This window comes from bacterium, assembly GCA_035454885.1.
GTDB lineage: Bacteria > UBA10199 > UBA10199 > JACPAL01.
The window spans coordinates 54,663-110,830 of sequence record DATIGE010000014.1; the positions used below are offsets into that span (position 1 = coordinate 54,663).

The window sequence follows — 56,168 nt, forward strand, 5'->3', positions numbered from 1 at the left end:
GCTCGCAGATCGCCCGGGAACTCGCCCGAGGCGGCATCCCATTGACGATCGCGGGACGCGACGGAGCGAAGGCGGCCAAGTGCGCCGCCGCCTACGGCGCCGACGCCCGGGGCGTGTCGTTGGACGTCCGTGACAAGGCGGCCTGCCGCAGTGCCTTTGAGGGGCACGCCGCGGTCGTTCATTGCGCCGGGCCCTTTTCGGACCAAGGCACGGCGGTCTTGGAGGCCTGCCTCGAGTCGCGGTGCCATTACGCCGACATCGCCGACGACCGCGTCTATGCCGCCAAGGTCCGGTCCTTCGACGCGCGTTTCCGGGCCGCGGGCCTCGTCGCCGCCTACGGCTGCTCGAGCCTCCCCGGAATTTCGGGCGCCCTGGCAAGGCGGCTGAGGGACCGGTCGCCGGAACCGCCGGCGCGCATCCGGGTGACGCTCTTCATCGGCAACAAGAACGCCAAGGGCGAAGCGGCCGTCCGGTCGGTCCTTAGAATCTTGGGGAAGGACGTTCAGGCGCCCCAAGGGCCGATCCGCGGCTTCGGCGATCCCGAAACCGTCGCCCTCCCCTCTCCGTGGGGCCGGCGGTCCGTAAACAATTTTGAAAGCCCCGAGTATGACCTCTTTCCCGAACTCTTCGGCGCCCGGTCCGTGACCGTCAAACTGGGATTTGAGCTCGGGGCGGTCCGCCGCGGCCTCGCCCTCTTCGCCGGACTCCCCGAGTCTTGGCGTCGGGCCTCGCTGAAGCCCCTCGTCCGGATCGGGAACGCGCTGAGTTTCTTCGGGACATCCGGAGGCGCCGTGATGGTGGAATTTTTCTACGGCGACGGTTCTCAAAAAAGCGAGGCTCTCTCCACCCCGGAGAACGGCCAAACGATGGCGATCCTCCCCTGCGTCTTCGTCGTTCACAAATTGCTGTCCGGAGCCCCAAATGAGGCCGGCGCCAAGATCGCCTACGAGATCCTGGGGGCCGATGAGATGACGACCAACTTGCGGTCCTTCTGCGTCTCTTGCTAGGATTCCCCGCGTGAAAAAGCCCACCCCCGACGATCTCCGCCGCCTCACGGACGTGATGGAAAACGTCGCCGCCGACTCCCTGGTCCTCTCCCAGCTCTCCGAAGAGGATCAAATCCGCTTCAAGACGGCGGCGGGGCGCGTGATCCATCCCGACAAGCTCGAGATCAAGCGCCGCAACAAGGCCCAAAGGCGCCTCCAACAGCAATCCAAGAAGAAACAAGACCGCTCCATGCGCGCGGCGACGGAGATCCGGACGGTCCGGAGGGAGTCGGTGTTCGTCCCTCCCCCGCACCGGCTGCTCGGGATCGGAGGAGACGCCGGAGACCTGGACGACATTGTCGGCGTCCTGGAACGGCCCGACCACTGCTACGTCTGCAAGGAGGAGTTTTCCCAAATCCATTTTTTCTACGACTCGATGTGCCCCCAATGCGCGCGTTTCAACTACGCCAAGCGCAACCAGACCGCACGGCTCGACGGCCGTGTGGCGGTGATCACCGGGGCGCGCCTCAAGATCGGCTACCAGGCCGCGTTGATGATGCTCCGCGCCGGCGCCCGTGTGATCGTCACAACCCGCTTCCCCCAGGACGCGGCCGTCCGGTACACGCGCGAGACGGACTTTGACGCCTGGAAGGACCGCCTGCAGATCTACGGACTGGATTTGCGGCATTCGCCGAGCGTGGAGATCTTTACCCGTCACCTCGACCGGTCCCTGGACCGCCTGGACATCCTCATCAACAACGCCGCCCAGACCGTGCGGAGGCCCCCCGGATTCTACGCCCACCTGATGGCCACGGAGGGCCTGCCCCACCGGGACTTGCCCGAACGGGCGCGCCCGTTGCTGGAGGACCACGAGCGATGCAAGGCCGCGCTGAGCGCGGCGCCCGGCACGATGTGGCTTTCCGAATGGCACGCGGGCAAGATCGATCCGGCGCCGGGCCTCACGGCCTCCGCGGCCCTTTCGCAGATTCCCTACACGTGCGACGACGGCATCGTCGCGGCGGAACACTTTCCCGAAGGCCGGCTCGACGCGGATCTCCAGCAGGTGGACCTGCGCCACCGGAACAGCTGGCGGATGACCTTGGCCGAGGTTCCGACGGCGGAGATGCTGGAGGTCCATCTGGTCAACGCGGTGGCCCCGTTCATCCTGTGCGCGAAGCTCAAGCCCCTGATGTTGCGGGACCGGACGAACCAGAAGCACATCGTCAACGTCTCGGCGATGGAGGGCAAGTTCAACCGCCATACGAAGACGGACAAGCACCCCCACACCAACATGGCCAAGGCCGCGCTCAACATGATGACGCTGACCTCCGCGCGCGATTACGCCCAGAGCGGCATCTACATGAACGCCGTCGACACCGGCTGGGTCACCGACGAGGACCCAGCCGCGATCTCCGCCCGCAAGGAGGAGGAGCACGACTTCCAGCCGCCGCTCGACATCGTGGACGGCGCCGCGCGCGTCTGCGACCCGTTCTTCTCGGGCCTTCTCACCGGCGAACACTCGTGGGGAAATTTTCTCAAGGACTACCGGCCGACCTCCTGGTGAAACGAAGTAGACAGCCGCAGCCGGAATGGGATAGTCCGTCAATCCAAGGAGAAACCAACATGGCACCTAAAGCAAACGCAGCCTTCATGAAGCCCCTCAAGCCGTCCGCAGCGCTGGCCGAAGTCGTCGGGGACAAGGCGCTCCCGAGAACCCAGGTGGTCAAAAAGCTGTGGGCCTACATCAAGAAGAAGGGCCTCCAAGACAAGAAGAACCGCCGGATGATCAACGCCGACGAGTGCCTCAAGCCCGTCTTCGGCGGCAAGAAACAAGTCAGCATGTTTGAGATGACGAAGCTGGTCAGCAAGCACCTGAAATAAGCGGCCTCATTCCCGCTCGTCGATTTCAACGACCTTTTTTCGACCGGACGATCCCATCCGGATCCGGATGGAGGATTTCGGCACGTCGAAGTAACCGGCCAGGGCTTCGATCACCGCCTCATTGGCGCGCCCTTCCCGCGGCGGGGCGTTGACCGCCACGCGGTAGGTCCCGTCGGGGAGTTTTTCCACCCCGGGCCTCCGCGAGCCGGGTTTGACGGTGATTTCGATCCTCATCACGGGACAGGGACCCCTCAAGTCACCACGACGGCCAAGGTCACCATCGCTTTCGCGACGAGGACCTCCTTCTCTCCTTCTTGGGAAAAAACCTCGGATTCGGCCACCGTCACCCGGCTGCCCGGGCGGAGGACGACGGCCTTGCAGCGCAGCGATCGGCCGCGGGCGGGACGGAGGATGTTGATCTTGAATTCGATCGTCAGGACGATTTCCCCCCCTTTGACCAACGTCGCGGCCGCGCCGCCGGCCGTGTGGTCGGCCATGGTCGCCATCACGCCGGCGTGGATCACGTCGTCCTGTTGCAGGTGCCGCGGCTGAATCTCCAAAGACGACTCGCACCAACCGCTCCCGAGGCCTTTGAGTCTGATCCCCAGCTCGCGAATGAAGGGGGCCTTGCTGAAGATGCGTTCCTGGCCTGCGTCGGGGGCCGGGTCTCGTGCGGGCATGACCCGAAGGCTGCACGATTTGAGGAAAGATGTCTACTAGTCGAAGACTTCCTCGAAAACCGCCTGCCAATTGCCCGGTTCGTAGTCGCGCTCGAAAATGGAGTCGGGCGTCCCGTCCGCGTCGGTGTCGGAAAACGTCCGGACCGGGTAACCGGAGGCGTCGAATTCCGTCGAAGACGTCTGATCGATCGTGCCGTCGTTGTCCTTGTCCTCTTCCCAGCCGGTTTCGTTCCCCAGCTCGTCATAATGGTAGGTCGTGACGCGATTCGCGGTGCCGTCCGCGTCCGAGTCGAATTCCCCCCGGATCCGCCGACCCTCGGCGTCGAAGAAGGACAGGGAAATGAAATTGGGAACGCTGTCCGCGCCCAAATCGGTTTCCGAGCGGATGCGGTTGTTGTTTTCATCGAACGTGGTGACGCTGATGATATCCACCGTGCCATCGTTGTTGGTGTCGCTTTCGTCCCGGATGTCGTTGTGATGGGCGTCGAAAAACGAATCGAACGATCCGTCGATGACGCCGTCCCCGTCCACGTCCACCGTGCGGCGGATCGGGTCGTTGTTCGCGTCGAACGTATATTCCTCCACCCGATCGATCGCACCGTCCCCGTCCTCGTCTCGGACGTCTCGGACCCTGTTCCCCAAAGCGTCGAACTCATGCGACTCGATGAAATCGTTTACGGTGTCGCCGTCCGTATCGGCCTCCTCGAGGATGAGCCTTCCAAACCCGTCATAGGTATTGTCGAAGGTCTGGTCGGTCACGCCGTCGCCGTCGGAGTCGGTGTCGCCGTGGATCAGCCGGTTTCGCCCGTCATAAGTGTACAGGGTCACGCGGTCGATCGTCCCGTCGCCGTCCGTATCGGACTCCGTTCGCTCCCTAAGCCCCGCGGCATTGTAGAAGGTTTGTGAAGTTTGATCGAAGACTCCATTAGCGTCGGCGTCGAAGCGCGAGGCCGAGACGCGGAAGATCTCGGGCGTGAGGCCCAGGGCGGTGTACAGGTGATCGAGGGCCTCGGGGTAGCTCCGTTCAAACGGGCCCGCCGTGAACAGCCCGGCGTCGGAGCCATCCCGGATCAACCCTCGGAAGGCCGCGTTACGCGGAAAAGTAAAAACGTCTTCGTCGAACGGGATCTCGAGTCCGGACGCCAGGTCCGACAACCCCTCGGGCACGGCGATGCCGTTCGACGGGTCCTGATCCTGGTCGATGTTTTGGAGGAACAAGGCCCGGTTGGCGGCTTCGATAAAGGGATGGGGGATCCGGTCGCCGATGGCATTCACGATCGCCCGGAGCTCGCGTGCGTCCGTTACGGGCGCGGCGCCCGGGACCAGGTTGAACGGACTGACGACGGCCTGGCCCGCGGTTTCTCCCAGGTCGATGTCGCCCAGAAAGAACCGGACGGTCTCCTCCGGCTGGAAGAGGAAGGCCCCGTCCGCTCCGGTGACGCCCGCCTCGGTTTCTGTTTCATAAGAAACGCCCTGGACGGGCGCGTCGACCAGCGTTCCGGTCTGCGTCTTGTTCCCGCAGCCGAGGCCCGAGAGCAAAAGAGGGATGGCGAAGAGGATGGCTTTTTTCATGATGGTCCTCCACTCGGGCTTCAGTTTAGTTCCTCTTCGGGAGATATCAAGGCGGGAGCGTGCCGGGAAGGAGATTCCGTATTCAGGAGGTGACAGGGATTTTGGTCAATCGGGCGTCGCGGATCTAATTCTTAAACTCCGGCGGGAGGTCGCGCAGAACGATGTGCGGAATCTCTTCGTCTGCGAGCTCTTCGATTTCCTCGGGAGTGGCCTCGCCGTAAATATTCTTTTGAGGGATCTCGCCATCCCGCATCTTGCGGGCCAGGGAGGCGAAGTCCTTGCCCACGTTTTCGAAATGCGTCTTGACGTAATGTCTCAGGGCCTTGAGGACGGTAATGCCGTCGATCTCACCGGTCGCCAAAATCTCCGTGGGCAGGGCCTGGCCGTCCGCTTCCGGGGCGGGAATCACCCGCGGCAGACACTCCGGCGTTTCGGCCGGGCCGCCCGCGTTCACCTTGGAGACGTGTTCATCCCCGCAAAACTGACAGGTCACCAGGCCCCGGACCTTCTGGGCGTCAAAGGCCTCGGGCGCGGGAAACCACCCCTCGAACTGATGCCCGTGACCGCAGACAAGTTCGTAAACCACCATAACATTAAAATAAGTCCGATCTTGGAGTTGTCCAGGGGGCAAAAAGCTTAAGGATTTCAACCATAAACGGTGTCGAGTCTCAGAATGCCGTCTTGACTTTGGGCTAGGGACCTACGACTTTGGTCTCCACCCGAGGAGAGCATGTCACAAGAAACCGAAAAACAGACACTCGAATCCCTTCGAGGCCACTCGCAGCCTGTGGATCGCTTGGCCGAATATCAAGCGGGCTCCATCGTCAGTACCCGCATCATTCAAAAAAAGGCCGGGAACGTCACCGCTTTCGCCTTTGACCAAGGGCAGGAGCTCAGCGAACACACGGCCCCTTTCGACGCCCTCGTGACCCTTGTGGATGGCGAGGCGAACATCATGGTCGGCGGTTCCTGGAACAAGATGAGATCCGGGGAAGCCATCCTATTGCCGGCCAATGTCCCGCACGCCGTGAAGGCCGTCACCCGGTTTAAGATGCTGCTGACCATGATCCGCTCATAGGCACAGTTCTCGGTTCGAGGGGATCTCTTTTCGATCACAGCCCGATATCCTCGTTCCAAAGTTGGGGCTGCGCGCGGATGAAGTCCTGCATCATGCGGACGGCCTCCTCGCTCCCCAGATTCACGAGCTCGACGCCGCGACGGGTCAGCGTCTCCTCGGCCCCGGTGAAACTTCGGTTTTCCGCCATCACCACGCGCGGAATCTTGTAGAGCAGGATCGCGCCCGCGCACATGTCGCAGGGCGACAGCGTCGTGTAGAGCGTCGCGCGCCGGTAATCCGCGGCCTTCAGACGGCCCGCATTCTGGAGACAGTCCGTTTCTCCGTGCAGGATGGGATTATGGCTCTGCACGCGCCGGTTGCGCCCGCGTCCCCTCACCTGTCCATCGATGACCAAGACGCTTCCGATGGGGATCCCTCCCTCGCGAAGCCCGATGCGGGCCTCCTCCAGGGCTATTCGCATGAAACGCTCGTCGTCAGGGAGTACCGGCATAGTCCCCTCTATTGTAGGACCTCCTCATTTTTGTCGAACACTATTCATTTCAAAGGCGTAAAATCACCTTCGAGGTGATTCCCATGAACGGCCGGATTTTCGTCCTGTGCGCTTTGGTCTTGGGTCTCCTGGGCCTTTTTTTCGCGGCGACGGCGATGGAGGCGCGTGAGACTCGGGAGGACACCGTGGAGGCGGAGAGAACGCTCGTCTATGATTACAAGAGCGGGACTTTCGTTCACGCGCACCGCCATCGCCCCTCTCAGTACCGGCTCGGGACGCTCAAGATGGACGTCGGCTACGATGAGCAGATCTATCGGGCCAAAGACGCGTGGCCCTATGGCGTGACCCGATTCCTCTTCAAACGGCCGCTCGACCAGTAGGCGCGGCGCGGTCGGTCGACGATGGGCCGGAGACGATGAGTGATGACCCGAATCGAACCAAGACCGGGCTATGGTCGGAGAGGCCGCTGAAATCATCTTCCAGGACGCCGCTCCCCAAGACCCGAAGGCCACGGGCGAAGATATAGTCGAGACGCAGGTCCTCCCCCACGAACGGGTGCGACTCCCCGAGGAGCGTCCGTTCGAACGGGTTTCCGACCCGATACGTGTAGCCGGGGTTCTCCCGGCGATCGGGATAAACGGTGCGGAAGCAGTCGAAGCCCCCCGCCTGCAACATCCCCGCCGCCATTTCCCGGTAGGAATCCGGCCATCCCTCGGGGACGTTCATGTCCCCCAGGACGACCGCCTTCCCCGCTTCCCTCATGAGACCCTGAATCCGGCCGAGCTGCAGCCTCCTGGCCGACCGGGCATGGGGCGTCTCCCCCTCCTGAAGATGGGTGAGAAGGACCGTGATGGGATCGGTTTGGGGCGGCTGGACGGTCACCTTCAAAGTCCCCTTGTCGGCAAACCGCTCCAGGTCGGCGCGTTCCGGATGAGGGACGAACGAATGCTCCAAGACCGGAGACTTGCTGAAAAAAAGGAGTCCCGCCCCCCAGAGAAACTGTTGCTCGGCGGCCTCATGAAGAAAGCGAAGGACCGCGTCCTCGCTGATGAACCTTTTGAGGAGCCGGGTCGGCAGGCCATCCCGCGAATAATGGGAGAGCGTAAAGCCGTCGACCACCTTTTGGATATTCCGGGCGTACAAATCCCCGAATCGCGGCCAGAGACGCCGAACGGTCCGAATCGACTGCTCGACTCCGTCAAAGGTAGAGCTCCGGACGTGGTAGGGATAGTCATCCCGCAGGCGTTCGATGAGGCGGTCTTGCATCTCGGGGCAAAAGACCTCCTGAAGGCCGATCAGGTCGGGCCCCGTCGTGATAAGGCGATCGGCGATCCGATCGACCCGCTGATGGTCCTCGCAATAGAGGCGCGTCGCCTCCCCGTTGACCAGGCCGGTCCCGCCCCAGAGACGGGCGTTGTAGGTCAATGCGGTGAAGGAGGCGAAGGAGGTGTGCGTGATGGCCGTCACGGGCGCATCATCGATCCCTGCCCCATAAGGTTGCGGGATTACCCGATCATCTCTTACGCACCCGAGTGAAAACCATCGTCGTCGGCGGTTGTTTCTCCGCGTCCTTGCCCCGGCCCTGGCAGGTGGATTCGAAATGGTCCTTGTCCGTGAAATGAAGCGTGATCCCGCCCATGCTCGGGTCGTCCTTGGATTTCAACCCCTCGACCTTCGCCACGTCCATCGTGAGGGTGTCGCCCTCGCTCTTGACGAGCTTGAGCGTCGGCCGGTTGCGCATCATGCAGTAATGGGTCATCGCCAGGCGGCCCTGATCGTCGTCGTAATATACGGAGATCATCTCCTGAGGCGTCCCGGGAAAGATGCGCTCGAGGACGGCGCTGCCGCCGGCGGTCACCTCGTACTCGGTGTAGACCTTCTCGTCGGGCTTGCCGAACATGGAGGTCGTCGAGGACCAGCGGCCTTCCAGGGCCTTGATGCGATTCAGCTCCGCGGAGCTGTTGTCCGGAGGCGGCGCCGGGGCCTTTTCGTCGGCGCGAACCATGGGGGCCAAGGCCATCGCAAACGCCGTCATGAACATCGCGGCCCGCAGGACTTTGAAGATTGGTTTCATAAGTTCTCCCTTCTAAACTTCCTGCCTTATTTTTTCAAGGGGTTGGGCGCGTCCCGGGCGCGCGGTCTTCTCTATTTCTTCGCCAGCTCGACCCGCCGGTTGAGGGCGCGACCCTGGGGCGTGGCGTTGTCGGCGACCGGCTGCGTCTTGCCGTAACCCGCCGCCGTCAGACGTCCGGCCGCGACGCCCTTGGCGGTGAGCCAGGCCACGACCGACTGCGCCCGGCGCTTCGACAGATCCTGATTGTAGGCGTCGTTCCCCACCGAATCCGTGTGGCCGCTGATCTCCAGATTGAGGGCGGGTTGCGCCTGCATGAGGCCGAGCACTTCGTTGAGCGTCGGATCGGACTCCGCCCGGATCCTGTCGGAGGCGGTGTCGAAGAGGACGCCGTAAATGATGGCCCTGCCCGTCTGGGCGATGTTCGTCGCGATTGCGCTCGGTTCCTGGGCGGCGGCTCCGGGGGCGGCGGAGGCCGTCCTGCATTGGGACTTTCCGCCGTCCTTGGGACGATCGCCGAACCAGCTCCCCGCAAGGCTGCCGTGTTCATACCAAAACCCGTTCAAGAAATCGCCCCGGGCGGAGAGCACCATCAGGGCCGTCCCGAACTTCTTCCCTCCGTTTTGGCGCCATTCGACTTGGACGACGCGCCCGTCGGTCGTCCCGTTCAAGCTCCCGTCTCCGTCGTAATAGCATCCCGTTACGGTCGACCCCGCCTGGTTCAGGGTGATGGGGCCGTAATTGGTATTGTACGTCCCCGTCAGCGGCGCCTGCGCGGCCGGACCGGGGACCGGCTGCCCGTAGGCCTCCAACTCCATCAGCTCCGTGTAATTGGCGTTCCCCCAATTGGAACGGATGACGAACTTGAGCCACCGGGCCGTGACCGGGGCCGGGAGCCGGAATTCCTGTTTCCCTCCCTGGGGGAGCTGGATTTGGAGGGCCTTGGCGAATCCATCGGCCGGGGAGGCGTTCGAGGCCCAAACCTCCACATCCTTGGAGGAGATGCCGGCGTAGCCGGAATCCTGGGCCTGGGTTTGATCGAAGACGATGGATTCGACGGAGGCCCGACGCGCCAGCTCGATCAGGACCTCATGGGGAAAAGGGGCCTTGTCCGCGCTGCACCATCCGACGTCGGGGGCCCCATCCACGAGGGCCAGGGCGCTCCATTTGGCCCCTCCGTATTCGCTCGATTTGGAGAGGACGACGGCGCCGTTGGCCATATCCAGGAGATCGGTGCGTTCGGCGGGCGGAGGGGCCATAGCAACCGGGGCGTTCGGCGCCTGGGCCAGAGCGCCCGAAGGGCCGCCGACAAGGAAGAGAGTCGCGAAAGAGAGGCCTTTGAGAAAAGAGCGCGCCATGGAAACCCTCCTGACAAGTGAGAGTTAGTCTGAGCCTAAAAAAGAGTCTCAGGGGCCGGCCGTCACGGCCTTTTCCTGAATCTGCCTGAACTTCTTGGAGGCCATTGCGATCTTCTCCTCCCAACCCCGGTCGGGCACCATGTCCTTCGTGGTCTCCAGATAGACCAGGATCATCGACGTCAGGGCCCAGGGGTCGAACAAGGCGAGTTTCGTGACGGCCGCGAAGATCAAGGCGAACGCGATTAAGAGGATCTTGAACTTGGGGTAAAGCGCCGCCAGCCCGAGAAAGGGGATCAAATAAAGAATCGACAGGAGGCCGTAGCTGAGGATCGCGGCGATGCCGATGAAAATGGCCGTCTTCAAGATCTCCTTCCAACTCTGGGCGTAGAGGACCAATCCCGTTTGGGCCGATTGCCACACCGTCTCCTCCTCCTTCATGAAATTGCGGGCCATCACCGCCTCGTCGACATAGGTGAGGCTGAAGCGGAGGATCACCTTCGCCAATCCAATGACACTTTGCAGCCCCGGAACTCCTCCAAAGAGGTTGGCCATCCCCTCCATCAACCGATTAACGGCTCGAATCACTCCCATCACCAGGCGATCGACCACGAAGAGAACGCTGGTCTCCTTGAAGCGGGCCATGACCTTTTCCTTGCCCCACTCCACCTGGTTCTTCCCTTCCGGCAACGAACCGCGCAGCGCCAATTGAACGATGACGGCGACATGAGCGATCTTGAGGACGTACAGAAAATATTCCCGGAATAATCGGATGAGCGGAAAGGGCAGGATCAGGGCGACGATCCAAACGGCGACCCGCGCATAGTCATGGAGGGCCGCGGCGCCTTGTCCGAGAAAAAAGACGGCGGCCCAATAAAGGCAAAAGAGAAATCCGAAGGCCAGATACAGACCCATCCGAAGCAGGATAAAGGGCAGGGTCTTGACCGTGATTTTGGCCGCATGACCCAGCGTCGCCGGCATCGAATACCTCCCTAAAGCGATTGCGGGGCCTCAAGATAGCATGAATCACGGGTCGAGTCTCAACTGGATACGCCGGACCGATGGGGCTTGACATCGGAAAGGGGCGCGTTCAACCTTGGTCACCTATGAAAAAATCATTTTCTTGCTTCGTTGCCGTCTTGGCGATCTTCTGGGCGTTGAGTTGGGGCGGTCCGTCCGGTTGCGGGGGCGCGACCTGCGGGGACGGCGTCATCGGCGGCTCGGAAGTCTGCGACGGATCGGCCTTGAACGGCGAGACCTGCGAGACCCGGGGATTCTCTCCGGACGGCACGCTGACCTGCGCCGGGGATTGCGGGAGCCTCGACACCTCCGGCTGCGTAGACCGCGGCACGGTTTCGGGCCTGACCTTCATTACGGGCGACAACGACGAATTCGTCGAATTGTCGCCTGATCCGCAAGGGCGCCTGTACTTGACCATCCGGTCCGGCAGCACCTCGGTCACGGCCGGCGGAAAATCCATCGCGAACACGGCCGTCTCTCCGGCCAGTTGGCGCGCGTCGGCGGCCCGCCTGAACGATGATGGCAGCGCGGCCTGGCTGCTGCCCTTCCAGGGCAACGGGGCCTTCAGCGACAACGGGGCGACCTTCAGTTTCGACCCGGCCGGGAACATCTTCTTCTCGGGCGATTTCTACGGGACGACCATGATCGCTCCCGACCGGACGGTGACCAACGCCGATGCGACGGGCGCGACCATCGACGCCTTTGCGGGACGTTTCGATTCGGACGGGTCCGTTCTTTGGTTCGACAGTTTTCAAAGCGCGAATCATGATCAGGTCTTCCCCACCTTCGGTCCCGGTGGGCAACTGTACATAGGGGGCAACTTCAACGGCAGCTCCATCACCGTCGGGTCCAAGACCCTCAACAATACGGACACCGTCGGCACCACGCCCGACAGGTTCCTTGCGAGGCTCGACCCCTCGTCCGGTACGGTCGCCTGGGTCAGTCAATTCGGCAGCGATGCCGACGACGGAGTCTTTCCCCTGGTCGACGCCTCGGGGAATCTCTTCGTTTGGGGGTATTTTCAAGGGGTGAAACTGGCGTTCAACGGGACCGATGTCGCGACCAATGCCGACCCGAGCGGGACGACGACCGATTCGTTTATCGCGCGCCTGGATCCCGCGACGGGAGACCTCGATTGGATCACGCCGTTCGCCAGCGCCAAGTTCGATTCGGTCAACCTGATCGTCGATCCCTCGGGGAACCCCTACGCCTATGGTTCTTTTTTAGGAAATACGCTCTCGGCCGGAGGCAAGACGCTGACCAATGCGGATCCCAGCGAGACAACGGCGGACGACTTCGTGGCCAGGATCAATCCCGGGGACGGCACGGTCTCCTGGTTGAGCGGGGTGAGCAGCGACGATTTTGATATGATCACGCTCCAGACGGATTCCGCAGGGGATCTTTTTCTCAGCGGCGTCTTTGACGGCGCCACGCTGACCTCCGGGAGCAAGACCCTTCCCAACGCCGACGGCGGCGGGACCTCCAACGACAATTTCGTCGCGCGCCTGGATCCGGCGGACGGCTCGACTCGTTGGATCACCGGCCTGACGGGGCCCGGGTTCGGAGGGGGCTTCATGGGCCCGATCCCCTTGGCGGTCGACGCGGTCGGCAACGTGTATCTGGCCGCGACGTTCTTCGGCGCGACCCTGGACGTGGGAGGACGGACGCTCACGAACACGGACGTGAGCGCGATGACGGGCGATGCCTTCGCCGCGAAGATCCTCCCCGACGGGGCCGTGGACTGGGTCGCGAGTTTTGCCGGGGACGACGAGGACTCCCTCAGGCTTGCGTTCGCGGCGGGATCGGAAAATCCCTCCGCCTCGGCGGGGATCTTCGTCGTGGGCTCTTTCGCGAGCACCAGCCTTTCGGCCGACGGCCGGACACTCACCAACGCCGATGCGACAAAAACGACCTATGATGCCTTTCTCGCGAGCCTCGACCCGGCCGACGGAACGATCGTCTGGCTCGTGCCTTTTTCGAGCACGGGCGAGGATTCGTTGAACGCGGTCACCGACGCCTCCGGCAGCGTTCACTTTGGAATCCGATTCGAGGGGCCCACCCTGGACGTGACGGGACAGACCTTCACCAATCAGGACGCCAGCGTGAGCACGACGGATGCCGTCACGGGAAGGATCGCCCGCTGAGGCAGGGCTGATCACGCGCGGTCCGCTTTGCTTCCAGGGGCTGGTCGCGGGGCTTCCCAAGCAGGGGCAAAGGCACATCTAATCTCCTCAAAACGACGGCATTGAGGGCACGCCCGGCACCGCGCCAGGAATCGCGACCTCTGCCCGAGATAGGGGGTTATCAAGGGCTTCCAGGCGATGTATAATAATTATCATGTATTCCCTGCGGCGATTCGATTGGGTGCTGCACCTCGCCACTCTCGTCGCTTGCGCGTATTTCACGGCGCGGGGCGTTACCCATTACATGGCCGGATGGTTAGCGGCGACCCCCATGGCTTCGACAACGGGGTCTGCGGTCTCCGAACCCGCGCGAACGGTCCCAAACACCGAGGTTCGCGAGAATGACGATTACCTGATCATCGCCGAACGAAATGTCTTCAATTCCAAAGATGTGAAGACGCCGGAGACCACCGCGACCGAAGTGAATCCCCGTCAACTGGGCGATTTGGGCGAGGCGGTCAAGACCTCCCTCGATGTCCGCGTTACCAGCACGATGAAGGTCCGCGACGGGCGGGGACGCCGTTCGTCGGCGATCGTCGCCACAGGAAAAGTTCGAAAGGGCACGGTCTATTTCGTCGGCGACGAAGAGAGCTTTGCTCCCAACGTCAAGCTCGTGAAAGTAGGCAGAAAGCGGATCGAATTCATTAACGGAGGGCGTCTGGAGTTCGCGGAATTGGAAAACTCCGCGGCCAAGGGCAATATTTTTGCGCCCTCTGACGAGGTGTTCGGGAATATTTCACTCGCAAAGGAGTCCAAGGGAGCGGCGGGCGAGGACAAGTCGGGCTCGTCGGCGGGGCTGATTTACGTCAGCCAAAAAGAGGTCGACGATGCCCTGTCCAATCTCGACGGGCTGCAAAAGGAAGTCCGGATCGTTCCGAACTTTGTCAATGGACGCATCGAAGGCTTTCGCGTCCTCGCCATCAGGCCGGGCGGCCTGATCAGCAAGCTCGGGGTGCGGCGCGGCGACGTGCTCAATAGGGTGAACGGCGAGGAACTGGACATCAAGCGCGGCTTTGAGCTCTTCAACAGCCTCAAGGAATCCAAAACCTTTTCGCTGGATGTGGTACGTGGCGGCAGGACCGTGACCCTCGAATACGAGATTCGATAATTGCCTACGCGTCGGCCCAAAAGTAACATTCCCCCCGCAACCAATGCGGCCCGCTGCCGATAGGGAGGGCTATGTCCACATCGCTTCGATTCCCGGCCCTCATGGATTCCACCCTCCCCTTTCAGGGCCAACAAGCCCGGATCCTGGAACTGATCACCTCCGGCCTCCTGTCTCCCACGGAGAGGTTGGAGGGCGGGACGTTGAATCTCAGTTTCAACGAACCGCCGAACATCAACCGTGTCCCGCTGACGGAGGAACTCACGGGCCTGGAGGACGCCATCGTCGCGCATTTGGGAGACATCATTCCCCCCGAGACGGAACCCCGGATGTTGCTCTTTGGGCCGGGCCCCTCGATGACCGACCCCCTCTACGCCCTGAGATTCCTCGCCAAACTGGCGGCACAGGCGGGTTCGCCGGCGGAAATGACGGCGTATGACCTATACGACCGGCCGGACGTCCGCCGCTACTACGCCGGGCTGCCGCTGGGTCCGAACCGGGCACGCTTGGAGATGGGACCCGGCGGAAACTACAAGCACCTCAATGGCGCCGGCGCGCACTTGATCCTCGCCATCCACCCCGGGATGGATTTCGAAACCTTGTTCGAGACCTTTGCGAGAAACCTCGTGCGCGGAGGGATCGGCGTGATGCAGGCGAGCGTCCTGTACGAATTCTCGGCAGACGACGATTACACGGTGCTCGTGAATCTTGTGGCCGAATGCTTCCGGGATACCTTTGAGTACTTCCTTCCGCCGCTGCGGTCGCGCCTTTTCCGCAGTTACTTCTCCGAGCGTTCCAACGACGTCCACGTCTTGACGGTCAGACGAAATTAAGATCCCTCCGGCAGCGGACCGGATGGCCGCGTTTCGCTCATTGCATTTCCTTTCCGCCTATGCAATGCGCGGGGCATCCGGCAAAACAAGGAGGAACCTATGCAACCAAGCAAGAGGGCGGCGGTCCTGGGCGGCCTGACGGCGGGCTTCCTGACGCTGATGGCCCTGTATTCCGCGGGACCCGCGGGATGCGGGGGCGACGGGAGCGGCGGAGGGGGCAGCGGCGCCTTTGCGTGCTCCTTCGACAAACGGGTCACGGACGGCTGCGACGGGTACGGGTTCGGCCCGTGGGAATCCGGGTGCGAAACCTTCAACGAGGACGATTACGTCATCACGCCCGATGAGGTTTGCGCCAACATCACCGACGGCGGGTACTTCTGCGAGGCCGGCTGCTGCATCGACACGGAATTCCAAAACATCAGTCTGGCCGAAGGCAACTGCTCCTGAAGCCCCCTCCCCGCTTCATTCCTGCGGCGGGGCGCCGGGACACGGGCAGAGGCACGACACGCCGGCCAAGGGTAAGACGGGGATCCTTTGGCCGGCCGGGTAGCCGCTGTCCCGGCAGATGACGGCGATGCGATCGCGCGCCTCCGCGCACTCGTCGGGGGCGCAAAGCACGATGGCGTTTGCGGGAAGTCCCGACGCGCGCCGGGCGCAGGGGTCGGGGAACCACATCGAGAGCCAGGTGCCCGTGGCCAGGCAGGACGTCAAGAGGATCGAAGACGACATCTTAAATCTCATACAATGACCTGCCCCCCTTCGGACCGGGAATCCCGGCGGAGCAAGAGGATCGCCACCAGGACAAGCGTTATAAAGACCATATAGAGGGGGTAGGAAGCAACCGCGACGTTCCACGTGCGGATCGCCAGCAGGTTGACCGCGTTGGCGGCGCAGAAAAGGATCCAGGCCAGAAGATCCTCGCTGGCGGGATCGTTCCACGCCTTTTTGACCGTCGGCAGGGCTCCGACGAGATCGATGAAGAGTCCCGAGAAGAGCGTGGGCAGGGGCGAGTCGAACCACCACCACAGCGCAAGTCCGAACGCCGCCCCGAGGAGACAGGCGCCGTCAAAGAACGTCCATCCGCCCTCCCCGTACTTGAAGGACAGGGCGAGCACCGCCAGGAACGCGAGCAGGTTCGCGGCCGCCACCCAGACCGTCTCGCGCGCGCCCGCGGCTGCGTAGCTCGCCAAGAGGCTCACCCCGACGGCGGACCAGATGATCCACGTCGCCCGGTTCGGGCGGTTCCTGCCGCGCAGCGTGGAGAGGACGTAAGGGACAAAGGCCAGAAAGGACAAGGCTCCGGCAATGATCCCGGACAGGGCGTGGAAATCCGAAAATACCAATTACTTGAGGAACTCGCAGCCGGTCGGAGGGCTTTCGCTGTTCAATGCCTCGCAAGGGGCGTCCGTGATGGCCTTTTTGCAGGCCTCCAACGCGTCCCCGGTGACCTTGAGATCGGGGGACGTCTTGAGGTTTTCAGCGATGCCCGTGGAGATCTCCTGCAGGCATTGATCCTTGTTGAACTGGGGGTTGTCCTTGTTGCAGGTCTCGTACTTGCCGCAGATCGCGGGGGCCAGGGTTTGCCCGATCACGTCGATGGCGACCGCGGCGGCGCCGCCCGAGACCATCTCCTTGACCTTTTCCGGGGAACACTTGCTGCAGCCCGAAATCCCCGCCGCCAAACCCGCCATCGCCAAGACCACCAGAATTTTTTTCATGTCCCCTCCTCAAAAAGTGGGGCTCAAGGTATCAGTTTTTTCCGGATTTGAAAGATAAAAATCGTGATTGGCATTCGCGAACATTTTGAGGCAAATAGCGAACGAGCAAGTCCCAAGTCGGCTCTGCCGATTGGGACGACGGAGTAAGCGCTTCGATCTTTGCAGAACAGATGGGGTTTCAGGGGAGAGCGGTATCTCCCCTGAGTATAGCGGCGATCCGGCTTCGCCGGTCGACGCGTAAGGAGAGGTGGCCGAGTGGTTGAAGGCGCTACCCTGGAAAGGTAGTATACCGGCAACGGTATCGAGGGTTCGAATCCCTCCCTCTCCGCAACGAAAAGCCGACCCATCCGGGCGGCTTTTTTTTTGGGCGAATCCCTCCTTCTCAACCGCCCTTCAGTTCCTCGATGAGCCACTCGACGACCGCGACCAGGGACTTCGTCTTTGCGAAAATCTCGCGCTGGCGCATGGTGCTGTTGCCGGCTTTGAGAATGTCCCGGACGCCGGCCAGCTCTTGCGCGCAATTCAGCGAATCGGCCACGGGAGCCAGGTTCGCCAGAAGCCTCTCGATGTCTTCGCGAATCACGCTTCTTTCCCCGGACTCGGGATTGATCAGGATTCCCTCAAAGCCGTAGCGCACGGCCTGCCATTTATTTTCGGGCGCCAGCCAGTACCTCTGCATGTTCACCTTTTGTGAACGTCCTTTCTGGTATTGATCGTCGATCCAGACCACCAGACAGTGGATGAGGGCCGCCAAGGCCATGGTGTCCTTGAGATTGGGCAACCCGTCGCAAACGCGCACCTCGACCGTGCCGAAGTCGAAATGCGGCCGGATGTCCCAGTAGATGTCCTTGATCGACTTGATGGCGCCCGTCGACATCAGGGTCTCGAAATATTTCTCAAAAGCCTTCCAGTCCGTCAGGTAATAGGGAAGTCCCCCCGTGGGAAACGATTCCAAAACGGCGGCCCGGCAGGACATGAGGCCGGTGTCCGTGCCGCCCCAGTAAGGGGAACTCGCCGAAAGGGCCAGGAGATGGGGGATGTAGGAGATCAGAGTGTTCAGGATGTGGATGGCCCGGTCTCCGCCCCTGACGCCGACGTGCACGTGCAGGCCGAAGGTCGTCCAGCGGCGGGCGAGCCACTGGTATTTTTCCAAAATGTCGATGTGCCGCGGGTCCGGGAAGATTTGACGCTCCCGCCAGTCCTGAAAGGGATGGGTCCCGGACACGGCGATGTCGATGCCACGCTTGTCCGCAAGCGCCCGGACCCGGTCCAATTGCCGGGCGAGGCTCGCCCGCGCCTGCGCAATGTCGTCGCAGATCTCCGTGTTGATCTCGGCCATCGCCTGGGAGAGCTCCGCCTTGAGAGTCAGGCCCTCCACCTTCGACGCCTCGTCCAAGAGCGGCACGGCGGCGGAGGACAGGTTCTTGGTCACGCGGTCGATCAATTGGATTTCGACCTCGATCCCCAAGGTCGGCTTGGGACTGTTTGTGAATGCGAGAGGCACAGGGCCATCGTAGCACCGGCCTTGCGGCGGGGGAATATCTAAAGGCCCATGCCGGTAAAACCTGCGGTCTGATGCGACTCCCTCGCCTGTTCCAGAAGCTTGCGATAGGCCTTCATCACGTCGGCGTGCGTGATAATCCCCACAAGCTTACCCGGGGATCCGCGTTCCGCTCGCTCCAAGACCGGCAGGTGATCCGTCTCGCTCAGATGGAGTTTCCGGACGATCTCGTCGAGACGCTCGTCCGGATGGGCGACTTGCGGACGCGACGTCATCACCTCCTTGACGACGATCACCTTTCCCAATTCGTGCCGCAGAGGAAGGGCCTCGTAGACCTGCTGAGCCGTCACCATCCCGATCAATTCGTTTTTCCCGTTCACGACTGGAAATCCGGAATGGCGCGATGACCCCATTTGTTTGATCAGATCATCGAGGGAGGATGATTCCGAAGCGGTCTCCACGTCGCGCGTCATGACATCCGCGACGCGCATGCTCGCCAGGACCCCGGCCTCCCTCTCCACCTCGATGTCGATTCCGCGCCGCCTCAGCTTGAGGGTATAGATCGTATCGCGGCTCAAACGGGCCGAAACGAGCGTGCTCGCAACGGATGCGATCATGACCGGCAGGATGATCCGGTAGTCGTGGGTCATTTCGAAGAGTATGACAATGGCGGTGATGGGGGCGCGTGTGGCTCCGGCGAAGAAGGCCGCCATTCCGACCATCGCATAGGCGCCCGAATCGGCGGTAATTCGAGGAAACTGGCTGTGGATCAAGTGGCCGACGCCCCCTCCCAGCATCGCACCGATGAAAAGAGAGGGGGAAAAGACGCCTCCCGATCCGCCCGAGCCGAGAGTCAACGAAGAGGCGGCCATCTTGAAAAGGAACAGCACAACCAAGAGACCGACCGTCAATTGGCCCCAAAGGGCCGCCTCGGTGATCTCATGGCCCGTACCAAAGACCTGAGGCAGGAAGAATCCGATGACGCCCAATGCGAGTCCGCCGAGGGCCGGCTTCAAGTATTCCGGAATCGGCAGTTTCTCAAACCAGTCCTCCGAGGCGTAGAGGATCTTGACAAATATCCGCGCGCAAACCGCCGCGAGGATCCCGAGAGCGGCATAAAACAATAGTTCCCACGGGCTGACCAAGTCGTATTCCGGCGTCTGGAAGAAGGCCGCCCTCCCCAAAGTGACGCCCGCCACCGCGGTGGCCGTGACGGCAGAGATGACCACCATCGAAAAGGCGCGGGCGGTGAAATCGTTCAAAATCACTTCCATCGCGAACATGACGCCCGCGATCGGCGTCCCGAAGGTCGCCGCGATGCCGCCCGCCGCGCCGCAGGCCACCAGCATCTTGGTCAACTCCGAAGGCATGCGGAAGAGCTGGGCAATCGAGGAGCCCATGGCGGAGCCTATCTGGACGATGGGGCCCTCCTTTCCGACCGAACCGCCCGAGCCGATGCAAATGGAGGAGGCGATCGATTTCGCGGCGGCGACGATCGGCCGTATCCGGCCGTCACGGCGGGCGACGGCGTACATGACCTCGGGAACGCCGTGACCTTTCGCCTCCGGAGAGACGAACGTTACGATCGGACCAATCAGAAGGCCACCCAAAGCGGGGACCACGATGACAAGGTATTTACCCGCCCCTCCGAAGGGCGAAAGTGCGATTTCAAAAAAAAGGTGATGAAAGTAATGAATGAGCGAGCTGAAAAAGAAGGCGGCGAGACCGGCGGCCGCTCCGACGAAGACGGATGAGACCAAGAGCCACTGTCCCTCCGAAATTTTGAGACTCCGTCGAAGTTTTCCCATTGGTGATTGATTCATACTTTGCACAGGTGGTTCCAATTTCACAAGTAACCTTAGCTCTTTTGAAATTCCGATCAAGCGCGATATAAGGACGGTGCCGCCGCAATAAAGGCTTTTTCGCTTGAAATCCCGTTCACAGTCGTCCCTAATGATATTTCATGAAAATTCTCTTCGTCTGCGAATACAACGCCTGCCGCAGCCAGATGGCGGAGGGCCTGGCGCGTGCGCTGTTGCCCGGTCATTTTTCCGTCCACAGCGCCGGATTGCACCCCGGCGAGGTGAACCGCTTGACCCGGGAGGTGATGCAGGAGATCGGAGTCGATCTTTCCTCGCACCGGTCCAAACGCCTGCCCGAAGTCGCGCATCTCGAATTCGATCTCGTGATCGTCCTGGCGGAGCCCGCGTTCGCGCAAGCGAGCGCCCTGAAGACGACGGAAAGCCGCCTTTGGGCCTTTCCCGACCCTGTGGCGGACCCGGGCGAACCGGAAGAGATCAAGAAAAAGATCCGCGCCGTGCGGGACGCCCTCAAGGAGAGGATCCTGAAGCTCAACCCCCTTTAGGAGATGAAATGCGATACGGGCTCATCGGCAATTGCAAGACCGCCGCGCTGGTCGATGACCGCGGTTCCATCGAATGGTGCTGTCTTCCCAACTTCGACAGCCCCTCGTGTTTCGCCGGGATCTTGGACGCCAACGGAGGCGGCTTTCAGGTCTCGTTGCCGAAACCGGCGCAGGTCCGTCAGAGTTATCTGCCCTCGACGAACATCCTGGAGACCGAAATCGACGACGGGGAAAACGCCTTCGCCGTTCTCGACTACATGCCGCGGTACCGAGATGGCAACGAGTACCGCCATCCGGTGGAGATCCACCGCGTCCTGAAGCCGCTGCGGGGCAGGCCGATGGTCCGCGTCACCTTCCAACCGCGGCTGAATTACGCGCGGGGGGCGACCGAGATCAAATGCCGGCCGGCCGTCATCACCGCGTCCTGCGGGCTTGAGAGCCTGTTCCTCTACTCCAGCCTCCCCTTGGCCGGCATCGCCGCCGGCGAATTTCTCCCCCTGGAGGCGGACCACTATCTGCTTCTCGCTTATCACGAAAAGATCGACCCGCCCTCGCTGGCGTGCGTCCGTGAGCAATTCGACAAGACCAAGGGCTACTGGGAGACCTGGTCGAGCCGCTGCCGCCTTCCGGCGCGGTACGGCGATGCCGTCCTGCGTTCGGCCCTAGCCCTCAAGCTCATGACCTTTGAGGAGACGGGGGCGATCATCGCCGCCCCGACGACTTCTCTCCCCGAGATCCTCCACGAAGGCCGGAACTGGGACTACCGCTATTGCTGGCTGAGGGACGCGTCGCTGGTCCTGGAGGCGCTCAAGAGCATCGGGCACTTCGAGGAGGCGAGCGCCTTCATCCATTTCTTGCTCCGCATCTTTGAGAGCAAGCAGACCAAGGTGCAGATCGTCTACGGCATCGACGGGAGAAGCGACCTGGAGGAAAAGATCCTCTCCCATCTCAAGGGCTACAAGAACTCCTCGCCCGTGCGGATCGGCAACAACGCCTGCCACACGCAGCAGAACGACATTTTCGGGGAAATGCTCAACACCCTGTATCTTTATTATTTCTACTACGAGATCGAGAAGATGACGGATGACGTCTGGTCGCTCGTCAAGTTTCTCGTCAACACGATCGCCCGGGAGTGGCATCTCCAGGACGCGGGCATTTGGGAGTTTCGGCACCAGAAGGCTCACTTCACCTTCTCCAAGGTCCTCGCCTGGGTCGCCGTCGACCGGGGGATCAAGATCGCCGGGAAAATCGGCAAGGGCTATGCGAGCGAAAATTGGGGGCCGATCGCGGAGCAGATCCGGAAGGACATCGAGGCGAAGGGCTGGCGGGATGATATGGGCGCGTTCACGCAATTCTACCAGTCCCCGAACTACGACGCGAGCCTCCTGCTCATGCAGCGCTACGGCTTTCTCAAAAAGGACGACCCCCGTTGGATCGCGACCGTCCGGAGTTGCGAAAAATCCCTGGTCAAAAACGGTTTCGCCTTCCGGTACACGAGCGCGGACGATTTTGGAAAACCCAAGAACGCCTTCATCGTGGCGTCTCTCTGGATGGCCAAGGCGCTGGCCTCCATCGGGGACGTCGCGGGCGCGGAACGGCTTTTTGAAAACATCCTCGAACGGCGGAACCACCTGGGGCTGCTCTCCGAGGACGTGGATCCGGAAACCGGAGAGCTCCTGGGCAATTTTCCCCAGACCTATTCTCATATGGCGATCATCAATACCGCGCACCTCCTGGACCGTTTTATTGAAGAAAAGGGGCCCTCATGAAGCGCTTCGCGTCGTTCATCGTCCCGGTCCTCGGCCTGATCGCCCTGGTCGGCTTCGTTCTCTTCTCCTATCTGGGCATCCGCCGGGACGAAAAGGCCCTCCTCGACGACCTCAACCGGCGCGCGCGCGTGATCGCCCAGTCGCTCACGTCGCCGGCCCTGAAGGCCCTGCGGAAGCCGCCGACGCCGGACGAGGAGGACGTGGCGGAGCGTCTCTCCGCCCACGGGCGGACGCTGGGCATCCTCCTGTGCGGCCCTGACGGAAACGTCGTCGCGCGCTCCGCGGCCCTCGCCGATCTGCTTGGCTGCTCGGACGTGGCGGATGCGGCGGCGGGAGAAGAGATAACGGAGACAGAGGTACGCAACGGGATCTCCCTTCATCGCCTCACGGTCCCCCTAAAGAACGCTTCGGGCGAGACGGAGGGCACCCTGACCGTCGTCCATGACACGGCCTTCATCCAGGCCCGGGTCCGGGACGCCGCCGTATGGACCGCCGTCATGCTCGCCCTCTTCGCGCTCCTGATGTCGGCCATGACCTACGCCCTGTCCCGCCGTTCCTTTCAAAAATCCGTCGGGGACGTCCTGAAATGGATGAAGGCCTCCAAGGAGGCGCCACCGCAGCAGCCGCCGCGGAACCCCCTGCTGGCGCCGGTCGCTCGCGAGGTGCAGAAAATGGCCGTCAAGCTGCAATCCGTCCGGGAGACGGCCCGGGAACTCTCTCAGGCCTCTCAGGTAAGCGAGCTTTGGAATTCCGCGCGACTGAAGGCCCATGCCTTCACGCACTTCGGGAACCGCACGCTGATGGTCGTCTCCAACCGCGAGCCGTACATGCACGTTCGCGACCACAGCCGTCGGCGTGTGATGGTCCCGGCCAGCGGCCTCGTGACCGCCCTGGACCCCATCCTGCGGTCGACGGCGGGGCTTTGGATCGCTCACGGGGCCGGGGACGCGGACCGTGAGGTCGTCGACCGGGACGGCAAGGTGCTGGTCCCCCCGGAGCGGCCCTCCTACACCCTGAAAAGGGTCTGGCTCACGAAGGAGGAGGAAGACCGCTACTATTACGGTTTTTCGAATGAGGCCCTCTGGCCCCTCTGCCACCTCACGCACCACCGGCCGATCTTCGACGAAGCCGATTGGAAGACCTATGAGGCCGTGAACGAAAAATTCGCGGGCGCCGTCCTCGCGGAGTGCGGGTCCGAGCGACCCTTCGTCCTCGTGCAGGATTACCATTTTACCCGTCTCCCCCGGCTGATCCGCCGGGAACGTCCCGACGCCGTCATCGGCCTCTTTTGGCACATTCCCTGGCCGACTCCGGAGGCCTTCCAGATCTGTCCCTGGAAGAGCGAGATTCTCGAGGGCATGTTGGGCGCCAATTTCGTGGGGTTCCATCTTCCGTCATATGTGCACAATTTCCTCAACACGGTGAACGCGGTCCTCCCCGTCCGCGTCGACTGGGACCGTTCGGCCGTCCTCCATCCGAACGGCACGACCTTCGTGAAGCCCTTCCCCATCAGCATCCAGCCCTGGTCGGAGCGGGGCGACGCCCTCCCGAGCGACTTCGACGCGAAGGCGAAGGAGATCCGCCATGAATGGGAATTGGGCGACGCGATCGTCGTCGCGAGCGTGGACCGGCTGGACTATACCAAGGGCATCCCCGAGCGGTTGGAGGCGATCAGCCTCTTTTTCGAGCGGAACCCGCAATTCGCGGGCAAAGTGGTCTTCGTGCAATTGGGGGCGCCTTCCCGGGTGCACATCCCGAAATACAGGGACCTGGTGACGGAGATCGAGAGAAAGACGGACGAGGTGAACTGGAAATGGGGCACGGAAACGTGGAAGCCCGTCCTGTTGCTCAAGGCGCACCACGACCCCGCGACCGTCTACACCTTTCTCCGCATGGCGGACGCCTGCATCGTCAGCTCGCTCGCGGACGGCATGAACCTGGTGGCGAAAGAGTACGTCTCCAGCCGCGAGGAGGGAGGCGGCGCCCTCATTCTTTCGGAGTTCGCGGGGGCGGCCCGCGAGTTCGCGGACGCCCTTCTCATCAATCCCTACGACCGGTCGCAGTTCGCGGAGGCGATCCGGACGGCGCTCGAAATGCCGCCCGAGGAGCAAAGGCGGAGAATGCAGCGCCTCCGAGCCCAGGTGGCCGAAAAGAACGTCTACCGCTGGGCCGCGGACCTCCTGACCGAGATGTCCCGAAGCGCGGAGTTGTCCGACTATCAGAAAAATGCCGAGCCGGGCTCGACCCAGGCGACATCCTGATCCCTTCGGTTACAGCGAGCGCAGACGATAGAGGACGCCGTAACTCAGCATCGTCAAAGCCAAGATGACGATTGCGGCGGCGATTCTTTGCCGCCGTCCCGCCCGCGTCCTCATCATCAAGACGCAGAAGACGGTGAGGTTCAGGATGACGACGCCTGCCGTCACGGCGTGACGCCGAGGGATCTGCTCCCAGAGGTCGCCTCCGGTCCAGAGGGCATCCATCGCGCTGAAAATCAGCATGTTGAAGGCGTTGCTCCCGACGAGATTGCCCGCCGCCATGGCCGCCGTCCCCAGTCGAAGCGCCGCAACCGACGAGGCCAGTTCCGGGAGGGAGGTCGTGAAGGCCATCAGCGTCGTACCCATGAAGGTATTCCCCAGGCCGGTCGCGATCCCGATCCTCTCGACGGACCGGACGAGATAGGGAGCCGCCACGAACAGGACCGTGGCCCCCGATGCGAGTCCCAGAAACGCCGCGCCGGCACGGCGGCGCCCGACCGGTCCCTGGCCAGCCTCCTTCAAGGTCCCTCCGCGAAAGAGGATGCGAATGCCCGCGAGGTAGGTCACGCCGAGGAGCACGCTGCCCCAATGCAGCCCCGCGACCTGACCCGGCAGCCGAAGCGCGATGTAGGCCCCCACCTGCGCGGTGAGGAGGGCCGCCAAGAACGTCAGGCCCCGTACCGGGCGCGCCGGTGGCATCCGTTCCTCTCCGGGAATGAACAGGGAGAGAACCGCGAAGATGGCCAGATTCACGAGGCTGCTGCCCAGCAAGTCCCCCGATGCCAGGTCCGCGTTGCCCTTGGACGTCGCCTCCAGGTCGACAAAGAGTTCCGGGGACGAGGTCGCCGCCGCAAGAAAGAGGCTCCCCACGAAAACGTGGCTCAAACCGTACGTCTTGGCCAGACGATCGGCGGAACGCGCGAGCCAACGGGCGGCGACGATGGTCGCGAACGCGCTGAGAACAAATTGGAGAGCCGTCGTCCACATTGGATACATCCTCTTCGAGTGGGCAAAGCCGACGCAAGGCTTTTCCCAGGTGACAAACCCTCCGCTTTTCGTCTAAACAGCACGCGCTCGCAGAAAAGAGAGAAGGAGCTTACATGTCCTCGTCCGATCATGCCGATTCTCCGAAGAATTCCCCAGCAGATTCGAACGACCTCATCCAGATTTCTTCGACCAAATTCGTCCTTGGCTGCGCGCTCGCGGCCATCGCCATCTATTTTCTGGGGACGTTTTACCGGCTTTCGGCGTCGCTCGTCGCCGCCGAGGTTCTCCTCACCATCCTTTGCCTCTTCCTTTTCGGCTCGATGAAGTACCGCATCGACAAGAACGCCATCACCTACGGCATGGTCCTGGTCGTCTTCTCCACCTTCTGGGGCGTCTGGTGGCAGGGATCGGGGCTTCAACAGGCCATGGCGGCGGATGGCGCGGCGGCGGCTGGCCGGACGCTCAGGCATTACCTTCTGACGCTTCACGGACTGGATGAGCTGGTGCACGCCGACACCATGCTTTTCATCCTAGGGCTCACCTTCTTCGTGGCCGTCATCGCGCAGACGCGTCTCCTGGAGTCGATCAGCTTCTCCGTGCTCCGGAAAAACCGCGGGATGGTCGTTCCGACGGTCGCGATCCTGACGGGCGTCGTGGCCTTTTCCTCGGGGATTTTGGACGGCGTCTCGATGATCGGACTCATGATCCGGATCCTCGTGATGATCCTCTTTTTGGCCAAGGCGAAGGACGAGGCGGTGCTCTACGCCGTCATGGTCTCGACGGTCGTCACCACGGTCTGCGGCATGTGGCTGGCCTACGGGGAGCCGCCCAACCTCATCATGAAGGCCAACCTCCACCCCCACTTGGACAACGCCTTCTTCCTCCGCTACTGCCTCCCGGTGGCGGTGGGGAGCTACCTGATCGTCTTCTGGAACGTCCGGAAACGATTGAAGGGAAAGAAGGTCGACACGAAGGACCTGGACATCCTGGACCTCCATACGGCCGACGTCCGTTTTTTACAGGCGCTCCGGCACGGCGAGGTCCTCACTGCCGTCGAATTCATTGATGAATTCAGGAACCAGCTGGGCGACCATCACAAGGACATCGAAAGACGCCTTCACAAGGGTGAGCCCCTGGGGCTGGCCCTGGTTCACGAGAGCGTGGCCCCGGCCCTCCGCCGGGAGATTCTCGAGGCCTTCGTCTCCGAGAACCTGGCGGAAGAACTGGACGAACACTACGTTCATGTGGCCAAGCGGGATGGCGGGCAATCCGACGACTCACTGGAAAAGGTCTCCCGCACGATCCGGTCGATGCGCCGCCAGCGCGTCAGGACGCAGTGGATCGGAGGCCTCGCCTTCATCCCCTTCATCGGCTTGCTCGTCTGGCACGCCATCGACCACGACATCCCCCTCTTCCTCGCCTCCTTTGCGGCGTTCGCCGTCGCCTTCCTGGGGATCGCCGCCCTTTCCAAGATGCGGCGTCTCGCCCTTCGGGAGGGGCGCCATGAGTACATGGAATACCTCTTCCTTCTCCCCCTCTTCTTCTCGATCACACTCCTCCAGAAGACCGGATTCTTCGAGCACATCAAGGAGGGCCTGCACGCCGGCATCGAGCGGCTCGGCATCTCGGTGATGGCCTATCTCCAATTCCTGGGCGCCTCGTTCCTCTCCGCCATCCTGGACAACAACGTCGTCGCCGACTTCGCGGGCCGGGCGATCCACGGCCTGGAAATCGGCGCCCTCCACCTCTTCGCCATGGCGCAGATCGCGGGCTACGCCGTCGGCGGCTGCTGGACGCACATCGGATCGGCCCAGTCGGTCGTGGCCTACGCCTTCATCCGGCGGGAGATCAACAATCGTTTCACGCCCTTTGGATGGATGAAGGCCATGACCCCGGTGATTATCGAGATCTTCGTGCTGATGACGCTGGTGGTGTACGGCGAGGCCCTACTCTTGAGGTATTTTCCCGACCACTAGATGACCTTTTTCAACCCCATCTTCCTCTTATAGAGAAGAATGAAGAGAATCCCGATGGAGATCCAGATCCCCGCGCGGACGCGGCGGGCGATCTGGAGGACGACGCCGTCGCTGGGGTTCCAGTGGAGGGCGAAGAAGAGCGAACTGACCGCCCCTTCCAGCACGCCCAGATTGCCGGGGACGAACACGCCGATCATATTGATGACCGGAATGACCGCCGCGAAAAAAATGGCCTCCCAGTAACCCATCGGAACGCCCAGGACACGCGCGATGAAGAGGATCTCGAAGATGCCGATGAGCCGGGCGCCGAAGTGCAGGAGGTAGCAGACGACGAACAGGCGCCGGTCCTTGCGGTAGAAGGCGTGGATGTGGCCGTCCATCTCCTTCATCTTCTTGAGCCTCTCCTCGGACAGGGCCTTGATCTTGAGCCGCTGTCCCAGCCGGAAGACTTTTTCCGACAGTCCCTTCGTCTGCGAAATGACGAGAAAGAAGATGACGCCGACCAGGAACGTCACCGTCCCCCCGAGCAGGTAGCGGACCGAGGACGGGAGATCGAGCTTGAAGAGGGCGACGACGTTCCCCAAAAAGATCAGGCTGACGATCGCCGCGATCTGAAGCGTGCGGTCGACGATCACCGACGCCCCGCTGATCGCCCCGGGAAAGGTCTTGGAAAGCAGGAGGACGCGCACCGGATCGCCCCCCGCGAAGTTGAGCGGGGTGAGCGTGTTGGCCGCCTCGCCGCCCACCTTGATCCGGAAGAGCGGCCAGAACGGGATGGAGTGGGCGTCGAAGCGCTTGAGGAACAGTTCCCAGGAAAAGGTGTACATCAGGTAACAGGGGAGGATGATGGCGACGGGAACGACGACCTTCCAACCGAGGGTCCGGAAGCCGGTGAGAAGCTCCTGCCAGCCAAGCTTCCGGACGATCCAAAGGAGAAGAAACGCCCCGAGGAAAAAAGCGAACACCTTGAACCAGCGCACGATGAAAAACCTCCCGCGGGCTTGTACGCAAAGAAACCGCGTTCTGCAAAGAAATTATCGCCTTGATCGGCCTTCCCGCGCAGATTAGAGATTTTCATCGTGTCCTCCCTCGCGCTCGCACGCAAGTACCGTCCGCAAGGCTTCGATGCCGTCGTCGGCCAGGAAACCACGGTCCAGATCCTCCGGAACGCGCTGGCCCAAAAGCGCCTGCACCACGCCTATCTTTTCACCGGCCCGCGCGGCATCGGCAAGACGACGCTCGCGCGGATCTTCGCCAAGGCCCTGAATTGCCAGAAGACCGACTCCCCGGCGGCCGACCCCTGCAACGAGTGCGTCTCGTGCAAGGAGATCACGGAAGGGCGCTCTCTTTCGGTACAGGAAATCGACGGCGCCTCCAACACGTCCGTGGAGGACGTGCGCGACCTGCGCGAGAAGATCCGCTACCTGCCGCCGGGAGGGCGCTACAAGATCTACATCATCGACGAAGTCCACATGCTCTCGACGGCCGCCTTCAACGCTCTCTTGAAGACCCTGGAGGAGCCGCCTCCGCACGCCCTCTTTCTCTTCGCCACCACCGACGCCCAAAAGATGCCGGCGACCGTCCTCTCGCGCGTGATCCGCTTTGACTTGAAGCCCATCCTCCGCGGCGCCATCGTCCAGCAACTTGAAAGGATCCTTGCGGCGGAGGGCGTGCCCGCGGAGGGCGACGCCCTCTTTTTGATCGCCCGCGAGGCCGAGGGAGGTCTCCGGGACGCCTTGAGTCTCTTGGACCAGGTGATCTCCTTCTCCGGGGGCAAGGTCACGCTCCCGGGCGTCGAAGAGGTCGTCGGCGTCTCCACGCAAGGGTTCGTGCGGGAGCTCATCCGCGCCGTGCTCGGGAAGGATTCCGCGGCCGCCCTCGGCGCCTTGGAAAAGGCGTTTCAGGCGGGACTCGACGCCAAGCGTCTTGGATTGGATTTGTTGGAGGCCTTCCGCCACTTGCTGGTCGCCCAGGTCAGCCAGGATCCCTCCCTCTTCGACCTGCCGAAGGAGGAGATCGGGGAGTTGGCGGTCTTGGCCAAGTCCGCCGCCCCGGCGCAGCTCGACCGTCTCTTCCGCATGGTCCAAAAAGGCGTGACCGATCTCCTGCGCGCCCCCCTCCCCCGCGTGGTCTTCGACGTCCTCGTTCTCAGGCTGGCGTCCGCCGAGGACCTGGTGCCGTTGGAGGACATTCTGGCCGGGCTGAAGGGAGGAGCCCCGATCTCCGCAGCCACTCCCAGGCCCGCGACCGACGCCGGGCACCCGCCAAAGGCGGGTGGCGGAGGAAGTACCCGTAGCGCGGACAGCGCGAAGGGTGCGCCAAGATCCAACCCCGACTGGCCGGGATTCATCGCCTTCCTGAAGACAAAGTCCGTGCGGCTCGCCTCGTTGGTGGAACAGGGAGCGGTCTCTTCCTTGGGGAACGGGGAGGGCGCGGAAATCCGTCTACGCTTTCCCCAAAAATCCGCCATGAACGTGGAGCTCCTCAAGGACCCCGACCGCGACGGGGCCCTCGCGGGATTCCTGAAGGAGTATTTCGGGCGCTCCTTGAGGCCCGTCTACGAATCGGACGCCCCGGCCGCGAGCGCCCAAAACGGCGGCTCCCTCGTCGACGACGCCATCTCCATCTTCGAGCCGGCGGATGTCCGGAGAGGCAAGTGAATAAGAATCCGATTGACCGGCTTGTCTCGGCCTTGAGCCGGCTTCCGGGCATCGGGGAAAAATCCGCCACGAGGCTGGCCCTCTTCATTCTCAGGGACGCGAAGGGCCTTTCGGGCGATTTGATCGACGCCTTGACCCACGTCCGCGAGAAGGTCCGTTTCTGCCGGCTCTGCCAGAATCTCTCGGAAGACGAGCTTTGCCCGATCTGCGAGGACCCGCAGCGCGACCGCTCGCGCCTCTGCGTCGTGCAGGAACCCGTCGACGTCCTGATGGTGGAAAAATCGGAGGAGTACCGGGGCCTCTATCACGTCCTCCACGGGGCCCTCTCGCCTCTGGACGGCGTCGGTCCCGAGGACATCCGGGCGGCGAACCTGCTCCAGCGCCTCCAGGACGGGGCCGTTTCCGAAGTGATTTTAGCGACCAACCCCAACCCCGAGGGCGAGGCCACGGCCCTTTACCTGCGCAAGGCCATCGCGGAGACCGACCCACGCGTCAAGATCACGCGCATCGCCTCGGGAGTCCCCGTGGGCGGCTCCGTGGAATATACGGATTCCAAAACGCTCGCCCGGGCGCTGAGCAACCGCAGGGATTTCTAAGGGGCTCGCGTCTTCTAGTCGAGACAGGTCCGGAGGCTCATCACCTGGCGGAGGCGCTCCTTCAAGCGCGGCAGGATCCGGTCGTCCAAGATGATCTGTTCGACCCTCTCGTCGGACTCCGGCAACTGCACGTACGCGCTGAAGTAGGTCCTCTTCCGCGAATCCAGGGCCTTCACGTAGAAAACCCGGCAACCCTCCACCGTCGCGACCTCCAATAATTGAGTCATGCCTTAACGGCTCTTCAAACGACGTGCCACAAGAGGCGGCGGTCGGCACTTTATCGTATGTGTCCGGGACCCCACGGGAACTTTCCGAGGCCTTCGAAAAGACTGGCGCGAACGGGGACAAGATCCGTTGCGGGAGGGATAAAATTTCGCCCCTGGATGGGAAAAATCACCGCCGGTCGACGGGCAGCCGGACGGTGAAGCAGGTCCCTTTATTCACCCTACTCTCGACCTCGATCGTTCCATAATGTTGCTGCACGATCTTGCGGACGATGGCGAGCCCCAATCCCAGCCCCCGCCGTTTGGTCGTAACGAAGTCGTCAAAAAGGGACGGCAGGCGTTCCGGGGGGATGCCCATGCCCGTATCCTGAAAGCGCGCCTCGGCCCATTCGGGCCCGGCGATCAGCGAGATATCGAGGCGGCCTCCCGTGGGCATGGCCTGGATCGCGTTCGAAATGAGGTTGGAAAAGACCCGGTTCAGGGCGTTGCGATCCCCCTTGACGCGGATGGTCTCCGCTTCGCCGGGCAGGTCGAGGCGGATCGCGACGCCCGCCTTGGACGCGGCGAGCTCAAAGGTCGCCACGCTCTCGCGGAGGACGCCCTCCAGGGGGAGAGGAACGGGCTGCAAGGGGACCTCGTGGGTGAGGTCGTGCAGGTTCTCCAGGAAGAGGTTGATCTTGGAAAACTCGCGCTCGACGGTCCGGCGGAAGGTTTGACGGATCTCGGCGTCGCCGTGCATCGAGTCCATGAGCCGGCTCACGTTTTCGATGGCCTGGATGGGATGTTTCAGGTCGTGGGCCAGGCCCGAGGCGATCCTTCCGAACATGGCGTGGCGCTCCTGCAAAATGAGTTCGGTCTGGAGGTCCTTCAACCGGACGGCCATCCGATTGAAGGCCGCGGCGAGGTCCCCGAACTCGTCGCCCGTCCGGAGGTTCACGCGATGGTCGAGGTTGCCCGACGCGAGCTCCCGCGTAGCTTCCACCAAGGTCCGGATCGGGTTCACGACGTTCCGCCGCCCTCCGGCGAGACCCAAGGCCATCGCCACGACGATCATCCCGGCCATGGCCCCTCCGAGCAAGACCCCGATGCGCGTGGCGAGCGCATAGGCCTCCGACGTCGGCTGCTCGACGATCACGCTCCAGCGCAAAGGGTCCGGCAAACGCGTGCCGACCGCGATGACCGGAACTCCTGAGGGATTGGCGAAAAGGGCCCCCGTCGGATTGAGAATTTCCGGAAGGACGCCCTTGGGCTCGAAGGGTCTCTGTTGGAAGACCTCTTTTTTCCGGTCGCCGTCCCCGCTGGCGATTAACCTTTCATCGGGGTCCAACACATGCAGGATGCCGTGTTTTCCGATGCGAATGTTGTCGACCAAGTACCACATCTGGAGGAGGTTCAAGTCGGCGACCAGGACGCCGCTCACGTCCCCGAGCGTGCGGATGGGCACGGCGACGTCCAGGGCGGGAGTGAGATCGTCCTTGATGAACACCTCCGACAGGGCGGTCCGGCCGGACTTGGCCTCCTCGAACACCTTCTTCTCCCGTTCCGACATCTCCTCCGGAGTGACCTCGGAGCTGGCCACGACGACGCCGTCCGGGTCGCGAATCTCGAGACGGTTGAATTCGTCAAAACGGTTGACCTGGTTTTTTAAAATTCTCTCCTTCTGCCAGGGCTTGAGATCGGCGTTGCTGATGTTCTCGGCGCCGGATTTCAGGACGGCGACGCCGTTGCGGACGTAGTGGTCGATCTCTTCGGCGGCCCGGCGGCTGACGTTGGCGTTGCCCTCCGTGACGGAGAGCTCGGTGGCGGTCCGGACCTGCCGGAAGGCGATCGTGCCGAATAGGATCAAAGGCAGAAACGACGCCGCAAGGAGAAGAAGGACCAGTTTGGTCGCGATCCGAAGTTGCATGGGAACCGTCGCGGCATTATGATGGATCGGCTCTGAAAAACAATCATCAAAGATCCCTCAGGGCTTCCTTCTGGGACGGAATCGCCTGGTCGCTCACGGTCGGATTCGGAGAAATGTTTTTCGGGCCGCTGGCGATTTTTCTGGGCGCGGCCGACGTCGCGGTCGGGCTCCTGGCCACCCTTCCCCAAGTCACCGGCGATCTCTGCCAACTTGCGACTTCTTTCCTCGTCAAGATCTTCGGATCCCGAAAGAAGCTGGTCCTGTCCGGGATCGGCGGCCAGGCGGCGTGTCTTCTGGGGGCCATCGCCCTCGTTCTCCGGCCCTGGCACGGGCTCGCGGTCCTCATGGTCCTGTCGATCCTCTACTGGTCGGCTTGGATGGTGATCACGCCGGCCTGGCAGAGTTGGATGGGCGACCTCGTGCCGGCTTCCGAACGAGGCCGCTATTTCGGATGGAGAAGCCGTTGGATCCAGATCGCCACCTTCGGCGCGCTCGTGGTGGGCGGCCTTCTTCTCGAATTGTTCCGCAGCCGCAATGCCGCCCTGGGTTTCGCCTGGCTCATGGCCTTGGCCCTGCTGGGTCGGTTGCTTTCGCTCGTCTTCGTCGGATTTCAGAAAGACATCCGGGAGACGTCGGACGATTCCGATGAAAACTACACGTTCGGCGACTTCGTCAAAAGCCTTCGCAGCAACAACTTCGGTCGCTTCGTCCTCTTCACCGCCCTTTTCGCCGCCGCCGTCAACGTCTCCGGCTCCTACTTCGTCCCTTTCGTTCTGGACGAACTCAAGTTCGGCTACGCCCGTTTCATGATCCTCCTGGCGCTGATGTTCGGAACGAAGTTCCTGACCATGCCCATGTGGGGCCATCTCTCGGACCGTTACGGCAGCCGCCGTCTTTTCGCCCTTTCCTGCGCCTTCTTCTGCCTGCCGCCTCTCTTGCTTTTGGTCTCCCGGCACTTCGTCTACCTGTTCCTCGTCCAAATCGTCGGGGGTCTCGCGGTCGGCGGCTTCGAGCTCTGCTCCTTCAATTTTCTGCTCGACAACACCGAACCGAAACACCGCACGCGAGCGGCCGCCTATTACCAGGTACTGACGGGATTGGGCATCGTCGGCGGGGCCGTGACGGGCGGCCTCCTCCTCAAACACGCGCCGTGGGGGCTGATGCCGTTCACGGCGGTTTTCCTGATCTCGGGCGTTCTGCGGCTCTTTCTCTGGCTCGCCCTGATTCCGGGCATCCGGGAGATCCGTAAGGTCCCGCACGTGACCTATCGCGAGCTGGCCGGGCGGCTGGTTCGCTTTCAGAAATCGATCACGGAGTAGGGGCGGCCCAAACCTTCACCAGGTCCCTCAGACTCTCCATGCGCTTTTCCGGCACGTCGCGGAAACGCGCCTGAAGGGCCACGGGCATGTTTCTCCAGAACAGGAAGATGCCCGGGGGATCGTCGTGGATGACCTTTTGGAACTGCTGGAAGGCCTCCCGGCGTCTCGCCGGATCCACTTCGAACCTCGCTTCATCGAGGAGACGGTCCACCTCCGCATTCCGATAGGAGCAGAAGTTGAGCCCCGCCTGGATCTGGCTGGAATGCCAATAGGTGAAGTTGCTGTCGTAGAGGGAGCGGACGACCATGATCGCGAGGTTGGCGTCAAACCCCCTTTCGCGAACGACCACCCGGACGTACTCGTCGAACGGCAACTCCTTGATGGCCATCCTCACCCCAATTTCCCCCAATTGTTGTTGGGTGATTCGGAGGGCCTTCGACGTAAGTTCCTCGCCTTTAACGGCGTAGGCGTTGAATTCGAATTTCCGGCCGCCCTTATCCAGAATGAAGTCGTCATCATGATCCGCCCAGCCTGCCTGAGACAAAAGTTTTAACGCTTCTTGCGGCTTGTAAGGATAAGGTGTCACCGCAGGATTGTGGCTCTCGTGACTTTCATCGGCTGTACCGGCTGCAATTTCACCCTTTCCCTTCAGGATCCGCTCAATCAGCATCTGCTTGTCGATGGCGAGATTCAGGGCCTGACGAACCCTTGGATCGGTGAAAAGCTTGTTATCATGGTTCAGGAACACCATATAGAGAAGCGGGTACCAGTTGTCGTACACACGAATGGAGCGGATCTGCGAAAGAGCCCCGTAATCCTCCGGGTTCAGCAGGAAAGCCATGTCGATGTTGCCGGCGATCAAATTATTGATGCTGGCGGTCTCGCTGGCCAGCACCTTGACCACAATCTGGTTCAGGTACGGCCGACCACCGAAGTACCGTTCATTCGACTCCAACACGATTTGCTTGTCGTCTTGACTCACGAAGCGATAGGGACCACTGCCGATCGGATGTTTGTTGAAGGAGGAGAAGTCGGGATCGTTTTGGAGGAGCTTCTTGGGCGCGATCCCGATGACTCCAAGGCTGTCCCAAAGGAGGCTGTCAGCCTTGTCAAAAGTAATACGAAGGGTCCAGGGGTCGACGGCTTCAATCTGACGGACATTTTTCAGGGCATAGGCGTATCCGCTTCTTTCCGTCTTCTGAATGGTATCGAGGGTGAACTTCACATCTTCCGAAGTGAGAGGCGAGCCGTCATGAAAGACCGCTTCTCTCCTCAAATGGAAGGTCCATAAAAGGCCATCGGGGGAAACATCCCATGTCTCGGCGATCTCAGGGCTGATCGCACCGTCTTCATTGATCCTTACAAGCGTATTGAAGATCAAATCCAAAAGATTGGCGGATATGGTGGAGTCCGTCGTGATCGGATTGATTTCGGACGGAGCGAAAAAAATGCCTACGGTCAGCTTGCCGCCGAAATGCTTCTTCTCATTGCCGTTCTTGCCTTGAGAGCAAGCGGAGAGAAAGCAGAATAGGGCTAATGCGGTGGATAGGACTGTGCTTTGTCGCTTCACACCGCGAATCTGTTACATCGGCTCATGGTCGACAAGTCAAAAAGGGATCGGCGAAACGCCACCGACCCCTTGAAGCTTGGTCAAAACACCATCGGACGACACACCGCCGGCTTCGGGTCGCTGATCTTCTTCCCTTTCTTGATGGTCATGACGAACACCCCCCCTCGTCGATCTAATCGGCTCTAGGCCGCATCCTCCGCGGTCGATGCGACCGTCTTCTCATCGCTTAAAACCCGGATCTCCCTCTGCATGAACGCCTCGGTCGACTGCTCCAGGAACTTGGCCTCGCAGTTCTTGATCTCAAGACTCCCCGTCTTGTTCACGGCGCTGTAGCGGCAGCCTCCGGCGCAGTTGGGGAGGAAATGACAGCTCTCGCAGTCGTCGTCCCACTTCTTGGTGGCGACCTGCCACTCGCCCTGGGCGTTGTAGTCGTCTTCATCCACCCGCCCGGCCGCCAGGTTACGCAGTCCCACGAACGCGGGGCACTTGTAGACGCTTCCGTCCGGGCCGATGGTGAAGGAATGGCGCGAGTGATACTCGCACGGCCCCATCTCGGGCCGGTTCTGGGTGGGCATCTCCTCCACGAAGAGCTTGTCTTCGAGGGCCTGCATCGCGTCGATCTGGGTCTGGTTGAACGAGCAGACTTCGCAGAAGGAGCTCACGCGGCCCTGGCGCTGAGAGGCGATCTCCGGATTCACCGCCATGATGGGCTTGAAGCGCGCCACCATGATCTTCGAGGCGAACGGGCTTTTCTTGAGCCGTTCGATCAAGCCGAACATGCTGCCGTAGTTTTCATGATCGAAATTACCGCCGATGGCGATCTTCAGCCGCCCGCCGCATTGTTCGTGGATGTTGCAAAGGTTGTCGTAGATCGTGTCGAACGTCCCCTCCCGGTTGTGGCGGATGCGCTTCTTGTCGTGGGCCTCGCGGTCCCCGTCGAAGGTGATCTTCACCCATTGGAAGCCGTAGGGGATCATCTCATTCACGAACGCCGGGGTGAGAAGGACGCCGTTGGTGATCATCCCCAGGGTCAGCGGAATGCCCTGTTTCGACGTGTGTTCGTGAAGGGCTTTTCCGATTTGTTTCAGCGTCTCCGGCTGCAGGAGCGGCTCGCCGCCGAAGAAGTGGATGTGAAGCGTCTGCGGTTTCACGCGGTCGATCCGGTTTTTCACGTAGGCGATCGTCTTCCCCACCGTCTCCGGCTTCATGACGCCGCCTTCGCGCACCTCGTTTTCGAAGCAGTAGTCGCAGGCCAGGTTGCAGGCCATCGTCGGCAGGATGGTCACCTGCATGATGTCCGTACGCTCGCGGATCTTCGTCTGGTACCAATCCTCGAATATCTTCTGTTCGTCGGCCTCGTCTTCTAGCAAGAGCCCCATGTCGAGGAGATCGGGGACCGCCGCCTGCTCCTTGGCCGTAAGCGGAAAGCGGTTTCGAATCTTGTCGAAGAGGATCGCCGGATTCAGATCCGGGTCGTCGAAGAGGACGCGGTGGTCGTGAAGCGTGTTATAAAGGAGGTACTTGCCCGGCTCGTCCTTGGCAGCGGTCAGGATATTGAATTTTGACGGCTTCATGGCACTGGCAAACCTTGCAATCCGCGCACCAAGGAGACATTTTTACCCTCTAGCGCCTCTTCATGAGGCCAAAAGTTGGAACATATTAGTACATATGAACTTATTAATATTATTAATGAATTAATATATTAAGTTTATTAAGTATCAATTCGATCAATACAGACATGGATGACGAGAGACGGCGGTTCTTGCTTGGATAAGTTTTTAGTCAGTCGCGGAAAAAGATGCCCCTCTTAGAAGGAGGCCTTGGCGCCGGCGAGGAAGGTGATGCCGGGGGCGGGGAAACCGAATTTTTCTTCGTAGCGGTCGTCCAGGAGGTTCTCGAGCTTGACGTAGACCCGGCCGCTCTTCATCGCCAGACGGTCGCGGAAGATCTCGTAGGAGGCGGCGAGGTCCACCTTGACGTAGCCGGGCACGGTCCCCGAGGCGGAGGTTTGGCCATCGGGATCGATGAAGAGGACGTTCAGGTCCCCCCCCGAGGTGCTGATGACCGACGGCACGGTCCGGTTGCCGACAATGTTCACGTCCGCGCGCACCGTCAGGCGGTCGGTGGGCTCGGCCTGAACGAACAGAGCGCCGCGATGCCTCGGCCGGTCCGCGAGCCTGAGCCCCGTCGCCTCGTCGATCGCGCGGAGAAAGGTGTAGTTGCCTCCGGCCTTGAGCCACCGGAACGGTTTCACGGACGCGCCGATCTCCACGCCCGTGCTGTAGGCGTCCCGAATGAATTGGAGGCCATCGAAGAGCCGGTCGTAGTCGATGTAGAAGAACGTGGCGGAGAGCTCGGCCCAATCCCCGACCTTCTGCTCCACCCCCGCCTCGTAACTCTGGGACAGCTCGGCCTCCAGCCGCACCGCCTGAAAGAAGGGATCGTTCGTCTCGCGCAAGAGCACCTGGTCGAAGAACTCGAGCACCGTGGGCGCGTGGAATCCTTCGCCGTAGCTCCCGCGGAGCGTCGTCTTGGTCCCGGGAATCTTGACGAGGACCGAGGCCGCGGGGCTCCATTCGTGGCCGAAGGTGGTGTTGGAGTCGTAGCGGACGCCGCCGGTCAGGATCAGTTTTTCCTCGAAGAAACGGAAATTCTGCTGAACGTACGGGGCGTAGTTTTGGCGCGCGCCCTCCTGGCCGGGCGCCGGAAACTCGACGCCGCCAAAATCGGTGAAATGCAGGCGCTCGTCCTCAAACTCGAAACCGGCCGTCACCTGCGTGGAGAAGGCGGGCGATTCGTAGGCCGAGAAAAAATTGCGGAGATCGAGCGTGTTCCTCAGTCCCCGCCCGCTGAAGTCCTGGTCGCCCGGAAAGAATCCCGGGTCCGCCGTGTCGCCCGCCGAGGTGTTTTCCAGGTCCTCCAGGTCCAAAAAAAGGCCGTAGTGAAGTTCCGCGTTCCACCAGGGCCTCGGGGCGCCCTTGACCGAGAGATGGGTGATGACCTTGTCCGAATGAAAGCGGCTGTCGTTGTCGGGGTCGATCTTGACCAGGATCGACCCCGTCGCCGGGTCGAAGGAAGACTGGAACTCGTAGAAAAGCTCCTGGTCCGACCGGAGGTAGTTGACGCCCGCCGCCACCTCGATCTCCGGCAGAAAGCGGTAACCGAAATTCGCGGAGACGGCCGTCTCCCCGAAGCGGTCGCGGTCGAAGCGCCCGCCCTGGTCCGTGCGCGAGGCGCCGCCGCTGAACCGGAACTTTCCGGCCTGAAACGCCCCGTCCACGGTCTCGCGGAACGTCTCAAGATTGCCCCCTTCGAAGGACGCCGAGAACGTGGGGGTTTCCGAGCCCTTGCGCGTGATGATGTTGATGACGCCGCCGACGGCGTCGGAGCCGTACAGGACGCCCTGGGAGCCGCGGACGATCTCGATCCTTTCGACGTTCTCCAGGGGGATCGCCGACAGGAACGCGGCCCGCCCCTCGGAGACGTTGTTGACGGGAACCCCGTCGATCAGGATCAGCACCTCGTCGCGGTCCGCCCCGCGGAGCCGCACGTCGGTGTCGTCGCCGAGGGAACCCGAGGAGATGACGTCCACGCCCGCGGCGCTGCGCAACACCTCGGGAACGGTGCGCGCCTGCCGGCTCTCGATCTCCTCGCGGGAGATCACGGTCGCCGAGGCGGCCACGGCGTCGAGCGGGCGTTCCTGTTTGTCGGCGGTGACGAGAACGGGCGGGAGGACGGTTTCGGCGCGGGCGGGCAACGAAAACAAGACGGCGGAGAGGAAAACGGCGGCCCTAATCTTCTCTCTTTCTCTCCAAAGCAATCATCTCTCCCAGGTTGAGCCGCTTGACCTTGTATTCGAGCGTCTTCCGATGAATCCCCAACCTTTTTGACGCTTGTGTTTGGTTCCAGCCTTCTTCGTCCAGAATCCGGAGAATAAAGCTCTTCTCGAAGGCGTCGAGGGTTTTTTGCAGAAGTTCCTCCCCCTCGGCGACCTCCGTCTTTTCCACCTTATGGAGCTGATATTCAAGCGGAATGTCGGTGAAGCCGACGTAGTCCTTGTTGGTGATGGCGACGATCCGTTCGACGAAGTTTTCCAGCTCCCGGATGTTGCCCGGCCAGTCGTAGGTGGCGAGGACCTCGAAGATCTCCTTCTTGAACCCCCGCACGCGCCGGTTGAACTTCTTGTTGTAGCGGTCGAGGAAGAGCTCGGCCAGGACCGGCAGGTCTTCGATCCTTTCCCGCAGGGGAGGGACGTGGATGGGCACCACGTTCAACCGGTAGTAGAGGTCCTCCCGGAACTGCTTGTTCTTGATCTTCTCCAGGAGATTGGCGTTGGTCGCGGCGATGAGCCTCACCTTGACGGGGATCAAACGATTGCCGCCGATGCGCTCGATCTCGTTCTCCTGGATGGCGCGCAGCAACTTGCTCTGAAGGTCGTAGCGGAGCTCACCGATCTCGTCGAGGAAGAGCGTGCCCCCGTCGGCCAGCTCGAACTTGCCGTAGTGGAGGCGGTGAGCGCCCGTGAACGAGCCCTTCTCGTGGCCGAAGAGCGTCGACTCCATGAGCTCCGAGGGGATCGCCGCGAGGTTGACCGTCACGAACGGCTTGTCGGCCAAGTGGCTTTGGCGGTGAATGTAGCGCGCGATGAGCTCCTTGCCCGTCCCCGTCTCCCCCGTGATGAGGACCGTGGTCGGGATCGGCGCCGCGCGGTCCGCCATCTCCTTGACCGCCGTCATCGCGCGGCTGCGTCCGATGAGAAAGGCGGCGTCGGGAGTGATCTGACGGACCTCCTCCCTCAGGTAGATCAGTTCCTTCGTGGCCCGCTGTTTCTCGATCACCCGGGTGATGATGGCCTTGAGGTCGTCCGGATTGAACTCCTTGTTGACGTAGTCGTAGGCGCCGAGCTTCATGGCCTGCACGGCGGTCTTCACGTCCGTGATCACGGTGATGACGACGACCTCGATCCGCTCGTTCATCTCCTTGATCTCGGGCAGGAGCGTCAGCCCGTCCTCCTGGTTCAAGCGCACGTCCAGGAGGACGACCTGGATCTCGAAATTTTGGAGGATCTGCCGCGCCTCGCTCAGGGTCGCGGCCAAATGGACGTCGTAGTCCTTGCGCAGGATGGCCTGGAGGATGTCGCGCATGCTCTCGTCGTCGTCGACCACGAGAATCGCGGGCCTCGCTTCGCCGGTCTCGGCGGTTTTTTGGACTGCGTTCACGGCCATATAAGTTCCCCGCTAGCACAGACTCCCGGCGCGGCGCAAGTAAGTGCATGGAATAATTTGAGATTCTTGCTTATTTTGGCCAATTTTTTATCCAGACTTTTTCATTTTGGATCATTTTACGCCTGGAAAATAGAGATTGAAAACGATGTTTCGAAGACGTTAGCATTCGCTCTCACACCCGACGGGTGCGATTCAGGGCATTGGATTTTCTGAGGAACTGAAACGTGTCATTCATCAACACGCGGGACAAAGAGGTCAATTGCAAGATCGCCTATTTCGGACCGGCCTTCTCGGGCAAGACGACGACGCTCCGCCACATCTATCAGGAAACGGCGCCCGGCCATCGCGGCAAGATCACGACCCTTTCCGGGGCCGACGACAAGACGCTGTTTTTCGATTTTCTTCCCCTCTCGCTCGGCAAGATCAAGGATTACAACGTCCGCCTCCACCTCTATACCGTGCCCGGGCAGGTGATCTACGACTCTTCGCGCACGATCATCCTCAAGGGTGTGGACGGCGTCGTGTTCGTCGCCGACTCCCAGGTGGAAAAGCTGGAGGACAACCTGGAGAGCTGGCGGAACCTGGAAAAAAGCCTGAAGAACGCAGGACTCGACTTCAAAACGATCCCCATCGCCTTGCAATACAACAAGCGGGACCTCGCCAACCGGATGCCGGCGGAGGAGTTCCGCGCCCTTTTCAACAACCGCGACCTCCCGGAATTTGAAACCATCGCGACGCAAGGGAAAAACGTCATGGAATGCTTCCAGGCGGTCGCCAAGAAAGTCCTAAAGGAGCTCAAATGATGCGCCGATCCCTCCTACTCGCCGCCGCCGCGATCCTGGTCGCGGCGGGATGTTCGAAGGCCCCGAAAATCCCCCGCGCCAAATCGAGCCCAGGCGCCCGTGTCTTCATCGTCGAGCCCGCGAACGGGGCGGCGGTGACAAGCCCTATCACGGTCAAGTTCGGCGCCGAGGGCATCGAGCTCGCCAAGGCGGCGGATGGGATCAAGGACAACAGCGGGCATCACCACCTGCTCGTGGATTTGGGCCAGCTTCCTCCGATGGATCAGCCCCTGCCGTCCAACGAGCACATCCTCCATTTCGGGCAGGCTCAGACGGAGACCAGCATCAACCTGCCGCCGGGCCAGCACACTCTCCAGCTCCTGCTGGCGGGCGGGAACCACGTCCCCAACGACCCTCCGGTGATATCCGAGAAGATTACGATCACGGTGCAATAGCCCCGGAATTAATTCCGGGGCTGGTCCCCTGGTGATGCCATGACGGACAGCCACCGAATTAATTCGGTGGCTTATTTCGGGATCTTTTCCCAATCCTTGATGAATCTTTCGATGCCGATGTCGGTCAGGGGGTGACTTGCGAGCTGCTTGAGGATCGCGGCGGGAATCGTGGCGACATCCGCACCGATCAGGGCCGCGTCGCGCACGTGGATGGGGTTGCGGACGGACGCCACCAGGATCTTCGTCTCGAACTCGTAGTTGTCGTAGATTCTCCGGATGTGGCCGATCAGCTCCATGCCTTCCTCCGAAATGTCGTCCAACCGTCCGATGAAAGGGCTCACGTAGGTCGCGCCCGCCTTGGCGGCGAGCAGGGCCTGGTTGGCGGAAAACGTCACGGTCACGTTCGTCTTGATGCCCTGGGAGGCGAGATGCCGGACCGCCTTCAGGCCGGTCAGGGTCATCGGGACCTTGATCACGATGTTCTTGTGGATCTTCGCGAAGTGATGCGCCTCCTTCATCATGCCGTCAAAGTCCAGACTGATCGTTTCCGCGCTGATGGGACCGTCGACGATGCCGCAGATGTCCTTCAGGATGTCATCGTACTTGCGGCCGACCTTGGCGGCGAGAGAGGGGTTGGTGGTCACGCCGTCGACCAAGCCCATCGCGTGGCATTCCTGGATCTCCTTCACGTCGGCGGTGTCGATGAAAAATTCCATAAAATCTCCTTGATCGTTTTCTTGAGTACCGGATGCACCACATCCTTCGCTAAGTCCGCAAGGGGTTTCAGCACGAAGCCACGGCGGGTCATTTCCGGATGGGGGATCTTGAGGCGGGGCGAATCCAGAACAAGATTTTCGTAGAGGAGGATGTCGAGGTCGATCGTCCGCGGCGACCAATCGCCCTTTCCGGTCCGGCCGAGTTCGCGCTCTATCGTTTCGAGGAGGTCAAGGAGGCGTTCCGGGTCGAGGACGGTTTCGACTTCGAAGACGCCGTTGAGAAAGTCCGGTTGGGAGGGCTGACCCGGCTTGAGCAGCGCTTGAGTCTCATAAAGAGGCGAAACACGTCGGACGTGAGCCCCTGACTGGCCAAGACGGCTGCGAGATCTCTCGATGTTCTCATGGCGGTCTCCTTGGTTTGAACCAACGCCGATGTAAACGATGTAGGGGCGCATGGCCATGCGCCCTTACAATTTTAATTTCGCCAATCGTTCAATCGCCTCACCGATCCGCTTTTCGTCCCGCGTGAGGGCGAACCGCACGTACCCTTCGCCACCCGCGCCGAACCCGACGCCGGGGGTGATGACGACGCCCGCCTCTTCCAGCGCCTTCATCGCAAGCCGCTTCGAATCGTAACCCTTCGGAACAGCCACCCATACGTAGAAGGCGGCCGTCGCCTCGGCCACGTCCCATCCGATCTTTTTCAAACCCTCGACGAGCGCGCGGCGCCGGTTGCGGTAAATCTTCCTCATGTCCTCCACACACGCCTGGTCGCCCTCCAACGCGGCGACGCCCGCCCACTGGACAGCCTGGAAGATCCCGGAGTCGATGTTCGTCTTCACTTTGCCCAGCCCGGCAATGACATCCCTGTTGCCGCAGGCGAATCCGATCCGCCATCCGGTCATGTTGTACGTCTTCGAAAGCGAATGAAATTCAATGCCGACCTCGCGCGCCCCGTCGATCTCCAGGAACGAGAGCGGCTTCTCGCCCTCGTACTGCTCGCAGTAAGCCGCGTCGCTGCACACGATGATGCCATTTTTTTTCGCAAAGGCGGTCACTCGCTCGAAGAACCCGCGCCCGGCCACCGCGCCCGTCGGGTTGTTCGGGTAGTTCACGTGGATGACCTTCGCCCGCTTGAGGACGTCCGCCGGGATCGCGTCCAGGTCGGGCAGAAAGCGGTTCTCGCGCTTCAGGGGCATGAAGTGGGGCTCCCCGCCCGCGAAGAGCGTGCCCGTATTATAGGGAGGATAACCGGGGGACGGGACGAGGACGACGTCGCCCGGATTGACGAAGGCCAGGGGGAAATTCGCGATGCCCTCCTTGGAGCCGATCAGAGCGACGACCTCCGTTGCGGGATCAAGCGTGACGCCGAAGCGCCTCTTCATCCAGCCTGCCGCCGCCTCCCGAAAACGCGGCATTCCCTCATAGCTCGGGTATTGATGATTGGCGGCGTCCGACGCCGCCTTTTGGAGGGCCTCGATGATGTGCCTGGGCGTGGGCTGGTCTGGGTCGCCGATCCCCAGGTCGATCAGGTCGACGCCCTTTTTCAGCTGCTCGGCCTTGAGCCGGTCGATCTCGGCGAAGAGATACGGCGGGAGGTGCTTGATGCGGTCGGCGAGCCGTATGTCCACGTTTCACACCTCAAAAATGAATGCCTGAATCGCACCCGTTAGGGTGTGACTTTTCGACTATCGGCCGTGGGCTCAAAAGTCAAACGGCTTGCGCGGCGGGGGGCGCGTCGAGCTTGAGCTCCAGGGCGCGCATCTGCTCGCGCAGGACGGACCGGAAGGTCCTGAGATCGACGAGGTTTTCCTCCGTGGGCGGGACGTCCCAACGGGTCATCGGGGCCATCACCAGAAACACCTTGTCCATGAATTCTCCGAAAATCTCGCGATGGACGCCCCCCCAATCCCGGCCCGACAAGATCGAAAGACCCCGGCCGAAGTCCTGGAACATCCGCAGCATGCGTCCGAGATGGCGGGCCGTCAGGCGATGTCGGATCTCGTCAATGTGCCCCCATTCCTTGGGATCGACCGTGTAAGGCACCTGGAAATATTCCTGGTCGTAGGCGGTCAGGGAGGAACGGAGCTCCCTCAAAAACAGGGCGCCGATCTTGGAGGCCAGGGCCCTTGCATCGGATTCATCCGTCACGGCCCAGTTGAGCGCCACGAGATTGAGGTCACGGAGCTCCCCGAACGGACGGGTCTTGACCGCCCAATATTTTTGCAGACCGCGAACGAGCAGCGTCGCCGCCCCGGCCGCCAGTGCCAGGCCCCCGAACTCCTCCAGGCTCATGCCCAAGAACGGTAAGCCTCCGAAGAGAGCCCCCTGGCTGAAAAGACCCTGCCGCTCCCCCGGCCGCGTCATGGATTGGAACCGTCCGAAGGCCGCAGCGGAATCCTGCGCCGCGTCGGCGGGCGGGGTCGCAGGCGCCGCGGACGGCAAGAACCGGCTCAAGAATGAGGGGACGGGCCCGATGATCATGAATTCTCCAAAACAGGCCTCTTTTCGGTCGCCTGAGGGAAAAGTTGCAACTTTTCCAAAATTCCGCCGATAGGGGCCGCGATATGGTTTTCAACCCTTTTACCGGCGTTTCGAACTTTCAGGCGGCCTTGTCGGGCCGGCTGGCCCAACTCTCGCAGACTCTCGCCTCAGGCGTCTTGGAGCGCGTCAACGCCCTTCCGCATTGGCAGTCGGCCGTCGTGGAGAGGCCGACCACCTTGGGGGATCTCGCGCGCCCGCTCGTGGCGTTTCACTTCATGATGAACCCCACGTTTGGAGGGGCGATCTGCCGCGTCCTGAGGCTCGATCCGCGGTCCGTCTACCGGAGGGAGATCCGGGCGGATCGTCTCCTTCCCCTCCGGGACACCCTTCCGCTGACCTTGACCGATCACATCCATTCGGTCCCGGCCGCCAAGATCGTCCTGCTCCTCCAGAAGCATCCCAAAGTCCGCCTTTTCATTGCTCGAGAAAACCGCGCCGAGGCGCGTTTGACCGCCTCCATCATCGGCATCCTCCTCATGGGGATCAAACAGGGCGAAAATGTCACCTTCCGCGCCGAGGGCGAAGGGGCCGCCGAGGTCCTGCGCCAGATACGAAAGTACAACGCCGCCGAGTGGTTCAACGGGGACCGTCGGCGATCCCGGGTCGATTTCCGCGATATCCAGGGGACCGACGTGGGCGGCATCGTCCGGCAGGTCTTGGAAGTCATGCGAGAGTTCGAGGAAGACGAGCTGGCGGCCATCTATCATCCGGAAACGCGCCGCCTCATCGTCGGCCACATCCTCAGCACCCACCGTGAGATCGCGAAATCCGCGGGTTTTGGCGACTCCGATTCTTATCTCCGGTTGAATCTCGACGCCCGGGGCGGGCGCCTCCAGGCCTGCTTTGGGCCGGGCAAGGACGAAGAGAGCAAGGAAGGAAGGGACCAACTCCAAGTCTGGCTGGCGGAACTTTTCCGGGGCGTCAATGTCCCCCCATTTTGAGTGACTGAATATTCGAACGTACCCGTCTTGGAAGTGACTTCGAAAACCGGCAATCCCATCCACTAAGCCGGGAGAAACGTCTCGTATTTTTTTTACCAACTTTGCTCATGCCGCCCGTTTGAACGACCATTTAAACTCGTAATTCAACATCGCGGCGATCTCGATGAGCCGAGAGAGTTCCTTCTTGTAGTTTGTCGTATCCAATAACCGCGACAACTGGGACATGGAGGTACCAAGGCGTCTTGCCAATTCACGTTTCGGAACTTTGGCTTCCCGGATGAGCTGATTCAGCAGCTTCGTCATTTCATAGAGTGTGTTTTCACGGACGTATTCGGGATTTTGGACGATGTGCAACGGTTGATCGTAAGGCACGTATTCCTTTTTCCCGTTATTAAGAGTGAAATAGAAAGAATGTCTTCCCACCTCGGGATCTGGTCCGACCTCAACGACTTTGTCATGAATACCCAGGGCCGAATAAGGACAGTCCACCTTCAACCCCGAGGTATATTCCAAGTGAAAGGCTCGCTTCTTATTGTCAAACCCAACTTTTTTGAACTTGTTATGTTTCATGTAATAACCCCTTCATTCACCAGCGACCTTAAGATCTTGCGTAATCTTCGGCTGACTTTTCCTTTCATCACCGTCAAGGCTTCATCCAGTTCCATTTTGGCGATCAATTTGCCGTCTTTCAGCACATGGACATGCCGCGGCGGATGATCGCCGACCCAAAACTCAAAGATATAACCGCCCCGCTTGATCCTGCCCACACAGCCTCCAATATGATACCTTTTACGGTATCGCTTGTCAAAACCCTCAAACTGACTGTTTGTGCCAGGCAAGACCTGTGCCAATGGGGCTGGCTCAAAATGCATGGAGAACTTTGGGTCTGACGGGATTGTTGAGTTCGACTTTTCGGACGGGGAGGTTTGAATTTTGGACGGTGATCCGGGAGTCGCAGTTTAGTCCCTCGCGAAACCGATTTTCCTGGCGTTTGATAACGGCGGAGCCATCAGCTGCCGGATGGCGTCGAAGACGGCCTTGAATTGGGAGTCGTATTTCTTTTCCAGTTCCGCAAGTTTCCGAGCAAGGTCCTTGTTTGAGGACAACAACTGCCGCAGACGAACAAAGGCCCGCATAATTTCGATGTTAACGTGGATGGCGCGATTGCTATTCAGAACGCCCGACAACATCGCGACTCCTTGTTCCGTAAAAACGTACGGCAGGTATTTCCGGTGTTTACCCCGACCCAGCTTTAAGATCGCAAAATGCGATCTTAGAGATTGGGCCTCCTCGGCAGTCAGCTGAAACATGAAGTCGGACGGGAACCTCTTGCGATTCCTCTTAACCTGCTCGTTGAGCCGGAAAGTCGGAACGCCGTAGAGTTCCGCCAGGTTGGAATCCAGAATCACCTTGCAGCCGCGAACCCAAAGTATCAGGTGTTCAATTTGATCGACGGGAATTGGTTGATCGATTTCGGCCATGATGGAAGTCTGTAGCAAGCTCCGTGCCAAGAGATTCAATCGGAAGCTGAGGCGTAAAGGGTTCGAATTTCGGACGGGTGGGTTTGAATTTCGGATGGACGAACTGCTTCCTACCTACCTTTCATTAGCTTGTAGACGCGCCCGGTACCTGGTTTTGTTTAATTTTCTATTGAGTCCAGTTAGACCATTTGCAGCTTTTACAATTAATTACGAAATAAGTTTCGTCTCTTTGATCATCATTATACGAGCCGCGTTCTAATTCGGCAGATCCACAATTCGGACAAATATTATATGGTAAGGGGTCGGATGGATCTGAACTATACACCCTGTGCTTATATAAATTCAGTATCTGTTCTGCGGTCCAATCGATATCCTCTGGATTCTTCGCAAGTATTCCCTTGATGCTTTCTACGTTGAACCATTCGGGCTTTTTCTTGTCAGAACGACGATAGTAGAAGTGTTGAGTAGCCCATGAGATTGCAGCCCCGAGAATGAAGAAGATAACATTTTCCATTTAAGCCAACCTACGCCCTCAAATGATACCCCTTCGTTTTCACAAACGCATGAATCCCCAAATACGAAAGCGTCGTCCCCATCCCCGAATTCCTCCGCCCCGACCAAGGGAGCCACGGACTGACCCGGTCGTAGCAATTCCAATAGCCGGTGCCGACGTCGAGTTTTTCCAAGATCGCTTTCGCCCTTTCCTCGCTCTTCGAAAAAACCGCCGCCGTCAGCCCGTACTCCGTATCGGCCATGAGCCGTAAGGCCTCCTCATCATCCTTCACCTTCTGAATCCCAATCACCGGCCCGAAGGTTTCTTCCTTCATCACGCTCATCGTATGGTCCACCTCCGCCAGGACGGTCGGCTCGAAGAAATTTCCCGGGACGTCCATGGCATGCCCCCCCGTCTTCAGGGCCGCGCCGCGGGCCACCGCGTCCCACACCTGCCCTTCCAAAACCTTGAGATGCGCCTCCCGCGTCACGGGGCCCAGCGTGGTCGCCTCCTCCAGGGGGTCTCCCAGTTTCAGTTTCCTCGTCTCCGCGACCAGGGCCTCGAGAAAGGCATCGTGGATCTTTTCATGGACGTAGATCCGTTCCACCGCGCAACAGCTCTGGCCCGCGTTGTAAAAGGCGCCCTCCGCCGCCATGGCGGCGGCCTTTTCCACGTCGACGTCGTCCGCCACGTAGAGGGGGTCCTTGCCGCCCAGCTCCAAAACGACGGGGATCATCCGACCCGCCAATGACTGGGCGATCGACCGGCCGATCTTGTAAGAGCCCGTGAAGAAGAAACCGTCCAAGGGGAGCTTCAGCAAAGCCTGCCCCGCCGCCGCGGCGCCGATCACGGCCTGGAACGCGTCCTCGGGTACTCCCGCCTTGAAGAGCAGATGCTGGATGTACTGGCCCGTCAGCGTGGAGAACTCCGAAGGCTTGTAGAGAACGGCGTTGCCGGCGATCAGCGCCGGAACGATCACATTCATGGCAATCAGGTACGGGTAGTTCCAGGCGGAGATGTTGGCGATCACGCCCAAGGGCTCGAACGCCAGGACCTCGCGCGTGACCTGGACTCCCGGGGACTCGTTCACCGTCTCCGGCGACAGCCATTTCTCCGAATTTTCAACGAAGTAGCGGACGCGCCCCATGGCGCCGTCGATTTCGTTTCGGGATTCCCGAATGGGTTTTCCGATCTCGAGTGAAAGCGTCTTGGCGAGCTCTTCCTTGTTGCGGCCCAACAGTCCGCCGAACGCGTCCAGGAGGCCGATCCGTTCCTTAAGCGGGCGCGCCGCCCACGCCTTTTGGCCCTCCCGCAGCGAGCGGTACTTGGCTTCGATTGTCGCAACCTCGTCGGCCACGAGGAGACGCAGCGTCTCGCCGTTCGCGGGATTGACGATCTTCATGAATGCTTCCTCGCCTTCACTTCCTGGAGGAAGCGCTCATAGAGGGGTTCCGGGGGGATGATCTGCTCCTTGAGCGTATGCGAGAACTCCGGGTGCCACTGGACGCCGACCACGAACTTGCGCCTCAAGTCCTTGTAGGAGACGGATTCCACAAGCCCGTCCTCCGGGGAACGCGCCTCCACCTTCAGGTCCTTGCCCAGCTCACGGATGCCCTGATGATGCACCGAGTTCACCCGATGCCCGTTGTCGTACGGGTAAATCTCGGCGAGCAGTCCGCCCGGCTCGAAGAGGATCGGATGATGGGAGCGGTCGTAGAGGTCGGAGTCACGGTGTGCGAGGTTGTCGCCCATCTCCGTCCTTAAGTCCTGATAAAGCGTCCCGCCGAAATAGACGTTGATCAACTGGCAGCCGCGGCAGATCCCCAGCACTGGCTTGTCGTTGGCCACCGCATAGTCGAGGATCTTGAGCTCGTAATGATCCCGGAGCGGGTCGCCCGGCCACCGGCCCTCGTCCAAGTGCGGTTGGTTGTAGGTCTTTGGCGAAATGTCGGCGCCTCCTTGCAGGACGAATCCGTCCATCTCGGCCAACATTTCTTGGAGGGGGTCCGGGTCGAGGTCGGGAATCAGATACGGCGTCACGCCGGGGCGGCTCAAATAGCGGGCCATGTCGCTCAACAGACCGGCGACGGTCTTGCGGCCGGACGCCGGATTTTGGGGGTCCGGATGGATGAGGACGGCGGAGACGCCGATGCGGATCCTGTCCGTCATGACAGGGCCGCCTTATAAATCTTCCTAAAATCCTCCCGCGTCACCGGCTTCGGGTTACAAGCGTGGCAGACGTCTTCCAGCGCGAGCCGGGATAATTCTTCAATGTCGGACTCCTTCACGCCTTGCGAGGACAGGTTCGCCGGAAGACCGATCTTTCGGACGAGGCCCGCCAGGTAACTCACGACGGCCCCTGGCGTCTCCTCAATCCTCAGAACTCGCGCGATCGTGATCAGACGGTCCGCGGAGACTCCGGCGTTGAACGCGATGCCGTGCGGGATCATCACGGCGTTCGCCGTGCCATGGTGAAAATCGAAGAGCGTCGAAAGCGGATGCGCCGTCGAGTGAACGACCCCGAGGCCTTTTTGAAACGCGATGCCTCCCATGAGCGCCGCGATCATCATCTTGCTGCGAGATTCCATGTCCGGGTTCTGGACGGCCTTTTCGAGGGCTTCGGAGACCAGATGAATGCCTTCGAGCGCGATCCCGTCGCAGATCGGATGAAAGCCCTTCGAAAGATAGGCCTCGATATGATGCGTCAGCGCGTCCATCCCGGTTGCGGCGGTGATCGTCGGAGGGAGATCCATCGTGAGCATCGGGTCGGCGAAGACCGCCTTCGCCATCAGCCGCGGGGAGAATAGGATCTTCTTCTGATGGGTCGTGTCGTCGGAGATGACCGTGCTGCGCCCGACCTCGCTGCCCGTGCCCGCGGTGGTGGGCACTGTGACAAAATACGGGATCTCGTTCACCACCAATGCCTCGCCGCCCTTTGAGTCTTCATAGTCGAAGAGATCTCCGGGATGATTCACCTTCAGGGCGATCGCCCGGCTGACGTCGAGCGACGCCCCACCGCCGATGCCCACCAGCGAATCGCGGGATGATTTTTTGAATTGGTCGACGCCTCCCAGGACGTCGCTCTTGACCGGGTTCTTATGGAGACCGCTATAAACCTGGGGATCGAGAGCGTTCGACTTCAGATCGATGACGATGTTCTTGAAGACGGGCAGGCCCGCCAAGGCGGGATCGGTGACGATCAGCGGATGGGCGAAGCCCTGCTCCTTTAGGAAGGGACCGAGCTCCCGGACCACGTCCTTTCCGAAACGAATGCGCGTCGGAAAGTGATAGGTGTATTTTTGTTCAAATAATCTCAAAGTACCTCTTCAATTCCCAGTCGGTCACCGCCTTCAGGTATTGCCGCCACTCCCACTCGCGCGTCTGGACGAAGTGCTTCACGAACTTCTCGCCCAAGAGTTCCGGGGCGAGCGACGATGTTTTCATGAGTTGGGTGGACTCCCAGAGATTGGATGCCAGGCTCCCATGGGATTTGTCCTGATAGCCGCTCGCTCGTGTCGGCGGCGCCGTGAGCTTCATCTTCGTTTTGATGCCGTACAGCCCGGAGGCCAGGTTCGCGGCCATGACGAGATAGGGGTTGGCGTCGGCCCCGGAAACCCGGAACTCCAGACGCGTGGCCTCGGCGCTCCCCGGCAAGGCGCGAATCGCGGTCGTCCGGTTGTCGACCCCCCACGTCGGCGTCGTCGGCGCCCAGGCGCCTTCGACCAGGCGCTTGTAGCTGTTGATCGTCGGCGCATACATCGGAAGGAGCTCGGGCAGACAGTGCAGGACCCCCGCCAGGTAACTCTTCATGAGATCGCTCATGCCATCCTTGGCGCGCGCATCGTAAAAGAGATTCTTCTTTCGCCCCTTGTCCCACAGGCTTTGGTGAAAATGGCCGCCGCAGCCCGGAAGGTCCTGATTCCACTTGGCCATGAAGCTGGGGACGATGCCATGGAGGTGCGCGATCTCCTTGACCCCAGCCTTAAAGAGGACGGCCCGGTCGGCGGCTTCGAGAACTTCATCGTAGAGGATCGCCGCTTCATAAACCCCCGGACCCGTTTCGGTGTGCAGGCCTTCCAAGGGGACCCGGAATTTTCCCAAGAGATCGAAGAGGTCGTTGAAGTAGGGGCTGTTCTTCGAGGCGCGCAACAACGAGTAACCGAACATCCCTGAAGTGATGGGTTTTGGGTCGGGCGGTGTTTCGCGGAAATTAAACCACTCGAACTCTTCGGCGAAGAGGGGCGTGTAGCCCAAGCGCCCCGCTTCCCCGCGGACCTTCTTCAGGAGGCTGCGGGGGCAAACGTCCAGCGGCTCGTTCTGAGCGTTGCGGAAATCCGCCAATAGAAAAGGGATGTTGTTGTCCCACGGCACGCGCCGGAAGGTGGCGAAGTCGATCACGGCCTGGGCGTCCGGGTAACCCGTGTGCCATCCCGTGTAGGTCGTGTTGTCGTAGCAGGCGTCCGAGGAATCCCAGCCGAAGACGACGTTGCAAAATCCAAAGCCGCCGGACTCGACGATGGAGAGAAACTTGTCGCGATGAATGACCTTGCCCCGGAGGACCCCGTCCACGTCGGTGATGGCGACCTTCACCTTCCCCAGAGGGTCCCTACGGATCTCATCGATAACTTTTCGGGCCATTGTTCGGAAGTGTACCAGAGACGGGCCGGAAACGGGAAGGAGAGGCTACTTCAGCCCCAAGACGTCCGCCATCGAGTAGAGGCCGTTCGGCTTGCCGGCGATCCACTTCGCCGCCCGGAGCGCGCCCAGCGCGAAGGTGTCCCGGGAGGTGGCGCGGTGGGTCACCTCCAGACGCTCGCCGTTGCCTAGAAAAAGGACCGTGTGATCGCCGACGACGTCCCCGCCGCGCACGGTCTGGATACCGATCTCGTTGGATTTCCGGGCGCCGATCAGGCCTTCGCGGTGATACACGGCGTCTTTCGCGAGGTCGCGGCCCAGGGCCTTCGCCAGGACCTCGGCCGTCGTCATCGCCGTCCCGCTCGGGGCGTCCTTCTTCAGGCGATGGTGGGCCTCCACGATCTCCACGTCGAAGCCGTCCCCCAGGAGCCGCGCGGCGTCGGCAACGACCTTCCAGAGGACGTTCACGCCCACGCTCATGTTCGAGGCCATGACGAACGGAAGCCTCTTGGCCAGGCTTTCGATCGCCTTCCTCTCCTCCGGACCATGCCCCGTGGAGCCGATCACCGCGGCCTTGCCGTGCCTGGCGGCGATCTCCAAATGAGCAAGAGTGGTCTGAGGCGCGGTGAAGTCGATCAGCACGTCGGCCCGGGGCATGACGGCGTCGAGCGAGTCTGTGATCTTCACGCCGCACTCCCCGTCGCCGGCGACGAGACCCGCGTCCTTGCCGAGCGCCGAGTCGCCGGGGCTTTCCAGGGCTCCGACGAGTTCGAAGCCCGAATCGGAGAGGATGTTCGCGATGATGCGGGTCCCCATCCTTCCGACGGCCCCCGCGACGGCGATCTTGGTCATACGAGTTTGAGCTCCTTCAGAACGCCCTTGAGCCGCGACGCGTTCTCCTCGCCCATTTTGCAAAGCGGCAACCTCATCCGGCTCGAACAGCGCTTCATGAACCCCAGTGCCGTCTTGACCGGTATGGGATTCGTTTCGAAAAACATCGCCGCGTTGAGGGACTGCAGGCCCTCCTGAATCGCCCTCGCCTCGGCGCGGTTGCCGGCATCAAAGGCGTCCCAAATTTGAGCGAGCTTGCGGGGGGCGACATTGGCCGTCACCGAGATCATGCCCCGTCCGCCCATTTCCAAAATGTCGACGTTCTGGGCGTCCTCACCCGACAGGATCGTCAGATCCGAACCGCACAGGCCGATCAGTTTGCGGACCTGGTCGAGATTCCCGCAAGCCTCCTTGATGCCGACGATATTCTTGATGGCCGCCAGCCGCGCGACCGTCTCCGGAAGCATGTTGACGGCCGTCCGGCCCGGCACATTGTAGAGGACGATGGGGAGATCGACCGCCTCGGCGATGGCCTTGAAGTGCTGGGTGAGCCCCTCCTGCGTGGGCTTGTTGTAATAGGGGGTCACTTGAAGCGAACCGTCGGCGCCCGTCTCCTGGGCGCGCCGGGTGATCTCGATCGCCTCGACGGTGGCGTTCGACCCCGTTCCGGCCAGGACCGGAATCCGGCCCCGCGTCTGTTCCACGACGATCCGGATGACCCGGTCGTGCTCCTCGTAGTCGAGCGTGGCGGACTCGCCCGTCGTCCCGCAGGGAACCAGGACATCGGTGCCCTCCGCGATCTGCCACTCGACCAGTTCGCGCAGCGAATTCTCGTCAATCTCAGGCTTGAGCCCCGGCCCGTCCTTGAAAGGCGTGACCAGGGCGACCATGGATCCTTCGAAGATTTTCATGATGTTCCCGTGTAGGGGCGAACCTTGTGTTCGCCCGCCTACAAATCGATCTCTCCCTTGAAAACCGTCGCGGCCTCGCCCGTCATGTAGACGTGGTCGTCCTCGCGGTTCCACTCGATCTCCAGGACGCCGCCGGGGAGCTTCACCTTCACCTCGCGCCCGGCCTGGTTGTTCAGGACCGCGGCCACGGCGACGGCGCAAGCCCCGCTGCCGCACGCCAGCGTCTCCCCCGCGCCGCGCTCCCACACGCGCATCTCGATCAGCGTCGGCGACACCGCGCGCGCGAACTCGACGTTCGTCCGTTGGGGAAACAGATGATGCCGTTCCAGCTGCGGCCCCATCTTCTCCACGGGGTACGTCTTCGGGTCGTCCACGAACAGCACACAGTGCGGATTTCCCATCGACACGCAGGTGGCGCGGATCTCCTTGCCGTCCACGCGGATCGGCCGGTTGATGACGCGGCCCGAGAGATTCACGGGGATCTGCTTGCCCTTGAGGATGGGCGCGCCCATGTCGACCTTCACCTTGCTCTGGGAAAGGATCTTCGCCGTCTGGATTCCGGCCGGCGTCTCCACCGTGATGTCATTCTTGTTCGTCAGTTTCTCGTCGCGGACGTACTTGGCCAGGCACCTCAGCCCGTTCCCGCACATGCCGACGTCGCTGCCGTCCGCGTTGTAGATGCTCATCTTGAAGTCCGCCTTGCGCGAGTTCTCGAGCACGAGGACCTGGTCCGCGCCGACGCCGAAGCGGCGGTCGCAGTACTCCTTCGCGAACTTTTTCAGGTTCGGGACCTTCTTCTTGCGGCAATCGAGCACGATGAAGTCGTTGCCCGTCCCATGCATCTTTGTGAATTGGATTTTCATATTAAAAATTTAGGGACATGTTCCCCGTGCAACAAATCCTTATACTCCTCTCTCTTTCGAATCACGTGATACTCGTTCCCATGAACCATCACCTCGGCCGCGCGCGGGCGCGAGTTGTAATTGGACGCCATCACGAAGCCGTAGGCGCCCGCGCTCATCACGGCCAAAACGTCGCCGGACTGTAGCAC

55 protein-coding genes, 1 tRNA gene and 1 pseudogene (2 of these 57 cut by a window edge) are annotated in these 56,168 nt (G+C 61.4%); 20 read left to right on the plus strand and 37 right to left on the minus strand.

Features of this window, described 5'->3' with window-relative positions; all coding sequences use genetic code 11:
* The 3 genes and pseudogenes from VLJ37_02940 to VLJ37_02950 form a co-directional block, all read left to right on the plus strand.
* Positions 1–1,007, plus strand: the 3' portion of a protein-coding gene (locus tag VLJ37_02940) for a saccharopine dehydrogenase NADP-binding domain-containing protein (GenBank protein ID HSA58621.1). 43 nt of this gene lie to the left of the window's left edge; the window shows 1,007 of its 1,050 coding nt (coding positions 44–1,050); its start codon lies off the left edge, out of view; it ends in the stop codon at positions 1,005–1,007.
* Between the two features lie 55 nt (positions 1,008–1,062).
* Positions 1,063–2,550, plus strand: coding sequence for an SDR family oxidoreductase (locus VLJ37_02945; GenBank protein ID HSA58622.1), 1,488 nt, complete (start codon positions 1,063–1,065; stop codon positions 2,548–2,550).
* Between the two features lie 74 nt (positions 2,551–2,624).
* A pseudogene (locus VLJ37_02950) lies at positions 2,625–2,867 on the plus strand (SWIB/MDM2 domain-containing protein).
* Between the two features lie 6 nt (positions 2,868–2,873).
* Here VLJ37_02950 and VLJ37_02955 read toward each other — a convergent pair.
* The 4 genes from VLJ37_02955 to VLJ37_02970 all read right to left on the minus strand — a co-directional run bounded on the left by VLJ37_02955 (position 2,874) and on the right by VLJ37_02970 (position 5,708).
* Entirely contained in the window at positions 2,874–3,101 is a 228-nt protein-coding gene (locus VLJ37_02955) for a DUF167 domain-containing protein (GenBank protein ID HSA58623.1), read from the minus strand.
* Positions 3,102–3,118: 17 nt separating this feature from the next.
* Entirely contained in the window at positions 3,119–3,547 is a 429-nt protein-coding gene (locus tag VLJ37_02960; GenBank protein ID HSA58624.1) for a PaaI family thioesterase, read from the minus strand.
* A 36-nt stretch (positions 3,548–3,583) separates the two neighbouring features.
* Entirely contained in the window at positions 3,584–5,119 is a 1,536-nt protein-coding gene (locus tag VLJ37_02965) for a hypothetical protein (GenBank protein ID HSA58625.1), read from the minus strand.
* 124 nt (positions 5,120–5,243) lie between these two features.
* Positions 5,244–5,708 (minus strand): DUF1178 family protein, encoded by a 465-nt coding sequence (locus VLJ37_02970; protein ID HSA58626.1) that lies wholly within the window; start codon positions 5,706–5,708, stop codon positions 5,244–5,246.
* A gap of 141 nt (positions 5,709–5,849) precedes the next feature.
* Between VLJ37_02970 and VLJ37_02975 the strand changes: the two genes are divergently transcribed.
* Complete coding sequence (locus tag VLJ37_02975) at positions 5,850–6,197, plus strand: cupin domain-containing protein (GenBank protein HSA58627.1); 348 nt, start codon at positions 5,850–5,852, stop codon at positions 6,195–6,197.
* Positions 6,198–6,231: 34 nt separating this feature from the next.
* On the opposite strand, the gene VLJ37_02980 is transcribed toward VLJ37_02975, so the two are convergent.
* Complete coding sequence (locus VLJ37_02980; GenBank protein HSA58628.1) at positions 6,232–6,687, minus strand: nucleoside deaminase; 456 nt, start codon at positions 6,685–6,687, stop codon at positions 6,232–6,234.
* Positions 6,688–6,770: 83 nt separating this feature from the next.
* Here VLJ37_02980 and VLJ37_02985 point away from each other — a divergent pair, with 83 nt between their 5' ends.
* A complete protein-coding gene (locus VLJ37_02985; GenBank protein HSA58629.1) occupies positions 6,771–7,067 on the plus strand; it encodes a hypothetical protein in 297 nt (98 codons plus the stop codon).
* Here VLJ37_02985 and VLJ37_02990 read toward each other — a convergent pair.
* The 4 genes from VLJ37_02990 to VLJ37_03005 form a co-directional block, all read right to left on the minus strand.
* Positions 7,045–8,154 carry an endonuclease/exonuclease/phosphatase family protein gene (locus tag VLJ37_02990; protein ID HSA58630.1) on the minus strand — a complete coding sequence of 370 codons (1,110 nt, stop codon included), beginning with the start codon at positions 8,152–8,154 and terminating at the stop codon, positions 7,045–7,047. The genes VLJ37_02985 and VLJ37_02990 overlap by 23 nt on opposite strands.
* Positions 8,155–8,200: 46 nt before the next feature.
* Positions 8,201–8,761, minus strand: a complete 561-nt coding sequence (locus VLJ37_02995; protein ID HSA58631.1) for a hypothetical protein — start codon at positions 8,759–8,761, stop codon at positions 8,201–8,203.
* A gap of 71 nt (positions 8,762–8,832) precedes the next feature.
* Entirely contained in the window at positions 8,833–10,116 is a 1,284-nt protein-coding gene (locus VLJ37_03000) for an OmpA family protein (protein ID HSA58632.1), read from the minus strand.
* Between the two features lie 48 nt (positions 10,117–10,164).
* Positions 10,165–11,094, minus strand: coding sequence for a hypothetical protein (locus VLJ37_03005; GenBank protein HSA58633.1), 930 nt, complete (start codon positions 11,092–11,094; stop codon positions 10,165–10,167).
* A gap of 125 nt (positions 11,095–11,219) precedes the next feature.
* Here VLJ37_03005 and VLJ37_03010 point away from each other — a divergent pair, with 125 nt between their 5' ends.
* The 4 genes from VLJ37_03010 (at position 11,220) to VLJ37_03025 (ending at position 15,701) form a co-directional block, all read left to right on the plus strand.
* Positions 11,220–13,277 carry a hypothetical protein gene (locus VLJ37_03010; protein HSA58634.1) on the plus strand — a complete coding sequence of 686 codons (2,058 nt, stop codon included), beginning with the start codon at positions 11,220–11,222 and terminating at the stop codon, positions 13,275–13,277.
* Between the two features lie 193 nt (positions 13,278–13,470).
* The gene (gspC, locus tag VLJ37_03015; protein ID HSA58635.1) at positions 13,471–14,424 is read left to right on the plus strand and encodes a type II secretion system protein GspC; all 954 of its coding nucleotides are present in this window, start codon (positions 13,471–13,473) and stop codon (positions 14,422–14,424) included.
* Positions 14,425–14,495: 71 nt separating this feature from the next.
* Positions 14,496–15,254 (plus strand): hypothetical protein, encoded by a 759-nt coding sequence (locus tag VLJ37_03020; GenBank protein ID HSA58636.1) that lies wholly within the window; start codon positions 14,496–14,498, stop codon positions 15,252–15,254.
* A 99-nt stretch (positions 15,255–15,353) separates the two neighbouring features.
* Positions 15,354–15,701, plus strand: a complete 348-nt coding sequence (locus VLJ37_03025; protein HSA58637.1) for a hypothetical protein — start codon at positions 15,354–15,356, stop codon at positions 15,699–15,701.
* 15 nt (positions 15,702–15,716) lie between these two features.
* Here VLJ37_03025 and VLJ37_03030 read toward each other — a convergent pair whose 3' ends face one another.
* From VLJ37_03030 to VLJ37_03040, 3 genes are read right to left on the minus strand one after another with little or no spacing between them, the layout of a single operon-like run.
* A complete protein-coding gene (locus tag VLJ37_03030; GenBank protein ID HSA58638.1) occupies positions 15,717–15,983 on the minus strand; it encodes a hypothetical protein in 267 nt (88 codons plus the stop codon).
* 8 nt (positions 15,984–15,991) lie between these two features.
* On the minus strand, positions 15,992–16,597 hold the full coding sequence (locus VLJ37_03035) for a hypothetical protein (GenBank protein HSA58639.1): 606 nt from the start codon (positions 16,595–16,597) through the stop codon (positions 15,992–15,994).
* Positions 16,598–16,972, minus strand: a complete 375-nt coding sequence (locus tag VLJ37_03040) for a hypothetical protein (protein ID HSA58640.1) — start codon at positions 16,970–16,972, stop codon at positions 16,598–16,600.
* Positions 16,973–17,213: 241 nt separating this feature from the next.
* Between VLJ37_03040 and VLJ37_03045 the strand changes: the two genes are divergently transcribed.
* Positions 17,214–17,300: transfer RNA gene (locus tag VLJ37_03045), tRNA-Ser, on the plus strand.
* A 54-nt stretch (positions 17,301–17,354) separates the two neighbouring features.
* On the opposite strand, the gene VLJ37_03050 is transcribed toward VLJ37_03045, so the two are convergent.
* Complete coding sequence (locus VLJ37_03050; protein HSA58641.1) at positions 17,355–18,476, minus strand: glutamate--cysteine ligase; 1,122 nt, start codon at positions 18,474–18,476, stop codon at positions 17,355–17,357.
* 38 nt (positions 18,477–18,514) lie between these two features.
* A complete protein-coding gene (locus tag VLJ37_03055) occupies positions 18,515–20,281 on the minus strand; it encodes a chloride channel protein (protein HSA58642.1) in 1,767 nt (588 codons plus the stop codon).
* 155 nt (positions 20,282–20,436) lie between these two features.
* Between VLJ37_03055 and VLJ37_03060 the strand changes: the two genes are divergently transcribed.
* From VLJ37_03060 to VLJ37_03070, 3 genes are read left to right on the plus strand one after another with little or no spacing between them, the layout of a single operon-like run.
* Positions 20,437–20,838 carry an arsenate reductase ArsC gene (locus tag VLJ37_03060; GenBank protein ID HSA58643.1) on the plus strand — a complete coding sequence of 134 codons (402 nt, stop codon included), beginning with the start codon at positions 20,437–20,439 and terminating at the stop codon, positions 20,836–20,838.
* An 8-nt stretch (positions 20,839–20,846) separates the two neighbouring features.
* A complete protein-coding gene (locus VLJ37_03065; protein ID HSA58644.1) occupies positions 20,847–22,607 on the plus strand; it encodes a glycoside hydrolase family 15 protein in 1,761 nt (586 codons plus the stop codon).
* On the plus strand, positions 22,604–24,868 hold the full coding sequence (locus VLJ37_03070; protein HSA58645.1) for a trehalose-6-phosphate synthase: 2,265 nt from the start codon (positions 22,604–22,606) through the stop codon (positions 24,866–24,868). Before VLJ37_03065 ends, VLJ37_03070 begins: the two co-directional genes overlap by 4 nt.
* 9 nt (positions 24,869–24,877) lie before the next feature.
* On the opposite strand, the gene VLJ37_03075 is transcribed toward VLJ37_03070, so the two are convergent.
* On the minus strand, positions 24,878–25,852 hold the full coding sequence (locus VLJ37_03075; protein HSA58646.1) for a hypothetical protein: 975 nt from the start codon (positions 25,850–25,852) through the stop codon (positions 24,878–24,880).
* A 113-nt stretch (positions 25,853–25,965) separates the two neighbouring features.
* On the opposite strand from VLJ37_03075, the gene VLJ37_03080 reads away from it, so the two are divergent.
* The gene (locus tag VLJ37_03080) at positions 25,966–27,828 is read left to right on the plus strand and encodes an SLC13 family permease (protein HSA58647.1); all 1,863 of its coding nucleotides are present in this window, start codon (positions 25,966–25,968) and stop codon (positions 27,826–27,828) included.
* Here VLJ37_03080 and VLJ37_03085 read toward each other — a convergent pair.
* Positions 27,825–28,808: a lysylphosphatidylglycerol synthase transmembrane domain-containing protein gene (locus VLJ37_03085; protein HSA58648.1), complete on the minus strand. Its 984-nt coding sequence runs from the start codon at positions 28,806–28,808 to the stop codon at positions 27,825–27,827. The two genes, VLJ37_03080 and VLJ37_03085, sit on opposite strands and share 4 nt — an antisense overlap.
* A gap of 99 nt (positions 28,809–28,907) precedes the next feature.
* On the opposite strand from VLJ37_03085, the gene dnaX reads away from it, so the two are divergent.
* A complete protein-coding gene (gene dnaX / locus VLJ37_03090) occupies positions 28,908–30,488 on the plus strand; it encodes a DNA polymerase III subunit gamma/tau (protein ID HSA58649.1) in 1,581 nt (526 codons plus the stop codon).
* The gene (recR, locus tag VLJ37_03095; protein ID HSA58650.1) at positions 30,485–31,084 is read left to right on the plus strand and encodes a recombination mediator RecR; all 600 of its coding nucleotides are present in this window, start codon (positions 30,485–30,487) and stop codon (positions 31,082–31,084) included. Before dnaX ends, recR begins: the two co-directional genes overlap by 4 nt.
* A gap of 14 nt (positions 31,085–31,098) precedes the next feature.
* Here recR and VLJ37_03100 read toward each other — a convergent pair whose 3' ends face one another.
* Both VLJ37_03100 and VLJ37_03105 read right to left on the minus strand, forming a co-directional pair.
* A complete protein-coding gene (locus tag VLJ37_03100; GenBank protein HSA58651.1) occupies positions 31,099–31,311 on the minus strand; it encodes a hypothetical protein in 213 nt (70 codons plus the stop codon).
* Between the two features lie 166 nt (positions 31,312–31,477).
* Positions 31,478–33,214, minus strand: coding sequence for a sensor histidine kinase (locus VLJ37_03105; GenBank protein ID HSA58652.1), 1,737 nt, complete (start codon positions 33,212–33,214; stop codon positions 31,478–31,480).
* Between the two features lie 80 nt (positions 33,215–33,294).
* Here VLJ37_03105 and VLJ37_03110 point away from each other — a divergent pair, with 80 nt between their 5' ends.
* Positions 33,295–34,533, plus strand: coding sequence for an MFS transporter (locus VLJ37_03110; GenBank protein HSA58653.1), 1,239 nt, complete (start codon positions 33,295–33,297; stop codon positions 34,531–34,533).
* Here VLJ37_03110 and VLJ37_03115 read toward each other — a convergent pair.
* The 4 genes from VLJ37_03115 to VLJ37_03130 all read right to left on the minus strand — a co-directional run bounded on the left by VLJ37_03115 (position 34,523) and on the right by VLJ37_03130 (position 41,328).
* Positions 34,523–36,103, minus strand: coding sequence for an ABC transporter substrate-binding protein (locus VLJ37_03115; protein HSA58654.1), 1,581 nt, complete (start codon positions 36,101–36,103; stop codon positions 34,523–34,525). The two genes, VLJ37_03110 and VLJ37_03115, sit on opposite strands and share 11 nt — an antisense overlap.
* Positions 36,104–36,285: 182 nt before the next feature.
* The gene (locus VLJ37_03120; GenBank protein HSA58655.1) at positions 36,286–37,677 is read right to left on the minus strand and encodes a radical SAM protein; all 1,392 of its coding nucleotides are present in this window, start codon (positions 37,675–37,677) and stop codon (positions 36,286–36,288) included.
* 233 nt (positions 37,678–37,910) lie between these two features.
* Positions 37,911–39,923 carry a TonB-dependent receptor gene (locus tag VLJ37_03125; protein HSA58656.1) on the minus strand — a complete coding sequence of 671 codons (2,013 nt, stop codon included), beginning with the start codon at positions 39,921–39,923 and terminating at the stop codon, positions 37,911–37,913.
* Complete coding sequence (locus VLJ37_03130) at positions 39,895–41,328, minus strand: sigma-54 dependent transcriptional regulator (protein ID HSA58657.1); 1,434 nt, start codon at positions 41,326–41,328, stop codon at positions 39,895–39,897. The genes VLJ37_03125 and VLJ37_03130 overlap by 29 nt, the downstream gene beginning before the upstream one ends.
* 224 nt (positions 41,329–41,552) lie before the next feature.
* Here VLJ37_03130 and VLJ37_03135 point away from each other — a divergent pair, with 224 nt between their 5' ends.
* Together VLJ37_03135 and VLJ37_03140 are read left to right on the plus strand one after the other, a co-directional pair.
* Complete coding sequence (locus tag VLJ37_03135) at positions 41,553–42,131, plus strand: gliding-motility protein MglA (protein HSA58658.1); 579 nt, start codon at positions 41,553–41,555, stop codon at positions 42,129–42,131.
* Positions 42,128–42,565, plus strand: coding sequence for a DUF4399 domain-containing protein (locus VLJ37_03140; GenBank protein ID HSA58659.1), 438 nt, complete (start codon positions 42,128–42,130; stop codon positions 42,563–42,565). The genes VLJ37_03135 and VLJ37_03140 overlap by 4 nt, the downstream gene beginning before the upstream one ends.
* A gap of 71 nt (positions 42,566–42,636) precedes the next feature.
* Here VLJ37_03140 and fsa read toward each other — a convergent pair whose 3' ends face one another.
* From fsa to VLJ37_03160, 4 genes are all read right to left on the minus strand, one after another.
* Positions 42,637–43,281 carry a fructose-6-phosphate aldolase gene (gene fsa, locus VLJ37_03145; protein ID HSA58660.1) on the minus strand — a complete coding sequence of 215 codons (645 nt, stop codon included), beginning with the start codon at positions 43,279–43,281 and terminating at the stop codon, positions 42,637–42,639.
* Entirely contained in the window at positions 43,251–43,742 is a 492-nt protein-coding gene (gene folK, locus VLJ37_03150; protein HSA58661.1) for a 2-amino-4-hydroxy-6-hydroxymethyldihydropteridine diphosphokinase, read from the minus strand. The genes fsa and folK overlap by 31 nt, the downstream gene beginning before the upstream one ends.
* Positions 43,743–43,748: 6 nt before the next feature.
* A complete protein-coding gene (locus tag VLJ37_03155; GenBank protein HSA58662.1) occupies positions 43,749–44,912 on the minus strand; it encodes an LL-diaminopimelate aminotransferase in 1,164 nt (387 codons plus the stop codon).
* 79 nt (positions 44,913–44,991) lie between these two features.
* Positions 44,992–45,765 (minus strand): hypothetical protein, encoded by a 774-nt coding sequence (locus VLJ37_03160; protein HSA58663.1) that lies wholly within the window; start codon positions 45,763–45,765, stop codon positions 44,992–44,994.
* 83 nt (positions 45,766–45,848) lie between these two features.
* Here VLJ37_03160 and VLJ37_03165 point away from each other — a divergent pair, with 83 nt between their 5' ends.
* Complete coding sequence (locus VLJ37_03165; GenBank protein HSA58664.1) at positions 45,849–46,766, plus strand: HPr family phosphocarrier protein; 918 nt, start codon at positions 45,849–45,851, stop codon at positions 46,764–46,766.
* A 105-nt stretch (positions 46,767–46,871) separates the two neighbouring features.
* Here VLJ37_03165 and VLJ37_03170 read toward each other — a convergent pair whose 3' ends face one another.
* The 11 genes from VLJ37_03170 to lysA all read right to left on the minus strand — a co-directional run.
* Positions 46,872–47,336, minus strand: coding sequence for a helix-turn-helix transcriptional regulator (locus VLJ37_03170; protein HSA58665.1), 465 nt, complete (start codon positions 47,334–47,336; stop codon positions 46,872–46,874).
* The gene (locus VLJ37_03175) at positions 47,333–47,533 is read right to left on the minus strand and encodes a DUF4160 domain-containing protein (GenBank protein HSA58666.1); all 201 of its coding nucleotides are present in this window, start codon (positions 47,531–47,533) and stop codon (positions 47,333–47,335) included. Before VLJ37_03175 ends, VLJ37_03170 begins: the two co-directional genes overlap by 4 nt.
* Before the next feature lie 192 nt (positions 47,534–47,725).
* Positions 47,726–48,247, minus strand: a complete 522-nt coding sequence (locus tag VLJ37_03180) for an ORF6N domain-containing protein (protein ID HSA58667.1) — start codon at positions 48,245–48,247, stop codon at positions 47,726–47,728.
* Between the two features lie 524 nt (positions 48,248–48,771).
* Complete coding sequence (locus VLJ37_03185) at positions 48,772–50,142, minus strand: aldehyde dehydrogenase family protein (protein ID HSA58668.1); 1,371 nt, start codon at positions 50,140–50,142, stop codon at positions 48,772–48,774.
* On the minus strand, positions 50,139–50,909 hold the full coding sequence (locus VLJ37_03190) for a gamma-glutamyl-gamma-aminobutyrate hydrolase family protein (GenBank protein ID HSA58669.1): 771 nt from the start codon (positions 50,907–50,909) through the stop codon (positions 50,139–50,141). Before VLJ37_03190 ends, VLJ37_03185 begins: the two co-directional genes overlap by 4 nt.
* Positions 50,906–52,057 (minus strand): iron-containing alcohol dehydrogenase, encoded by a 1,152-nt coding sequence (locus VLJ37_03195; protein ID HSA58670.1) that lies wholly within the window; start codon positions 52,055–52,057, stop codon positions 50,906–50,908. The genes VLJ37_03190 and VLJ37_03195 overlap by 4 nt, the downstream gene beginning before the upstream one ends.
* Positions 52,044–53,378: a glutamine synthetase family protein gene (locus VLJ37_03200; protein ID HSA58671.1), complete on the minus strand. Its 1,335-nt coding sequence runs from the start codon at positions 53,376–53,378 to the stop codon at positions 52,044–52,046. The genes VLJ37_03195 and VLJ37_03200 overlap by 14 nt, the downstream gene beginning before the upstream one ends.
* A gap of 45 nt (positions 53,379–53,423) precedes the next feature.
* On the minus strand, positions 53,424–54,227 hold the full coding sequence (dapB, locus tag VLJ37_03205; protein HSA58672.1) for a 4-hydroxy-tetrahydrodipicolinate reductase: 804 nt from the start codon (positions 54,225–54,227) through the stop codon (positions 53,424–53,426).
* Positions 54,224–55,111: a 4-hydroxy-tetrahydrodipicolinate synthase gene (gene dapA / locus VLJ37_03210; GenBank protein HSA58673.1), complete on the minus strand. Its 888-nt coding sequence runs from the start codon at positions 55,109–55,111 to the stop codon at positions 54,224–54,226. Before dapA ends, dapB begins: the two co-directional genes overlap by 4 nt.
* 44 nt (positions 55,112–55,155) lie before the next feature.
* Entirely contained in the window at positions 55,156–55,974 is an 819-nt protein-coding gene (dapF, locus tag VLJ37_03215; protein HSA58674.1) for a diaminopimelate epimerase, read from the minus strand.
* Between the two features lie 2 nt (positions 55,975–55,976).
* On the minus strand, positions 55,977–56,168 hold the final stretch of the coding sequence (gene lysA, locus VLJ37_03220) for a diaminopimelate decarboxylase (GenBank protein ID HSA58675.1). It continues 1,083 nt past the right edge of the window; only the last 192 of its 1,275 coding nucleotides appear in the window; its start codon lies off the right edge, out of view; the stop codon is at positions 55,977–55,979.

What these genes read in the sequence shown, in the direction of transcription:
- VLJ37_03010 (HSA58634.1), top strand. Translation starts at nt 11,220, where the DNA reads ATGAAAAAATCATTTTCTTGCTTCGTTGCCGTCTTGGCGATCTTCTGG.
- VLJ37_02975 (HSA58627.1), top strand. Translation starts at nt 5,850, where the DNA reads ATGTCACAAGAAACCGAAAAACAGACACTCGAATCCCTTCGAGGCCAC.
- VLJ37_02965 (HSA58625.1), bottom strand. Translation starts at nt 5,119, where the DNA reads ATGAAAAAAGCCATCCTCTTCGCCATCCCTCTTTTGCTCTCGGGCCTC.
- VLJ37_02955 (HSA58623.1), bottom strand. Translation starts at nt 3,101, where the DNA reads ATGAGGATCGAAATCACCGTCAAACCCGGCTCGCGGAGGCCCGGGGTG.
- VLJ37_03180 (HSA58667.1), bottom strand. Translation starts at nt 48,247, where the DNA reads ATGGCCGAAATCGATCAACCAATTCCCGTCGATCAAATTGAACACCTG.
- VLJ37_03030 (HSA58638.1), bottom strand. Translation starts at nt 15,983, where the DNA reads ATGTCGTCTTCGATCCTCTTGACGTCCTGCCTGGCCACGGGCACCTGG.
- VLJ37_03120 (HSA58655.1), bottom strand. Translation starts at nt 37,677, where the DNA reads ATGAAGCCGTCAAAATTCAATATCCTGACCGCTGCCAAGGACGAGCCG.
- dapB (HSA58672.1), bottom strand. Translation starts at nt 54,227, where the DNA reads ATGACCAAGATCGCCGTCGCGGGGGCCGTCGGAAGGATGGGGACCCGC.
- VLJ37_03160 (HSA58663.1), bottom strand. Translation starts at nt 45,765, where the DNA reads ATGATCATCGGGCCCGTCCCCTCATTCTTGAGCCGGTTCTTGCCGTCC.
- VLJ37_02960 (HSA58624.1), bottom strand. Translation starts at nt 3,547, where the DNA reads ATGCCCGCACGAGACCCGGCCCCCGACGCAGGCCAGGAACGCATCTTC.
- VLJ37_03105 (HSA58652.1), bottom strand. Translation starts at nt 33,214, where the DNA reads ATGCAACTTCGGATCGCGACCAAACTGGTCCTTCTTCTCCTTGCGGCG.
- VLJ37_03005 (HSA58633.1), bottom strand. Translation starts at nt 11,094, where the DNA reads ATGCCGGCGACGCTGGGTCATGCGGCCAAAATCACGGTCAAGACCCTG.
- VLJ37_03075 (HSA58646.1), bottom strand. Translation starts at nt 25,852, where the DNA reads ATGTGGACGACGGCTCTCCAATTTGTTCTCAGCGCGTTCGCGACCATC.
- folK (HSA58661.1), bottom strand. Translation starts at nt 43,742, where the DNA reads ATGGCCATGCGCCCCTACATCGTTTACATCGGCGTTGGTTCAAACCAA.
- VLJ37_03070 (HSA58645.1), top strand. Translation starts at nt 22,604, where the DNA reads ATGAAGCGCTTCGCGTCGTTCATCGTCCCGGTCCTCGGCCTGATCGCC.
- VLJ37_03065 (HSA58644.1), top strand. Translation starts at nt 20,847, where the DNA reads ATGCGATACGGGCTCATCGGCAATTGCAAGACCGCCGCGCTGGTCGAT.
- VLJ37_02980 (HSA58628.1), bottom strand. Translation starts at nt 6,687, where the DNA reads ATGCCGGTACTCCCTGACGACGAGCGTTTCATGCGAATAGCCCTGGAG.
- VLJ37_03185 (HSA58668.1), bottom strand. Translation starts at nt 50,142, where the DNA reads ATGAAGATCGTCAATCCCGCGAACGGCGAGACGCTGCGTCTCCTCGTG.
- VLJ37_03080 (HSA58647.1), top strand. Translation starts at nt 25,966, where the DNA reads ATGTCCTCGTCCGATCATGCCGATTCTCCGAAGAATTCCCCAGCAGAT.
- VLJ37_03170 (HSA58665.1), bottom strand. Translation starts at nt 47,336, where the DNA reads ATGAAACATAACAAGTTCAAAAAAGTTGGGTTTGACAATAAGAAGCGA.
- VLJ37_03165 (HSA58664.1), top strand. Translation starts at nt 45,849, where the DNA reads ATGGTTTTCAACCCTTTTACCGGCGTTTCGAACTTTCAGGCGGCCTTG.
- VLJ37_03140 (HSA58659.1), top strand. Translation starts at nt 42,128, where the DNA reads ATGATGCGCCGATCCCTCCTACTCGCCGCCGCCGCGATCCTGGTCGCG.
- VLJ37_03055 (HSA58642.1), bottom strand. Translation starts at nt 20,281, where the DNA reads ATGGGAAAACTTCGACGGAGTCTCAAAATTTCGGAGGGACAGTGGCTC.
- VLJ37_03190 (HSA58669.1), bottom strand. Translation starts at nt 50,909, where the DNA reads ATGACGGACAGGATCCGCATCGGCGTCTCCGCCGTCCTCATCCATCCG.
- VLJ37_03130 (HSA58657.1), bottom strand. Translation starts at nt 41,328, where the DNA reads ATGGCCGTGAACGCAGTCCAAAAAACCGCCGAGACCGGCGAAGCGAGG.
- VLJ37_03040 (HSA58640.1), bottom strand. Translation starts at nt 16,972, where the DNA reads ATGAAAAAAATTCTGGTGGTCTTGGCGATGGCGGGTTTGGCGGCGGGG.
- VLJ37_03000 (HSA58632.1), bottom strand. Translation starts at nt 10,116, where the DNA reads ATGGCGCGCTCTTTTCTCAAAGGCCTCTCTTTCGCGACTCTCTTCCTT.
- VLJ37_02945 (HSA58622.1), top strand. Translation starts at nt 1,063, where the DNA reads ATGGAAAACGTCGCCGCCGACTCCCTGGTCCTCTCCCAGCTCTCCGAA.
- VLJ37_02970 (HSA58626.1), bottom strand. Translation starts at nt 5,708, where the DNA reads ATGGTGGTTTACGAACTTGTCTGCGGTCACGGGCATCAGTTCGAGGGG.
- fsa (HSA58660.1), bottom strand. Translation starts at nt 43,281, where the DNA reads ATGGAATTTTTCATCGACACCGCCGACGTGAAGGAGATCCAGGAATGC.
- VLJ37_02995 (HSA58631.1), bottom strand. Translation starts at nt 8,761, where the DNA reads ATGAAACCAATCTTCAAAGTCCTGCGGGCCGCGATGTTCATGACGGCG.
- gspC (HSA58635.1), top strand. Translation starts at nt 13,471, where the DNA reads ATGTATTCCCTGCGGCGATTCGATTGGGTGCTGCACCTCGCCACTCTC.
- VLJ37_03200 (HSA58671.1), bottom strand. Translation starts at nt 53,378, where the DNA reads ATGGCCCGAAAAGTTATCGATGAGATCCGTAGGGACCCTCTGGGGAAG.
- VLJ37_03060 (HSA58643.1), top strand. Translation starts at nt 20,437, where the DNA reads ATGAAAATTCTCTTCGTCTGCGAATACAACGCCTGCCGCAGCCAGATG.
- VLJ37_03020 (HSA58636.1), top strand. Translation starts at nt 14,496, where the DNA reads ATGTCCACATCGCTTCGATTCCCGGCCCTCATGGATTCCACCCTCCCC.
- VLJ37_03025 (HSA58637.1), top strand. Translation starts at nt 15,354, where the DNA reads ATGCAACCAAGCAAGAGGGCGGCGGTCCTGGGCGGCCTGACGGCGGGC.
- VLJ37_03100 (HSA58651.1), bottom strand. Translation starts at nt 31,311, where the DNA reads ATGACTCAATTATTGGAGGTCGCGACGGTGGAGGGTTGCCGGGTTTTC.
- VLJ37_02985 (HSA58629.1), top strand. Translation starts at nt 6,771, where the DNA reads ATGAACGGCCGGATTTTCGTCCTGTGCGCTTTGGTCTTGGGTCTCCTG.